Source organism: uncultured Algibacter sp. (genome assembly GCF_947490405.1).
In the GTDB taxonomy this organism is placed as follows: domain Bacteria; phylum Bacteroidota; class Bacteroidia; order Flavobacteriales; family Flavobacteriaceae; genus Algibacter_B.
Genome location: NZ_CANLGU010000003.1, coordinates 57672 through 115342, shown reverse-complemented (window position 1 = coordinate 115342; position 57671 = coordinate 57672). Strand labels below are relative to the sequence as shown.

Annotated in this window: 55 protein-coding genes (2 of these 55 cut by a window edge); 38 read left to right on the top strand and 17 right to left on the bottom strand. The window is 32.1% G+C overall.

Annotated features, from left to right (window positions below):
• Window positions 1-1370, bottom strand: partial view of a bifunctional response regulator/alkaline phosphatase family protein gene (locus tag Q0772_RS08255; RefSeq protein WP_298342788.1) — the 5' portion only. It extends 178 nt beyond the left edge of the window; only the first 1370 of its 1548 coding nucleotides appear in the window; the start codon lies at window positions 1368-1370; the stop codon falls past the left edge of the window.
• A 109-nt stretch (window positions 1371-1479) separates the two neighbouring features.
• Between Q0772_RS08255 and Q0772_RS08250 the strand changes: the two genes are divergently transcribed.
• The 20 genes from Q0772_RS08250 to Q0772_RS08155 all read left to right on the top strand — a co-directional run bounded on the left by Q0772_RS08250 (window position 1480) and on the right by Q0772_RS08155 (window position 21886).
• Window positions 1480-2700, top strand: coding sequence for an HD domain-containing protein (locus tag Q0772_RS08250; RefSeq protein ID WP_298342785.1), 1221 nt, complete (start codon window positions 1480-1482; stop codon window positions 2698-2700).
• A 56-nt stretch (window positions 2701-2756) separates the two neighbouring features.
• On the top strand, window positions 2757-3779 hold the full coding sequence (gene lpxD / locus Q0772_RS08245) for a UDP-3-O-(3-hydroxymyristoyl)glucosamine N-acyltransferase (RefSeq protein ID WP_298342780.1): 1023 nt from the start codon (window positions 2757-2759) through the stop codon (window positions 3777-3779).
• A complete protein-coding gene (locus tag Q0772_RS08240; protein WP_298342777.1) occupies window positions 3770-5176 on the top strand; it encodes a bifunctional UDP-3-O-[3-hydroxymyristoyl] N-acetylglucosamine deacetylase/3-hydroxyacyl-ACP dehydratase in 1407 nt (468 codons plus the stop codon). The genes lpxD and Q0772_RS08240 overlap by 10 nt, the downstream gene beginning before the upstream one ends.
• A 1-nt stretch (window position 5177) precedes the next feature.
• The gene (lpxA, locus tag Q0772_RS08235) at window positions 5178-5963 is read left to right on the top strand and encodes an acyl-ACP--UDP-N-acetylglucosamine O-acyltransferase (RefSeq protein ID WP_298342774.1); all 786 of its coding nucleotides are present in this window, start codon (window positions 5178-5180) and stop codon (window positions 5961-5963) included.
• 26 nt (window positions 5964-5989) lie between these two features.
• Complete coding sequence (efp, locus tag Q0772_RS08230) at window positions 5990-6556, top strand: elongation factor P (protein WP_298342771.1); 567 nt, start codon at window positions 5990-5992, stop codon at window positions 6554-6556.
• 2 nt (window positions 6557-6558) lie between these two features.
• Complete coding sequence (locus Q0772_RS08225) at window positions 6559-7491, top strand: UDP-3-O-(3-hydroxymyristoyl)glucosamine N-acyltransferase (protein ID WP_298342768.1); 933 nt, start codon at window positions 6559-6561, stop codon at window positions 7489-7491.
• Between the two features lie 67 nt (window positions 7492-7558).
• Window positions 7559-8431 (top strand): succinate--CoA ligase subunit alpha, encoded by an 873-nt coding sequence (gene sucD / locus Q0772_RS08220; protein ID WP_298342764.1) that lies wholly within the window; start codon window positions 7559-7561, stop codon window positions 8429-8431.
• 372 nt (window positions 8432-8803) lie between these two features.
• On the top strand, window positions 8804-9550 hold the full coding sequence (fabG, locus tag Q0772_RS08215; RefSeq protein WP_298342761.1) for a 3-oxoacyl-[acyl-carrier-protein] reductase: 747 nt from the start codon (window positions 8804-8806) through the stop codon (window positions 9548-9550).
• 54 nt (window positions 9551-9604) lie between these two features.
• The gene (locus Q0772_RS08210) at window positions 9605-11638 is read left to right on the top strand and encodes a VWA domain-containing protein (protein ID WP_298342758.1); all 2034 of its coding nucleotides are present in this window, start codon (window positions 9605-9607) and stop codon (window positions 11636-11638) included.
• Between the two features lie 9 nt (window positions 11639-11647).
• Window positions 11648-12463 carry a prohibitin family protein gene (locus Q0772_RS08205; RefSeq protein WP_298342755.1) on the top strand — a complete coding sequence of 272 codons (816 nt, stop codon included), beginning with the start codon at window positions 11648-11650 and terminating at the stop codon, window positions 12461-12463.
• Window positions 12464-12774: 311 nt separating this feature from the next.
• Window positions 12775-13632: an ATP phosphoribosyltransferase gene (gene hisG, locus Q0772_RS08200; RefSeq protein ID WP_298342752.1), complete on the top strand. Its 858-nt coding sequence runs from the start codon at window positions 12775-12777 to the stop codon at window positions 13630-13632.
• Between the two features lie 61 nt (window positions 13633-13693).
• Complete coding sequence (gene hisD / locus Q0772_RS08195) at window positions 13694-14980, top strand: histidinol dehydrogenase (protein ID WP_298342750.1); 1287 nt, start codon at window positions 13694-13696, stop codon at window positions 14978-14980.
• Between the two features lie 38 nt (window positions 14981-15018).
• A complete protein-coding gene (hisC, locus tag Q0772_RS08190; RefSeq protein ID WP_298342748.1) occupies window positions 15019-16059 on the top strand; it encodes a histidinol-phosphate transaminase in 1041 nt (346 codons plus the stop codon).
• Between the two features lie 83 nt (window positions 16060-16142).
• The gene (gene hisB, locus Q0772_RS08185) at window positions 16143-17279 is read left to right on the top strand and encodes a bifunctional histidinol-phosphatase/imidazoleglycerol-phosphate dehydratase HisB (RefSeq protein ID WP_298342745.1); all 1137 of its coding nucleotides are present in this window, start codon (window positions 16143-16145) and stop codon (window positions 17277-17279) included.
• Window positions 17279-17860, top strand: a complete 582-nt coding sequence (hisH, locus tag Q0772_RS08180; protein ID WP_298342742.1) for an imidazole glycerol phosphate synthase subunit HisH — start codon at window positions 17279-17281, stop codon at window positions 17858-17860. Before hisB ends, hisH begins: the two co-directional genes overlap by 1 nt.
• 33 nt (window positions 17861-17893) lie before the next feature.
• A complete protein-coding gene (locus tag Q0772_RS08175) occupies window positions 17894-18190 on the top strand; it encodes a GIY-YIG nuclease family protein (protein ID WP_298342739.1) in 297 nt (98 codons plus the stop codon).
• Window positions 18191-18217: 27 nt separating this feature from the next.
• Window positions 18218-18952 carry a 1-(5-phosphoribosyl)-5-[(5-phosphoribosylamino)methylideneamino]imidazole-4-carboxamide isomerase gene (gene hisA, locus Q0772_RS08170; protein ID WP_298342736.1) on the top strand — a complete coding sequence of 245 codons (735 nt, stop codon included), beginning with the start codon at window positions 18218-18220 and terminating at the stop codon, window positions 18950-18952.
• Entirely contained in the window at window positions 18952-19707 is a 756-nt protein-coding gene (gene hisF, locus Q0772_RS08165) for an imidazole glycerol phosphate synthase subunit HisF (protein WP_298342733.1), read from the top strand. The genes hisA and hisF overlap by 1 nt, the downstream gene beginning before the upstream one ends.
• Before the next feature lie 116 nt (window positions 19708-19823).
• Complete coding sequence (hisIE, locus tag Q0772_RS08160) at window positions 19824-20417, top strand: bifunctional phosphoribosyl-AMP cyclohydrolase/phosphoribosyl-ATP diphosphatase HisIE (protein WP_298342731.1); 594 nt, start codon at window positions 19824-19826, stop codon at window positions 20415-20417.
• A gap of 65 nt (window positions 20418-20482) precedes the next feature.
• Complete coding sequence (locus tag Q0772_RS08155) at window positions 20483-21886, top strand: right-handed parallel beta-helix repeat-containing protein (RefSeq protein ID WP_298342728.1); 1404 nt, start codon at window positions 20483-20485, stop codon at window positions 21884-21886.
• 14 nt (window positions 21887-21900) lie between these two features.
• Here Q0772_RS08155 and Q0772_RS08150 read toward each other — a convergent pair whose 3' ends face one another.
• On the bottom strand, window positions 21901-22320 hold the full coding sequence (locus Q0772_RS08150) for a hypothetical protein (protein ID WP_298342725.1): 420 nt from the start codon (window positions 22318-22320) through the stop codon (window positions 21901-21903).
• Window positions 22321-22416: 96 nt separating this feature from the next.
• Between Q0772_RS08150 and Q0772_RS08145 the strand changes: the two genes are divergently transcribed.
• The 8 genes from Q0772_RS08145 (at window position 22417) to Q0772_RS08110 (ending at window position 27053) form a co-directional block, all read left to right on the top strand.
• Entirely contained in the window at window positions 22417-23193 is a 777-nt protein-coding gene (locus Q0772_RS08145; RefSeq protein ID WP_298342722.1) for a tRNA pseudouridine(38-40) synthase TruA, read from the top strand.
• A 320-nt stretch (window positions 23194-23513) separates the two neighbouring features.
• Window positions 23514-24020 carry a DNA starvation/stationary phase protection protein gene (locus tag Q0772_RS08140; RefSeq protein WP_298342719.1) on the top strand — a complete coding sequence of 169 codons (507 nt, stop codon included), beginning with the start codon at window positions 23514-23516 and terminating at the stop codon, window positions 24018-24020.
• A gap of 55 nt (window positions 24021-24075) precedes the next feature.
• Complete coding sequence (locus Q0772_RS08135; protein ID WP_298342715.1) at window positions 24076-24978, top strand: mechanosensitive ion channel family protein; 903 nt, start codon at window positions 24076-24078, stop codon at window positions 24976-24978.
• A gap of 55 nt (window positions 24979-25033) precedes the next feature.
• The gene (locus tag Q0772_RS08130) at window positions 25034-25195 is read left to right on the top strand and encodes a DUF1328 domain-containing protein (RefSeq protein ID WP_298342711.1); all 162 of its coding nucleotides are present in this window, start codon (window positions 25034-25036) and stop codon (window positions 25193-25195) included.
• A 30-nt stretch (window positions 25196-25225) separates the two neighbouring features.
• On the top strand, window positions 25226-25387 hold the full coding sequence (locus Q0772_RS08125; protein ID WP_298342706.1) for a hypothetical protein: 162 nt from the start codon (window positions 25226-25228) through the stop codon (window positions 25385-25387).
• A 47-nt stretch (window positions 25388-25434) separates the two neighbouring features.
• The gene (locus Q0772_RS08120; RefSeq protein ID WP_298342703.1) at window positions 25435-25665 is read left to right on the top strand and encodes a hypothetical protein; all 231 of its coding nucleotides are present in this window, start codon (window positions 25435-25437) and stop codon (window positions 25663-25665) included.
• 50 nt (window positions 25666-25715) lie between these two features.
• Window positions 25716-26279: a hypothetical protein gene (locus tag Q0772_RS08115; RefSeq protein WP_298342701.1), complete on the top strand. Its 564-nt coding sequence runs from the start codon at window positions 25716-25718 to the stop codon at window positions 26277-26279.
• A gap of 90 nt (window positions 26280-26369) precedes the next feature.
• Complete coding sequence (locus tag Q0772_RS08110; RefSeq protein WP_298342698.1) at window positions 26370-27053, top strand: DUF2461 domain-containing protein; 684 nt, start codon at window positions 26370-26372, stop codon at window positions 27051-27053.
• A gap of 133 nt (window positions 27054-27186) precedes the next feature.
• Here the strand turns inward: Q0772_RS08110 and Q0772_RS08105 are convergent, their stop codons facing one another.
• Window positions 27187-27603, bottom strand: coding sequence for a glyoxalase (locus tag Q0772_RS08105; RefSeq protein ID WP_298342695.1), 417 nt, complete (start codon window positions 27601-27603; stop codon window positions 27187-27189).
• Window positions 27604-27723: 120 nt separating this feature from the next.
• Here Q0772_RS08105 and Q0772_RS08100 point away from each other — a divergent pair, with 120 nt between their 5' ends.
• The 6 genes from Q0772_RS08100 to leuB all read left to right on the top strand — a co-directional run bounded on the left by Q0772_RS08100 (window position 27724) and on the right by leuB (window position 34268).
• Window positions 27724-28611 carry a DUF72 domain-containing protein gene (locus Q0772_RS08100; protein WP_298342692.1) on the top strand — a complete coding sequence of 296 codons (888 nt, stop codon included), beginning with the start codon at window positions 27724-27726 and terminating at the stop codon, window positions 28609-28611.
• Window positions 28612-28627: 16 nt separating this feature from the next.
• Complete coding sequence (locus tag Q0772_RS08095; protein ID WP_298342689.1) at window positions 28628-29011, top strand: hotdog domain-containing protein; 384 nt, start codon at window positions 28628-28630, stop codon at window positions 29009-29011.
• A gap of 217 nt (window positions 29012-29228) precedes the next feature.
• The gene (gene leuC, locus Q0772_RS08090) at window positions 29229-30638 is read left to right on the top strand and encodes a 3-isopropylmalate dehydratase large subunit (RefSeq protein WP_298342686.1); all 1410 of its coding nucleotides are present in this window, start codon (window positions 29229-29231) and stop codon (window positions 30636-30638) included.
• Window positions 30639-30754: 116 nt separating this feature from the next.
• On the top strand, window positions 30755-31354 hold the full coding sequence (leuD, locus tag Q0772_RS08085; protein ID WP_298342683.1) for a 3-isopropylmalate dehydratase small subunit: 600 nt from the start codon (window positions 30755-30757) through the stop codon (window positions 31352-31354).
• A gap of 89 nt (window positions 31355-31443) precedes the next feature.
• Window positions 31444-32964 (top strand): alpha-isopropylmalate synthase regulatory domain-containing protein, encoded by a 1521-nt coding sequence (locus tag Q0772_RS08080; RefSeq protein WP_298342679.1) that lies wholly within the window; start codon window positions 31444-31446, stop codon window positions 32962-32964.
• A 248-nt stretch (window positions 32965-33212) separates the two neighbouring features.
• On the top strand, window positions 33213-34268 hold the full coding sequence (gene leuB, locus Q0772_RS08075; RefSeq protein WP_298342676.1) for a 3-isopropylmalate dehydrogenase: 1056 nt from the start codon (window positions 33213-33215) through the stop codon (window positions 34266-34268).
• An 81-nt stretch (window positions 34269-34349) separates the two neighbouring features.
• Here the strand turns inward: leuB and Q0772_RS08070 are convergent, their stop codons facing one another.
• The 6 genes from Q0772_RS08070 to Q0772_RS08045 all read right to left on the bottom strand — a co-directional run bounded on the left by Q0772_RS08070 (window position 34350) and on the right by Q0772_RS08045 (window position 43052).
• On the bottom strand, window positions 34350-35258 hold the full coding sequence (locus Q0772_RS08070) for a M23 family metallopeptidase (protein ID WP_298342674.1): 909 nt from the start codon (window positions 35256-35258) through the stop codon (window positions 34350-34352).
• Window positions 35259-35313: 55 nt separating this feature from the next.
• Window positions 35314-36582, bottom strand: coding sequence for a mechanosensitive ion channel domain-containing protein (locus Q0772_RS08065; protein ID WP_298342669.1), 1269 nt, complete (start codon window positions 36580-36582; stop codon window positions 35314-35316).
• On the bottom strand, window positions 36579-36869 hold the full coding sequence (locus Q0772_RS08060) for a DUF3817 domain-containing protein (RefSeq protein WP_298342666.1): 291 nt from the start codon (window positions 36867-36869) through the stop codon (window positions 36579-36581). The genes Q0772_RS08065 and Q0772_RS08060 overlap by 4 nt, the downstream gene beginning before the upstream one ends.
• Before the next feature lie 65 nt (window positions 36870-36934).
• The gene (locus Q0772_RS08055; RefSeq protein ID WP_298342663.1) at window positions 36935-37552 is read right to left on the bottom strand and encodes a VTT domain-containing protein; all 618 of its coding nucleotides are present in this window, start codon (window positions 37550-37552) and stop codon (window positions 36935-36937) included.
• Window positions 37553-38373: 821 nt separating this feature from the next.
• The gene (locus Q0772_RS08050) at window positions 38374-41160 is read right to left on the bottom strand and encodes a T9SS type A sorting domain-containing protein (protein WP_298342661.1); all 2787 of its coding nucleotides are present in this window, start codon (window positions 41158-41160) and stop codon (window positions 38374-38376) included.
• A gap of 5 nt (window positions 41161-41165) precedes the next feature.
• Window positions 41166-43052 carry a hypothetical protein gene (locus Q0772_RS08045; protein ID WP_298342658.1) on the bottom strand — a complete coding sequence of 629 codons (1887 nt, stop codon included), beginning with the start codon at window positions 43050-43052 and terminating at the stop codon, window positions 41166-41168.
• A gap of 702 nt (window positions 43053-43754) precedes the next feature.
• Here Q0772_RS08045 and Q0772_RS08040 point away from each other — a divergent pair.
• Window positions 43755-45545 (top strand): FISUMP domain-containing protein, encoded by a 1791-nt coding sequence (locus Q0772_RS08040; RefSeq protein ID WP_298342656.1) that lies wholly within the window; start codon window positions 43755-43757, stop codon window positions 45543-45545.
• A gap of 12 nt (window positions 45546-45557) precedes the next feature.
• Window positions 45558-46916, top strand: coding sequence for a hypothetical protein (locus Q0772_RS08035; RefSeq protein ID WP_298342653.1), 1359 nt, complete (start codon window positions 45558-45560; stop codon window positions 46914-46916).
• Between the two features lie 407 nt (window positions 46917-47323).
• Here the strand turns inward: Q0772_RS08035 and Q0772_RS08030 are convergent, their stop codons facing one another.
• Window positions 47324-48052 carry a LytTR family DNA-binding domain-containing protein gene (locus Q0772_RS08030; protein ID WP_298342649.1) on the bottom strand — a complete coding sequence of 243 codons (729 nt, stop codon included), beginning with the start codon at window positions 48050-48052 and terminating at the stop codon, window positions 47324-47326.
• The gene (locus Q0772_RS08025; RefSeq protein WP_298342646.1) at window positions 48049-48897 is read right to left on the bottom strand and encodes a histidine kinase; all 849 of its coding nucleotides are present in this window, start codon (window positions 48895-48897) and stop codon (window positions 48049-48051) included. Before Q0772_RS08025 ends, Q0772_RS08030 begins: the two co-directional genes overlap by 4 nt.
• Before the next feature lie 526 nt (window positions 48898-49423).
• Between Q0772_RS08025 and Q0772_RS08020 the strand changes: the two genes are divergently transcribed.
• On the top strand, window positions 49424-51859 hold the full coding sequence (locus Q0772_RS08020) for a TonB-dependent receptor (RefSeq protein ID WP_298342642.1): 2436 nt from the start codon (window positions 49424-49426) through the stop codon (window positions 51857-51859).
• Window positions 51860-51969: 110 nt separating this feature from the next.
• Here the strand turns inward: Q0772_RS08020 and Q0772_RS08015 are convergent, their stop codons facing one another.
• Window positions 51970-52278: a hypothetical protein gene (locus tag Q0772_RS08015; protein WP_298342640.1), complete on the bottom strand. Its 309-nt coding sequence runs from the start codon at window positions 52276-52278 to the stop codon at window positions 51970-51972.
• Between the two features lies 1 nt (window position 52279).
• Between Q0772_RS08015 and Q0772_RS08010 the strand changes: the two genes are divergently transcribed.
• Entirely contained in the window at window positions 52280-52663 is a 384-nt protein-coding gene (locus Q0772_RS08010; RefSeq protein WP_298342637.1) for a winged helix-turn-helix domain-containing protein, read from the top strand.
• A 537-nt stretch (window positions 52664-53200) separates the two neighbouring features.
• Here the strand turns inward: Q0772_RS08010 and Q0772_RS08005 are convergent.
• The 5 genes from Q0772_RS08005 to Q0772_RS07985 all read right to left on the bottom strand — a co-directional run.
• Window positions 53201-53833, bottom strand: a complete 633-nt coding sequence (locus Q0772_RS08005; protein WP_298342634.1) for a hypothetical protein — start codon at window positions 53831-53833, stop codon at window positions 53201-53203.
• Window positions 53834-53990: 157 nt separating this feature from the next.
• The gene (locus Q0772_RS08000; protein ID WP_298342631.1) at window positions 53991-54548 is read right to left on the bottom strand and encodes a DUF4251 domain-containing protein; all 558 of its coding nucleotides are present in this window, start codon (window positions 54546-54548) and stop codon (window positions 53991-53993) included.
• A gap of 107 nt (window positions 54549-54655) precedes the next feature.
• Window positions 54656-55963, bottom strand: coding sequence for an MFS transporter (locus Q0772_RS07995; RefSeq protein WP_298342628.1), 1308 nt, complete (start codon window positions 55961-55963; stop codon window positions 54656-54658).
• Between the two features lie 46 nt (window positions 55964-56009).
• Window positions 56010-57014: a glycosyltransferase family 9 protein gene (locus tag Q0772_RS07990; RefSeq protein ID WP_298342626.1), complete on the bottom strand. Its 1005-nt coding sequence runs from the start codon at window positions 57012-57014 to the stop codon at window positions 56010-56012.
• A gap of 113 nt (window positions 57015-57127) precedes the next feature.
• Window positions 57128-57671, bottom strand: the 3' portion of a protein-coding gene (locus tag Q0772_RS07985) for a DMT family transporter (protein WP_298342622.1). The gene runs 269 nt beyond the window's last position; 544 of the gene's 813 nt are visible here — the last part of the coding sequence; its start codon lies beyond the right edge, outside the window; it ends in the stop codon at window positions 57128-57130.

The following is a 57671-nucleotide window of genomic DNA, read 5'->3' as shown; positions in this document are numbered from 1 at the left end:
TCTTTTGGGTCTTTTGCTACGAATACATCTTTATTCTCATAAGTTAAACTTCTGCCTGTTTTGTATCGAAGGTTTAAGCTGGTATCTCTATCTCCTATCACTTTAGATGGGTTTTTAACATTAATGGTACCATGATCTGTAGTTAAAATTAATTTAAACCCTAATTGGTTCGCCTGTTGAATCATATCTAAAAGAGGCGAGTTTTTAAACCAGCTAAGTGTTAAGGATCTATATGCCTTATCATTAGACGCTAATTCTTTAACAACTTCCATTTCTGTTTTGGAGTGTGAAAGCATATCAACAAAATTATACACAACAACTGTTAAATCATTATTCTTTAAAGATTTAAAATTATCAGCTAATTTTTTTCCATTTTTTAAGTTGGTAATTTTATGATACTCATAGTTTAAATGAGTTAATCCTAAACGTTTCATTTGAGCTTCTAAAAAATCAGCTTCGTGCATGTTTTTTCCGCCTTCATCAATATCATTTTTCCAATACTGAGGAAATAATTTTTCCATATCACTTGGCATCAAACCTGAAAAAATAGCATTTCTAGCATATTGAGTAGCAGTAGGTAAAATGCTATAAAACGCTTCTTCTTTGTTCTTCTTATAGTAGTTATTTATAATAGGTTCAAAAACTTTCCATTGATCGTAACGTAAATTATCTATTACAACAAGTAATGTAGGTTGCTCTTTATTAATTTCTGGTACTATTTTATCTTTAAATAAAGTATGAGACATTACAGGAGCATCAGTATGCGGCCTAAACCAATCGGCATAATTTTTTTCAATAAATTTTCCGAATTGAATATTTGCCTCGTTTTTCTGAGATTCTAAAATTTCAAACATACCAGCATCTTCAATATCTTCTAACTGAATTTCCCAGTATATCAATTTTTGATATAAATTAACCCATTCTTCATAACTATTAACCATAGATAAGTCCATAGCTATTTTCCGAAACTCTTGCTGATAATTAGATGTGGTTTTCTCAGAAACTAATCTGGAATGATCCAAATTTTTCTTCAGACTTAATAATATTTGATTTGGGTTTACAGGTTTAATCAAGTAATCTGCAATTTTATTACCAATAGCCTCTTCCATAATATACTCCTCCTCACTTTTTGTAATCATTACTACTGGAAGCGTGTCTTTTTTCTCCTTAATTTCATTTAAAGTTTCAAGCCCCGTTAAACCTGGCATGTTTTCATCTAAAAAAACAATATCAAAATTCTTTTCATCTAAAATATCAATAGCTTCAGTACCACTGTTACAAGTTGTTACTTGATAGTTTTTCTTCTCAAGAAATAAAATATGTGGTTTTAATAAATCAATTTCATCATCAACCCAAAGTATGTTTATCATAGTATAGTTTTTATAGTGTTATTGTAGCTATTTAATCGTTTTTGCATCAAAGTTTTATTATAGGTTCATATAGTTATATTTGTAAACATCTAATGCTAAATGTAAAAGTTTGAACAAACTTAAAATATTAAACGACCCAATTTACGGATTTATTACAATTCCTAATTCGCTTATTTTTGACCTAATTCAACATAAATATTTTCAGCGCTTACGTAGAATCACACAAATGGGGATGTCTTATTTGGTTTATCCAGGGGCACATCATACCAGATTTCATCATGCTATTGGCTGTGTGCATTTAATGCAGCAAGCAGTTAATGTACTTCGTTTTAAAGGAGTTACAATTTCAGAGGAAGAAGAAACAGGATTGTATGTGGCTATTCTGCTTCATGATATTGGTCATGGACCTTTCTCTCATGCTATGGAACATTCTATAGTAGATAACGTTTCACATGAAGAGATTTCACTACTTTTTATGGAACGTTTAAATGAAGAATTTAACGGAAGTTTAACGCTAGCTATTCAAATATTTAAAGGAGAATACAAAAGAAAATTCATGTGTCAGCTTATTTCTAGTCAATTGGATATGGATAGAGCAGACTATTTAAAGCGCGATAGCTTTTATACAGGAGTAGCTGAGGGTAATATTAATAGTGAACGCCTTATTACTATGTTAAACGCTGTAAATGATGAATTAGTTGTTGAAGAAAAAGGAGTTTATAGTGTAGAGAAATTTATAATTGCAAGACGTTTAATGTATTGGCAAGTGTATCTGCATAAAACAGGTTTAGCTGCAGAACAGTTACTTATTAGAGTTTTAAAGAGAGCCAAAGAACTTTATAATTTGGGTGAAGTGCTTATGGCTAGTGATGCACTAATTTATTTTCTGAAGCATAAAATATCAAATAAGAATTTTACAAATGAGACTTTAGAGGTGTTTTCGAAATTAGACGATTATGATATTATTTCTGCAATGAAACAGTGGCAATATCATGAAGATTTTGTGCTCAGTAACTTGTGTGAGATGATAATTAATAGAAATCTTCTCAAAATCAAGATGAAAAATAAACCAGTTAAAGAAGGCAACCTAAAAAAGCATGTGGAGTCTCTTATAAAAAATTATAATATCTCTGAAGAGGAAGCAAAATATTTTGTATTTCAGGGAAGTATTTCAAACCAGGCATACCAAGTTAAAACCAAACGAATTAATATCCTACACAAGTCTGGAAAGATTGAAGATATTGTAAAAGCTTCAGATCAATTGAATCTTAAGGCTTTGTCAAAACCAGTTACAAAATATTATATATGTTATCCTAAGGTTAAAGTTTAACACATTTTTCCTATTTTTGCGTCAATCAAACAAAAAACAAAACAAACTACACAAGTGTGAAATTTACGGCACAACAAATAGCAGGAATATTAGAAGGCGATGTTGTTGGAAATCCTGATGTTGAAGTATCAAAACTTTCCAAAATTGAAGAAGGTCTCGAGGGGTCTTTAACCTTTTTGGCTAACCCGAAATACACACCTTATATTTATACAACAAAGGCTTCTATAACTATTGTAAACAAATCTTTTACTCCAGAAGAAGACCTTAGCACAACACTTATTAAAGTTGAAGATTCTTATGAATCTTTTTCTAAATTACTAGAATATTACAATCAAGTAAAAAACAACAAACAAGGTATAGAGCAACCAGTTTATATCGCTGAATCAGCAAGTTATGATGAATCTATTTATCTAGGAGCTTTTTCTTATTTAGGAGAAAATGTGAAAATTGGCAAAAATGTAAAAATTTTTCCCGGTGCTTATATTGGAGATAACGTAGTTATTGGTGATGATACTGTAGTTTTCTCTGGTGCAAAAGTTTACTCAGAGTCTGTTATTGGAAACAACTGTGTTATAAATTCAGGTGCTATTATTGGTGCTGATGGATTTGGTTTTGCTCCTAATGAATCAGGTGAGTATAGTAAAGTACCGCAAATAGGTAATGTTGTGTTAGAAGATTTTGTTGATATTGGAGCTGCCACTACCATAGATAGAGCCACTTTGGGTTCAACAATAATACGTAGGGGTGTGAAATTGGATAATCAAATACAAATAGCGCACAACGTAGAGATTGGTAGAAATACAGTAATAGCTGCCCAAACAGGGATCGCTGGCTCTACTAAAATTGGCGAGAATTGTCAAATCGGTGGACAAGTAGGTATTGTTGGTCATATTACAATTGGTGACAATGTAAAAATACAAGCTCAGTCTGGTATTGGTAGACATGTTAAAGATAATGAAGTGCTTCAAGGCTCTCCAGCGTTACCATATGGAGATTACAATAAAGCTTACGTACATTTTAAAAATTTACCAAGCATAGTTAAAAACATAAATGACTTAGAAAAAAATAAATGGGAATAGTCAATACAGAAATTAAGCAAAAAACCATTAAAGAAGAAATCTCCCTAACAGGAGTAGGTTTACATACTGGTAAAGATGTAACCTTAACATTTAAACCCGCAAAAGTTAATTCTGGATTTTCTTTTAAACGAGTTGATTTAGAAGGAGAGCCTGTTATTAAGGCTGATGCTAATTATGTTACAAATACCCAAAGAGGAACATGTTTAGAAAAAAATGGAGTTACTATCCAAACTTCTGAACATGTATTAGCTGCACTAGTTGGTTTAGATGTAGATAATGCGATTATTGAACTTAATGCTTCTGAACCACCAATTATGGATGGATCATCAAAGTTTTTTGTTGAAGCTATTGAAAAAGCTGGTGTTATTGAGCTTGATGCTTTTAGAGAAGAATTTGTTATTACAGATATTGTATCTTATGTAGATGAAGAAACAGGAAGTGAAATTCTTGTTATGCCTTCAAAAGAGTACCAAATTACTACTATGGTAGATTTTGGAACGAAAGTTTTAGGAACTCAAAACGCAACTTTAAATCATATTTCAGATTTTAAAAAGGATATTTCAGATTCTAGAACGTTTAGTTTTTTACATGAAATTGAAATGCTACTAGAGCATGGTTTAATAAAAGGCGGTGATTTAAACAATGCAATTGTTTATGTTGATAAAGCACTATCACCAGAAACCATGGAAAAACTTAAAGTGGCATTTAAAAAAGATTCAATTGCAGTGAAGCCCAACGGCATTCTAGATAATTTAACTCTACACCACCCTAATGAAGCCGCTAGACATAAATTATTAGATGTTTTAGGCGATTTAGCTTTAATAGGTACTAGAATCCGTGGAAAAGTAATAGCCAATAAACCCGGGCATTTTGTAAACACACAATTTGCTAAGAAATTAGCAAAGATTATCAAAAACGATCGTCGTAATAACGTACCAAGTATAGATTTGAATCAACCACCACTAATGGATGTTACTCAAATTATGGCTATGTTACCACATAGACAACCTTTCTTATTAATAGATAAGGTTTTTGAACTTTCTGATAAGCATGTTGTCGCTACAAAGAATGTGACCATGAATGAAGAATTTTTTAAAGGTCATTTCCCAGGAGCCCCAGTAATGCCTGGTGTTTTAATTGTTGAAGCTATGGCTCAAACTGGTGGTATTTTAGTTTTAAATACAGTACCAGATCCTGAAAACTATTTAACTTTTTTCATGAAAATGGATAATGTTAAGTTCAAACAAAAAGTAAGCCCCGGTGATACCTTAATATTTAGTTGCTCATTAATAACGCCAATTCGCCGCGGTATTTGTCATATGCAAGGGTATGCGTATGCAAATGGAAAATTATGTGCTGAAGCTGAACTAATGGCTCAAATCTCTAAAGTAAAATAACATGAACCAACCTTTAGCTTATGTGCATCCTGGTGCAAAAATTGCAAAAAACGTAGTTATAGAACCTTTCGCTACCATTCATAACAACGTAAAAATTGGTGAAGGCACTTGGATAGGAAGTAACGTTACCATCATGGAAGGTGCAAGAATTGGGAAAAACTGTAATATTTTTCCAGGTTCTGTTATTTCTGCTGTTCCTCAGGATTTAAAATATAATGATGAAGATACAACTGTTGAAATTGGAAATAATGTTACCATTAGAGAATGTGTAACTATAAACAGAGGTACAACAGACAGAATGAAAACCGTTGTTGGAGATAACTGTTTGATTATGGCCTATTGCCATATAGCACATGATTGTATTGTTGGCAATAACTGTATATTTTCAAATAATAGTACACTGGCTGGTCACATTACCGTTGGTGATTATGTGGTTTTAGCAGGTATGACAGCTGTTCATCAGTTTGTTTCAGTTGGCAATCATGCTTTTGTAACAGGTGGGTCTTTGGTAAGAAAAGATGTTCCTCCATTTGTTAAAGCAGCTCGAGAACCTTTATCTTATGTAGGGATTAACTCAGTGGGATTAAGAAGACGAGGGTTTTCAACAGAAAAAATTAGAGAAATTCAAGATATATTCAGAATCTTATACCAAAAGAATTACAACAATTCTCAAGCAGCAGATATTATTGAAGCAGAAATGCAAGCAACTCCTGAGCGTGACGAAATACTTCAGTTTATTAAAAACTCGCATCGAGGCATCATGAAAGGGTATTTCAAATCAAATTAAAATAACGACATTACAACACATTAAATATGGCTAGTACAAGTGACATTAGAAACGGATTATGCATAAGATATAATCATGATATATTTAAAATCATTGAATTTTTACACGTTAAACCAGGTAAAGGGCCTGCATTTGTAAGAACAAAACTTAAAAGTGTAACTACGGGTAAAGTCATCGATAATACATTTTCCGCTGGACATAAAATAGAAGATGTTCGTGTTGAAACTCACAAATTTCAATATTTGTATAATGATGGTGAGTTTTACCATTTCATGAATGAAGCAGATTATACTCAGATTCGTTTATTAGAAGCTGCTTTAGATAACCCTGGATTAATGAAAGAAGGAGAAGTTGTTACTGTACTTATCAATACTGAAGACAATATGCCATTATCTGTTGATTTACCAGCAAGTGTTATTTTGGAGGTTACTCATACTGAACCTGGTGTAAAAGGAAATACAGCAACGAATGCTACAAAACCTGCAACAGTAGAAACTGGAGCAGAAGTAAACGTACCTTTATTTATAAATGAAGGTGATAAAATTAAAATAGAAACAGAAAAAGGAACTTATAAAGAACGTGTTAAAGAATAAGTTTGAAGTTTCCTAAACCACATACTTTAAAAAGCATAGCAAATTTAATAGACTGTAAGTTTGTAGGCGATGCTAATTTTCAGGTTTTAGGCATGAATGAGATTCACGTTGTAGAGCCTGGAGATATTGTTTTTGTGGATCATCCAAAATATTATGATAAAGCTCTAGAATCGGCTGCAACTATAATTCTTATTAACAAAGAAGTAGTCTGCCCAAAGGGAAAAGCATTATTGGTAAGTGATGACCCTTTTAGAGATTTTAATAAATTAACTAATCACTTTAAACCGTTTGTAGCGGCAACAACAGCAATTTCTAATTCAGCAAGAATAGGTAACAAAACCATCATTCAACCAAATGTATTCATTGGGCATCATGTCGTTATTGGTAATAATTGTACAATACATTCAAATGTAAGTATTTATGATGATGCAATAATTGGTGATAACGTCACAATTCACTCAGGTTCAGTTTTAGGAGCTAATGCATTCTATTATAAGAATAGACCAGATGGTTACGATAGATTAAAATCTGGAGGGCGTGTCGTCATAAAAGATAATGTGGATATTGGTGCTGGATGCACGATTGACAGGGGTGTAAGCGGTGATACCATTATAGGCGAGGGTTCTAAACTTGATAACTTAATTCAAGTAGGACATGATACAATCATAGGAAAAAAGTGTTTAATAGCATCGCAAGTTGGTATTGCTGGCTGTGTGGTTATTGAAGACGAAGTAACGCTTTGGGGTCAAGTTGGCACCACAAGCGGTATAACTATAGGTAAGAAAGCTGTGATTCAAGGGCAATCTGGAGTTACAAAATCTATTGAAGGAGGAAAAACCTATTGGGGAACGCCAATACAAGAAGTACGTTTAAAACTAAAAGAAATGGCTTCCATTAAGCAAATTCCTAATATTTTAAAACAATTAAAAAATTAAGCTTTTTTAAGTTAAAAAAGTGCGTTCAAAAAATTACATTTGTAAAACAATATTCAAATAGAAAAATATGAGTGTTTTAGTAAATAAAGATTCAAACATTATAGTTCAAGGTTTTACAGGTAGCGAGGGTACATTTCACGCTAGTCAGATGATTGAATACGGAACCAACGTTGTAGGTGGTGTAACCCCAGGAAAAGGTGGTCAAACTCATCTTGATAAACCTGTTTTTAATACCGTAAAAGAAGCTGTAGACCAAGTAGGAGCAGATACAACAATTATTTTTGTACCACCAGCATTTGCTGCCGATGCCATTATGGAAGCTGCTGATGCGGGTATAAAAGTAATTATTACTATTACAGAAGGTATTCCTGTTGCAGATATGATAACTGCATCAAGCTATATAAAATCTAAAGATTGTAGACTAATAGGTCCTAACTGTCCAGGTGTTATAACTCCGGGTGAGGCAAAAGTTGGTATTATGCCAGGTTTTGTATTTAAAGAAGGTAAAGTAGGTATTGTATCAAAATCTGGAACTTTAACTTACGAAGCTGCAGATCAAGTTGTAAAACAAGGTTTAGGTATTACTACAGCCATAGGAATTGGAGGAGATCCTATCATAGGAACAACCACTAAAGAAGCTGTTGAGTTGCTTATTAACGACCCAGAAACAGAAGCTGTAGTCATGATTGGTGAAATCGGAGGTCAGTTAGAAGCAGACGCTGCTAACTGGTACAAAGAAAGTGGAAGTAAAAAGCCTATCGTTGGGTTTATAGCTGGAGAAACTGCACCTGCCGGACGTACCATGGGGCACGCTGGTGCAATTGTTGGTGGAAGTGATGATACCGCACAAGCCAAAAAGAAAATCATGAGAGCTTGTGGGATACACGTTGTAGATTCACCTGCCGAAATCGGTAAAAAAGTTGCTGAAGTTATAGGTTAATACCCTCTAAAATATACACAATCCGTTAGCTAATCTAGTTAACGGATTTTTTATAATATCTATTTGGGCGTTACCCAAAGGGTCGGGCTTTTCACTATATCTTTTTAAACGTCTTAGCGAAGGAGTAAGCAACATCAATATCTATTTATTATTTACTTTAAAGAAACTTAATACTAGTCAATTTTAAAAAGGATGCCGTTGCAATCCCTAACGCAAAACAAGTACCATTAAAAATAATTAGGTTTATAACAACATCACATTCGGATTTGTTATATTTGAGTACCTAGAAATTAAAAAATTACGAACAAACTATAAATGAAACATCAGTAACAATTATATCAGATGTTCAATTCAAAATAATAATACTAATATATGAAACTACTAGAAGGGAAAACAGCAATAGTTACAGGAGCTAGCCGTGGTATTGGAAAAGGTATTGCTCAAGTTTTTGCAGAACAAGGGGCCAATGTAGCATTTACATACAGTTCTTCAGTTGATGCCGCAAATGCTTTAGAAAAAGAATTAAATGCTTTAGGAGTAAAAGCTAAAGGGTACAAAAGTAATGCAGCAAGTTTTGAAGAAGCACAAAAATTAGCTTCAGATGTAGTTTCAGAATTTGGAAGTATTGATATTCTTGTAAATAATGCAGGTATCACAAAAGACAACCTACTAATGCGTATCACTGAAGAAGATTTTGATAAAGTTATCGAAGTTAATCTTAAGTCGGTTTTCAATATGACAAAAGCTGTACAACGCACCATGTTAAAACAACGTAAAGGTTCAATTATTAATATGAGCTCTGTAGTTGGTGTAAAAGGTAATGCAGGACAAACTAACTATGCAGCATCAAAAGCTGGTATTATTGGGTTTTCAAAATCTGTAGCTTTAGAGTTAGGATCTAGAAATATTAGAAGCAATGTGGTAGCACCAGGTTTTATTGAAACTGAAATGACTGCTAAATTAGATGAAGAGATTGTAAAAGGATGGCGTGCAGGCATACCATTAAAACGTGGAGGCACACCAGAAGATATTGCTAATGTTTGTGTGTTTTTAGCTAGCGATATGAGTGCGTATGTTACAGGACAAACTCTAAACGTTGATGGTGGAATGTTAACGTAATTGACTTTCCTGTGAAACCAGGAATCTAATCAAAATAAAATTTAAAGTTTTTTAATGAGTTCTGAAACTCTTTTATACATTATACTTTCTGGAATTTTAGCGCTAGGGTTAGCGCTTTTTCAGTATTTTACTAAAAAGAAAAGCATGTCTAAAATAAACATGCTTTTTTCTTTTTTGAGGTTTTTAAGTGTGTTTTCTGTTTTATTAATCATTATAAACCCAAGTTTTGATCAAACTAAATTATCAATAGAAAAACCTAATTTAGTTGTAGCAATTGATAATTCAAGCTCAATTAAGCATTTAAAACAAGATGAGGCACTGTTAAATTTTATTGATGAAATAAAAAGCAATCCAAACATTCAGAATAAATTTAATCTAGACTTTTTTACTTTCGGAGAAAACTTAAATCCCTTAGATTCTATTACGTTTACCGATAAACAAACAAATATTTCTAAAGCATTTACGCAATTAAATGAAATTTATAAGCAAACCACATCGCCAACATTGCTTATTACGGATGGAAATCAAACTTATGGCAACGATTATCAATTTTCATCAAACAATTACAAACAACCAATTTACCCAATAGTTTTAGGGGATACCATTACATATACAGACTTAAGAATTCAGCAATTTAACGTTAATAAATATGCATTTCTGAAAAACAGATTTCCTGTTGAAGCAATTTTAGTTTATAATGGTAATACTGCAATACAATCTAACTTTATTGTAAAAAGTGGTAATACTACAATTTATTCAAAAAAGATTAATTTTTCTAAAAATGATAATTCAAAGGTTGTTAATCTCACATTGCCAACAAATAAGGTTGGTGTGAGCAATTACAAGGCAACAATTGTTCCTTTAGCAAGTGAAAAGAATAAAATAAATAATACTAAAAATTTTGCCATTGAAGTAATCAATCAAAAAACAAAAATTGCTATAGTTAGCAGTTTTTCTCACCCAGATTTAGGAGCTTTAAAAAAGAGTATTGAAACTAATGAGCAACGTACAGCAGATATTTTACACCCAAAAAATGTAATTAATCAAATAAATGAATATCAATTAATTATACTGTATCAGCCAAATAATAAGTTTAAAAATATAATAGATAAAATTAACACGCAAAACAAGAATAAATTTGTTATTACTGGACCCAAAACAGATTTAGATTTTTTAAATAGGATTACTAATGATTATAATTTTAATATAACAGGTCAAACCGAAAATTACCAAGCCGACTTAAATATTAATTATGCACCTTTTTTAATTGACGAATTAGATTTTGAATCTTTCCCTCCTTTACTTTCAAACTATGGAGAGATTAGTTTTAACGTAGCCTATGAAACCATTTTAAACAAGACAGTCAAGAGTGTTACATTAGAAGAGCCACTTTTAGTAACTTTTGAAACAAATAGTAGGCGAGAAGCTGTTTTATTTGGTGAACAGATTTGGCAATGGCGCGCACAAAGCTATCTTAACGAAAATAGTTTCGATGATTTTGATAATTTTATTGGCAAATTGGTTCAATACCTAGCTTCAACAAAGAAAAAAAGCAGATTAAATATTGACTATGAATCATTTTATAACGGAAATAACAACATTATAATCAAGGCTGAGTTTTTCGATAAAAACTATGTTTTTGACACTCGAGAAACTTTGAACATAACTGTGACCGATAAAGTTTCTAAAGCAAAAACTGTATTTCCTCTAATTTTGAAAAACAATAATTATCAAGTAGATTTGAGTAATTTACCAGCATCAGAATATAGCTTTACAATCAGAGCATCTAACGAAAACATGTCTAAATCTGGAAATTTTAGAATTTTAGAATATAATGTTGAACAGCAATTTTTAAATGCAGATGTAACAAAGTTACAGCAATTGGCCACTAACAGCTCAGGGACAAGTTATTTTATAAATGAAACAAAAAAAGCTATAAATGATTTATTGAATGACAATCGTTTCGTTCCAATTCAAAAAAGCAGCAAAAATACCATACCTTTGATAGATTGGAAATACCTTTTAGGAATTATAGCATTTAACTTAGGACTAGAATGGTTTTTAAGAAAATATAACGGATTAATTTAAAAATAGAAAATGGAAAAATTACCAAAAATCGGATTACCAATAATTATCGCAGTAATTATTCTGGTTGTAGTATTAGCAAAATCAGCCGTAACCATAGGTTCTGGTGAAGCAGGAGTATTGTTTAAAACTTTTGGAGAAGGTGTTGTTACTGATGAACCGCCAATGGCAGAAGGGTTTCATATTGTAGCACCTTGGAATAAAGTTTACATTTACGAAGTGCGTCAACAAGAGCTTTTTGAAAAAATGAAAGTATTATCATCAAACGGGTTAGAGATTCAAATTGATGCCTCGGCATGGTATGAACCAGTTTATGATGATTTAGGAAACTTACACCAATCCCTTGGACAAAATTATTTACAACGTGTAATAATGCCATCAATTAGAAGTGCAGCAAGAAGTGTTGTTGGTCGTTATACACCAGAACAATTATACTCTAGTAAACGTGATGCTATACAAGATGAGATTTTTGAAGAGACTAAAAAAATACTAGAAAAACAATACGTGCAATTAAATGAAGTTTTAGTACGTGATGTAACATTACCAAATACTATTAAAGAAGCTATTGAACGTAAATTACGTCAAGAGCAAGAATCGTTAGAATATGAATTCAGACTAGTTACAGCTGCTAAAGAAGCTGAAAAACAACGTATTGAAGCACAAGGTAAAGCAGATGCAAATAAGATATTAAGTGCCTCATTAACGGATAAAATTCTTCAAGATAAAGGTATTGAAGCTACTATGAAATTATCTGAGTCGCCTAATAGTAAAGTAATTGTTATTGGTTCAGGAGATAGCGGTTTACCAATTATATTAGGAAATCAATAAAAGAATAAATTTAGCAAATAATGTATTCTTTTAAAGAATATTAATTTAAATTGACTAAATATTAATAATATTAAATTATTGCAAGATTTGTATTTATAATTTGGATTTAATAATATAAATTATAGATATTTGCATAAATAAATTATAACATGACTTTTATTCAAACACATCATCATTTTCATATTTGCTCTCAGGCGAAGTGAAAATGTATTGAATAAAATCAAAATATATTTAAACCCGTTTGAGACAATCAAGCGGGTTTTTTAATTTAAGTTCCAACTTGGTTGTTTTAAACTCATAAAAACAAGATAATGAGTAAATTAAGAATTGCAGTGCAAAAATCGGGTCGTTTAAACGAAGACTCGATGCGTTTATTAAAAGATATAGGTATTTCTATAGATAATGGAAAAGATCAATTAAAAGCCTCGGCAAAAGGGTTTCCTGTTGAAGTGTTTTATTTAAGAAATGGCGATATTCCACAATATTTAAAAGATGGCGTTGTAGATGCAGCGATTATAGGTGAGAATGTTTTAATAGAAAAAGGCGAGAGCATTGGTATTGTTGAAAAATTAGGTTTTTCGACATGCCGCGTGTGTATTGCTGTGCCTAAGGCTGCAAATTATAATAGTATAAAAGATTTAGAAGGTAAGCGTATTGCAACATCGTATCCAAATACGGTACAACAGTTTTTAGACAAAAACGGTGTAAAAGCAAATCTTCATATCATTAACGGTTCTGTAGAAATTGCGCCTAATATAGGTTTGGCAGATGCAATTTGCGATATTGTATCCAGTGGAAGTACTTTATTTAAAAATAATTTAAAAGAAGTGGATACCATTTTAAAATCCGAAGCAGTTTTAGCCGTATCTCCAAAACTAAACCAAGAGCGAAAAGCCATATTAGACACCATTCAGTTTAGAATCCAGTCGGTTTTAAAAGGAAGAAATTCTAAGTATGTATTACTAAATGCGCCAAACGACAAATTGCAAGATATTATTGATGTTTTACCAGGAATGAAGAGCCCCACGGTTTTACCATTGGCTGAAGACGGTTGGAGTTCTGTGCACTCTGTAATTAGTAAAAATCAGTTTTGGAATGTTATTGATGATCTCAAAGCAAAAGGAGCACAAGGTATTTTGGTGTGTCCTATTGAAAAAATGGTGCTGTAATATATTTGAGATTTACTTAAAAATGGAAATCTTATAATTTCAACTCAAAGTTAAATTAAGAATGCAAATAATTAATAATCCTAAAAAAAGTGAATGGACGTCTATTTTACAGCGTCCTACACAAACTGTGGATGATATTGAAGGTACTGTAAACAAAATTTTTAATGAGGTATCAAATGAAGGAGATACGGCTATAAAAAGATACACAAATAAATTTGATGGCGTAGCACTAGCTTCACATGTAGTTACACCTGCTGAAATAGAAACAGCGGTTACACAAGTTTCTGAAAAACTAAAAAGTGCCATCACATTAGCAAAACATAATATTGAAGTATTTCATAAAGCTCAAAAAACATTAAAAATTGAGATAGAAACAACCAAAGGTGTACAGTGTTGGCAGGAAAAACGACCAATTCAAAGTGTTGGTTTGTATATTCCCGGTGGTACAGCACCATTGTTTTCAACAGTTTTAATGTTGGCAATTCCTGCGCAAATAGCAGGTTGCAAAGAGATTGTTTTATGTTCGCCACCTAATACAAAAGGTGCGTTGGCACCAGAAATTTTATTTACAGCGCAATTGTGTGGTGTTACTAAAATTATAAAAGTAGGCGGTATACAAGCTATTGCAGGTTTGACTTTTGGTACTGAAACCATTCCAAAAGTGTTTAAAATTTTCGGACCAGGCAATCAATTTGTAACGGTTGCAAAACAAATTGCAACAAAACACGGCGTAGCTATAGATATGCCTGCTGGTCCTAGCGAATTATTAGTATTTGCCGATGATACAGCAAATGCGGCGTATGTGGCTTCAGATTTATTAAGTCAAGCAGAACACGGTGCAGATAGTCAAGTAATTTTGGTATCTACCTCAAAACGTCTAATTAGTGCTGTTTCGGAAGAAATAACTAAGCAATTAGTAGTATTGCCACGTAAGGCCATTGCTGAAAAGGCTATAGCCAATTCAAAATTAATTTATGTAGAAACTGATGATTTAGCTCTAGAGTTAATTGACGAATATGGTCCAGAACATTACATTATTTGTTGTAAAAATGAAGATGTATACGTAGATAACATCAATAATGCAGGCTCGGTTTTTATTGGCGATTATACACCTGAGAGTGCGGGCGATTATGCATCAGGAACAAACCACACCTTGCCTACAAACGGTTTTAGTAAAGCATATTCTGGTGTGAATTTAGATAGCTTTTTAAAACAGATGGCCTTTCAAAAAATATCTGAAGAAGGACTTTTAAATATAGGAGAAACTATTGAGTTAATGGCAGAAGCGGAAGGGTTGCAAGCGCATAAAAATGCGGTGAGTATAAGATTAAAGGATTTAAAAAAATAACTTTTGTGATGCTGAACGTGATTTAGCATCTAAAGATTATGAAAAATATACAAAAATTAATAAGGCCCACGGTACAAGCGCTAAAACCGTATTCGTCTGCAAGGGACGAATACCAAGGTAATAGTGACGCTATGGTATTTTTAGACGCGAATGAAAATCCGTTTGAAAATGGCGTGAATCGGTATCCAGATCCGCAGCAACGAACCGTAAAATCCTTGCTATCAGAAATAAAAGATATTCCACAGCAAAATATCCTTTTAGGCAACGGTAGTGATGAAGTTTTAGATTTAATCTTCAGAGCCTTTTGTGAGCCTAATCAAGATAATATCATCACGTTGCCACCAACGTATGGCATGTATAGTGTTTTGGCAAATATCAATGCTATTGCTATTAAAAGTGTGCAGTTAGATAACAATTTTCAACCTAAGGTTGATGAAATTCTGGAAATTGCAGATGCTAATTCTAAGTTGTTGTTTTTATGTTCGCCAAATAACCCAACAGGAAATAGTTTTGAAGCAAAATCAATTGAAAAACTTATAAAAGCGTTCAAAGGTATCGTTGTTATTGATGAGGCCTATATCGATTTTTCAAATGATGAAAGTTGGACAAGTAAACTAAGTGAGTTTCCTAACCTAATTGTAACTCAAACCTTATCAAAAGCTTACGGGATGGCTGGAATTCGGTTAGGCATTTGTTTTGCTTCAAAAGAAATTATTTCAGTATTAAACCGCATCAAACCACCATATAACGTTAATGAGTTAACACAGCAAAAAGCGATTTCACAGCTAGAAAATTACGAGTTAACACAGCAGCAGGTTAAGGATATTTTAAAAGAGCGTGATGTATTAGTTCGTAAGTTATCAGAAATTACATTTGTATCGAAAATTTATCCAACAGATGCTAATTTTGTACTGGCTAAAGTTGATGATGCTACAAAGCGTTACAATCAGTTGATTGAAAAAGGAATTGTAATTCGAAATAGAACCAATCAACCAGGATGTGAAAATTGTTTGCGTTTTACAATTGGAACTAAAAAAGAAAACGAAGTTTTAATAAAAGCTTTAAAAGCGTTAGAATGATTTGTCATTCCGCACTTGATGCGGAATCCATATAAATTTGAATAATAAAAAATAGATGCCTGCTTTCGCAGAAATGACACAAAATGAAAAAAGTACTATTCATAGACAGAGACGGCACTTTGGTATTAGAGCCACCTGTAGATTATCAATTAGATAGTTTAGAGAAGTTAGAATACTACCCAAAAGTTTTTCAATACATGGCTAAAATAGCCAGTGAGCTGGATTATGAGTTGGTTATGGTAACCAATCAAGATGGTTTAGGAACCGATAGTTTTCCCGAAGACACGTTTTGGCCAGCGCAAAACAAAATTATTGAAGCATTCAAAAAAGAAGGCGTTGTGTTTTCGGCTATTCACATTGATAAAACGTTTCCGCATGAAAATACTGATACACGCAAACCAAGAACGGGTTTATTAACCCAGTATTTTTCTGAAGATTATGACTTGTCAAATTCCTTCGTTTTAGGTGATAGAATAACAGATATGGAACTCGCTAAAAATCTAGGAGCTAAAGGTATTTATCTGTCTGAAGATCCTGAATTAGGCGCAGATGAAATTGAAAGTTCTAAACAAGAAATTTTAGACGCTATAGCCCTAACTAGTACAGATTGGAAAGCAATTTATGAGTTTTTAAAACTTAAAGATCGCGTTGAAGAGATAACGCGTAATACCAATGAAACACAGATTTATATAAAATTAAATTTAGATGGTTCTGGAAAGAATAATATTGACACAGGGTTGTCGTTTTTCGATCATATGCTAGATCAAATAGGGCGTCATGGTGCGATGGATTTAACCATTAAGGTTGATGGCGATTTGGAAGTTGACGAACATCACACTATTGAAGATACCATGATTGCTTTAGGCGAATTATTCAACAAAGCATTAGGTAATAAATTGGGGATTGAACGCTACGGATTTTGTTTACCAATGGACGATTGTTTAGCACAAGTTGCCGTTGACTTTGGAGGTAGAAATTGGTTAGAATGGGATGCGGAATTTAAGCGCGAAAAAATAGGCGATATGCCTACAGAAATGTTTTTCCATTTGTTTAAATCGTTTACCGATGGCGCAAAATGTAATTTAAACATTAAAGCAGAAGGTACCAACGAACATCATAAAATTGAAGGTATATTTAAAGCCTTTGCTAAAGCTATGAAAATGGCAGTAAAGCGTGATGCTAACAAAATGTTTTTACCAAGTACAAAAGGAATGCTATAATGAGGTTAGTGATAATAAATTACGGTGCTGGAAACATAAAAAGTATTCAATTTGCTTTTAAGCGTTTGGGTGTCGATGCTATTTTATCAAACGACCCTGAAGAAATAAAAGCAGCAGATAAAGTGATTTTTCCTGGTGTTGGAGAAGCAAGTTCTGCTATGAAAATGCTTAAAGAAAGTGGTTTGGATACCTTAATTCCAACACTTAAACAACCAGTTTTAGGTATTTGTTTAGGAATGCAACTTATGTGTTTACATACTGAAGAAGGCAACACAAAAGGTTTGGGCATATTTCAAACCAAGGTAAAACGCTTCTCAGATAACGTAAAAGTACCGCAAATGGGATGGAATGTTATTAAAGATTTAAAAACTGATTTGTTTAAAGATATCAAAGAAAACGAATACATGTATTTGGTTCACAGTTATTATGCAGAGCATTGTAATGAAACCATAGCAGCAACAGATTACGAGATTAATTATGCTTCGTCATTACGACACGAAAATTTTTATGGAACCCAGTTCCATCCAGAAAAAAGTGGTTCTAGAGGAGCAAAAATTCTAGAGAATTTTTTAGACCTTTAGAACCATCCTGAACTTGTTTCAGGATCTTTACAAATGGCGAAGTATTATTGTTACATATTGTCAAATAAAAACAGAACAGTATTATATGTAGGATATACCGAAAACCTAAAACGAAGATTGAATGAACATTTAAACGGAAAAGGAGCTTTATTTACTAAAAAGTATAGTGTTCTAGATTTGATTTATTTTGAAGCGTTTGATTTGCATAAGGAAGCTAGAAGTAGAGAAAAACAATTGAAGAATTGGCATAAACAATGGAAATGGAATTTGATTAAAGCGTCTAATCCAAATCTTTTAAAACTAGAAATCAATAAAAAGACCCTGAAATAAATTCAGGGTTGATTAACAAGTTAATCAATGAGAATTATACCAGCCATAGACATTATAGACGGAAAATGTGTTCGTCTTACTAAAGGAGATTATGATACTAAAAAAGTGTACAATGAAAACCCGCTTGAAGTAGCCAAAATGTTTGAAGCCTCAGGGATTGAATACCTACATTTAGTTGATTTAGATGGCGCTAAGGCGAAACATATTGTGAATTATAAAGTATTAGAACAAATTGCGTCTAAAACAAAACTTAAGATTGATTTTGGTGGCGGTTTAAAAGCAGATGAAGATCTACACATAGCCTTTAATTCTGGTGCGAAACAAGTTACGGGTGGCAGTATTGCTGTAAAAGATAGAAAAACGTTTGAAGGTTGGATTTCCAAATATGGAAGTGAAAAAATTATTCTTGGGGCTGATAGTAATGCAGGAAAAATTGCCATTAGTGGATGGCAAGAAGATAGTAATGAAGAGGTTATTCCTTTTATAAAAGGATATCAAAAACAAGGCATTCAGTATGTAATTTGCACCGATATATCAAAAGATGGTATGCTCGAAGGGCCTTCATTCGATTTATATAAAGATATTATTGAAGCGTGTAGCAACAGTAGTAGCGGACAATCTATAAAGTTGATTGCCTCTGGTGGAATTTCGCATATTGATGAGTTGCCAAAACTTATTGAATTAGGGTGTGAAGGCGTAATTATAGGAAAGGCTATTTATGAAAACAGAATTAGTTTATATGAACTTGAAAAATTTGTGTAATGCTTACTAAGAGAATTGTACCTTGTTTAGATATAAAAAACGGACGCACTGTAAAAGGCGTAAATTTCGTTGATTTGCGTGATGCAGGAGATCCAGTAGAGTTAGCAAAACAATATGCTGATCATGGTGCGGACGAACTAGTGTTTTTAGATATCGCCGCTACTTTAGAAAATAGAGGCACTACTTTAGATATGGTTTTACGCGTTGCTGAGCAAGTAAATATACCTTTTACTGTTGGTGGTGGTATATCGTCTGTGGCTCACGTTGATGCATTGCTACAATGCGGTGCAGATAAGGTGTCTATTAATTCTTCTGCTGTAAAACGGCCAGAATTAGTTAATGAATTGGCTGATAAATTTGGAAGTCAGTGCGTGGTTGTTGCTATTGATGCTAAACAAATAGCAGGCCAATGGAAGGTACATTTGGCAGGAGGTACCATTCCAACAGACATCGATTTGTTTGAATGGGCAAAAGAAGTAGAAGCGCGAGGTGCAGGAGAAATTTTATTTACTTCTATGGATCATGATGGTACCAAAAACGGATTTGCCAACAACGCTTTAGCTAAACTGTCTCAAGAATTAAATATACCAATTATAGCCTCAGGAGGTGCGGGTAATGTGCAGCATTTTATCGATACCTTTAAAGAAGGAAAATCTGATGCAGCATTGGCCGCAAGTGTATTTCATTTTGGTGAAATTCCAATACCTGAATTGAAAAAAGAATTGAAACAACATAATATAGAAGTCCGTATTTAACTGATACGTTCTGTCATTCCGCACTTGATGCGGAATCCAAAAAAGTAATAATATTAAATAGATTCCTGCTGGAGTTTATCTCAAGCGATAATTGAAAGGCAGGGAATAGCAAAAAAATGGAAATAAAATACGACGATAACGGATTAGTCCCAGCAATCATTCAGGATGCTACAACAAAAAAAGTGTTGATGTTAGGGTATATGAATACAGCTGCTTATCAAAAAACAGTAGACACAAAACAGGTAACTTTTTTTAGTAGAAGCAAGCAACGTTTATGGACGAAAGGCGAGGAAAGTGGCAACTTTTTAAACCTAGTGGATATTAAGAATGACTGTGATAACGATACATTACTAATTCAAGTACACCCTGTTGGACCAACATGCCACACAGGAACCGATACCTGCTGGAAAGATGAAAACACAGCTTCGTACGGATTCTTTTCAACTTTAGAAACAATTATTACAGAACGTATTGCTAATAAGGATACTAAAAAGTCTTACGTTGCAAGTTTGTTTGCAAAAGGCATAAACAAAGTAGCTCAAAAAGTAGGCGAGGAGGCTGTAGAAACTGTTATTGAAGCTATGGATAATAACGATGAACTGTTTTTATACGAGTCGGCGGATTTATTATTCCATTACTTAATGTTATTGCAAGCTAAAGGATTCACTTTAAAGGATATTGAAAACGAATTGAAAAATAGGCACAAGTAATTTAAAATTTTTTATTACTTTTAAAGAAAATTAGTACATATTAATTCCCCAAACTTACTATGTCAATGTTTAAACCTACACTTACCAAATGGTACTACCTTTTCTGTATAATAACTTTAGTATATTCTTGTTATAATGATTCAGATGATTCTAAAGGTTTTATTACTACGTCTCTAAGTGAGACAGATCCAAATAATCCAAATCCCTTTACAGGTGCAATGTCACCTATAGAAGTGATGCCTTATTCTGAAATTTCAACTCGAGAATATACTATTGAATTAGAACGATGGGATATTCCAAATAACAGGGTTGAAGCAGTTAAAACTACAGATAATTTACAATCTGCAATAAATTGGGCAATAGAAGAGGGTTACGGTATCATACGTTTACCGGCAGGACATTATTTAATAGGTAAATATGGGAATGATATCTATCAAGCAGGTATTACATTAAATAATAATGTAGCATTTCTGTTAGATGAAAACGCTATTATAGAAATGGCTCCTAACAATAAATGGAATTACTGTGCAATAGCTGTTAAAAACAAATCGAATGTTGTAATTTCAGGAGGCACTATTTTAGGAGATAGAGATAACCATATTTATACACCAAGAGCAGATGGCGCGACGTCCCATGATGAAGGCCATTTAGTTTGTATAGAAGGCGAAAGTCAGTTAGTTACTGTTGAAAATGTGATATTAGCAAAAGCTAATGGCGATGGCATTTTAATGGTAGGTAGCCCAAAAGGAGACATTCAAAACTTAAAGCATATTGTTGTTAGAAACAATAACTTTTCAGATAATAGAAGACAAGGAGTTTCTTTAGTAGGAAGTGCTAACGTTTTAATAGAGCGAAATGAAATACATCATACCAATGGTACATCACCCCAATTTGGTGTAGATATAGAAGGCGCAGGAAGAACAAATAAAAATATAATTATTAGAGATAATTATTTTCATAATAATCGAGGTGGTGATGTGGTAAATACTGATGGAAAAAATGTACTTTTTGAAAACAATATTTTACTACAAGGTAATGATAGTGAATATATTGACGGACCAATTGTGTACTGGAAAAATGCTGATTGGACAATTAGAAATAACGATATTACTATGCGAACCGTTTCAGCAAATAATTGGAATGGCATTTTAATGTACTCTAACGATAACCAGAAAACAAACCCTGCAACAACATACATTTACAATAATACATTAAACAATTGTGGCATGTATATGTACAAAGGTGCAGATTTAGATATTTATAATAACCAAATGAATCATGGGCACTTAGCGTTCAAAGAAATGACAAATCTAACCTTAACCAATAACCGTGTAGATCATGGTAATAAATGTTGGGCATACAGATTTTTAAAAGTTAGTGGAAATGCTTCTAGTAACACCTATAATGGCGAAGCCTTTGATATTCCTCTAACCAACGACGCACCATGGAACGGTTGCTGGATAAGGTAAAATGTTCAATTTAGTTAGGCTAGCCAACCTTTAGCTTGAGATGTTCTGGCAAACCAAGTAAAGAAAAAAGCTAGTATAACAATCATTATAGTCATACCGATGCTAGAGGCGTAATCATTAATTAAAATGTATCCCATTTGTATAATTACAGCTAATAAAGATAACAGCCAAAGTTTTACCGACCATGATTTTCTAAGTAATAATCCTATAGCTGCCAAAGCTCCTGCAAAAACAGCTATTGCAAAAGCTGCGGTTACCCAAGCAGGCATATTTGCTGCAATTTCTAATTGTTCTGCGGTGTACATGGCACGATAACTTTCTGTGTTGTATGCTTGTATTAGATAATGATAAGCACCCATACCATTCCAAATAAGGGCAATAATACTGATAATCCAAAACCAAATTGGTGGTTTGTTTGATGTTAAAGTCGACATAGTTTTAAAGTTTTAGTTGGTTAATTGAAATACAATTTATAAATTTTTTGTCATAATTTATAAATAGACTACTTTCCGCATCTCTTTTAAATTTAGATGAAGAAGTATTTTTACGTTATAGATATTCAATATTTAGGCTATCGTTTTCATGGGTGGCAAAAACAACCTAATGTAAAAACATTGCATTTAATGGTGGATAGAACTTTAAATTTTATCTTAGAAGGCAAATATTTTAAAAGTTTAATTTCTGGTAGAACAGATGCTATGGTTTCTGCAGAACATGCTGCTTTCGAGTTGTTTTTAAAAGAACCTATAACTGATACAACAGCATTTTTAAAGCTATTCAACTATAACTTGCCACAGGATATTCGCGCGCTTAGTATGCGTACGGTAGACAAAGATTTTAATATTATAAACCATTCTAAAGTTAAAGAATATTTATACCTGTTTACTTATGGGCAAAAATGCCATCCGTTTTGTGCACCAATTATGACGACCATTCTTGATGATTTAGATATTGATATCATGAAGAAAGGCGCAAAACTCTTTGAAGGCGAACATTATTTATGGAGTTATTGCTATAAACCTACCGAAAATGGTATTTATACGCGAGAGATTTTACAATGCGAATTGGTGGAAAACGATGTGTACTCAGCAAATTACTTTCCAGAAACATCCTATATGTTAAGAGTAAAAGGCAAGGGGTTTATGCGAAATCAAATCCGCTTAATGATGGGAACTTTAATTGATCTGGGTAAAGGTAAATTAACGCTACAAGACATAGAGGCGAGTTTAGTGCCCGAAAGCAGAATTAAAATGGATTACATTGCACCCGCTTCTGGTTTAATATTAAATGCTGTAGAGTTTAAATAAGCTCATGCATTTTTTTTAAAATAATAAAGATATATTCACCTTATGAAATCCCTTATTTTGTTAGACTTCTCCCGCGCTAGGGATAGTAGCGGCAGCTTTTGGTGAGGCGAGCATCGAGCCAAAACTATTAGCGGATAGCCCGACCCCTTGTGGGTAGCGCACAAATAATTAAACTCCATTTCTCTTAAAACTCTTTAACATTCTACGCTTTTATTAACATAATTTATGTTAAATATTTCTTAATACCGTTAAAACCTGTTAAAGGGCTTGACAAATTTAATATAGCAGATATATTGAAAGGGAACATTAAAAAATAAATGATGAGCTATTTAAACATGAATGAAGAAGAAATAATACCTGTGGTGGTAGAATTGAATGTTTTGTTAGCTGACTACCACGTGTATTATCAAAAATTAAGAAGTAAACACTGGAATGTAATTGGAAAAAACTTTTTCGATTTACATAAACAGTTTGAGGACATGTACAATGATGCGAAAGTAAAAATTGATGAAATCGCTGAACGTATTTTAACCCTACGCTACCATCCAATGAGCAAATTAGAAGACTATTTAAAAACTTCGGCCATATTGGAAGAGTCTCCAATAAAAGCAGACCAAAATATGGTTATTGAAACCTTGAGCGACCATAAATTACTTTTGATGCAAATGAGCAAGGTAATAGAGAAAGCTGAGGCTATAAGTGATGAAGGCACTATTGATTTGATGGGGGCTTACATTAGAGAACTTGAAAAAACAAGTTGGATGCTGAATGCATGGACTAAAAAAACCTCGGATACTTTAAAAGACACCGTTGTAGAAGTGAGTTAGTTAATATTAGTTTTTTGGAAAAAATTAAATATTAATCTTAACAAACTTAAAAATAATGGAAACTACATTAAATGAAGCATTTACTAGCTTACTCACTAAGTTAGAGGGCTGGATGATGACTATAATAGAATATTTGCCAAACTTTGGTTTAGCTATTTTAGTATTATTATTTTCTTATATAACTGCCAAATATGTTAATAAATTCACGTATAAATTAGTGTCTAAGAGGGTACAACAAGAATCTGTGTCGCAAATGATTTCTAGGGTTTCAGCAGTTGTGCTGGTGCTTATAGGACTATACATTTCGTTAGGAATACTAAATTTAAGTAAAACATTAACTTCTTTATTGGCTACTGCTGGTGTTGCTGGTTTAGCAATTGGTTTAGCTTTACAAAATACCTTATCAAATACAGTTGCTGGTATTGCGCTATCTTTTAGAAGAAAAGTACAGATTGGCAATTGGGTAGAAACCAACGGTTATTCTGGTGAGATTATGGATATTAACCTTAGAGAATTTGTTATTAAGGAGGCTGATAATAATATTGTTATTCTACCTAACAAGATGATTCTTGAAAACCCTTTAAAAAACTATTCGCTAACCACAAGAATGCGTGTGTTTTTAGAATGTGGTGTAGGTTATGAATCTAATTTAGAGGAAGTAGAAAAGCTTACTAAAGAAGTTATTGCTGATACTTTTGAACAAGTAAAAGGCACTGAAGAAGTAGAGTTTTATTTCACAGAATTTGGAGACAGTTCGATTAACTATTTATGCAGATTTTGGATTGATGCCGAAAGTATGCTAGAAAAGTTAAATGCCAAAACCAGAGCTATTATTGAAATTAAGAAAGCCTACGATAAAGCAGGAATTAATATCCCGTTCCCAATTAGGACTCTGGAATTTAATAATAAGTTGTCTTTTGATGACTCTGTTTTAGAAAACCAATTCTCTAATAACTAGAGTAGATTTATCATACCTGATAAATTATTATTTCACACATTAAAAACTTAGAATTATGTTACGTTGGACAATCACATTTGTAATAATTGCATTAATAGCTGGAGTACTAGGTTTTGGAGGAATTGCAGGAGCATCAGCAGGAATTGCTAAAATATGTTTCTTCATTTTCATCATATTATTTGTACTCTCTTTATTAAAAGGATTACTAAAAAAATAGAAAATTATATTAACCTTAAAATCAAAAAAGATGAAAAAAATCATATTAGCATTAGCCTTATTATTCACAATTTCAACTGTATTTACTGGTTGTAGAGAAGAGAAAAGCACAGGCGAAAAAATAGAAGAATCGGTAGAAGAAGTTGGAGATGCAGTGGAGGACGCTGCTGATGAAGTTGAAGATGAATTATAGGGATAGACTCGTATAAATGAAGTTTAACCAAATTAAAGATAGATAAAATGAAAACAATAAAAATATTCTTAGTATTACTTATCACAAGCACAATAGCCTTTACAAGTTGTAGGGAAGAGAAAACAACACCTGAAGATAAAATTGAAGAGGCTTTGGAAGAAGTTAAGACTAATATTAAGGAAAGTTCTGAAGAACTATCAGATGATGTACAAGATGCATTAGAAGATGTTGAAGATGAAATTAAAGAAGTAAAAGAAGAAGCTAAAAAGGACAAATAACCTATTAAGCTTTCAATGAGAATGAATTATCAATCTAAAAAATAAAAAAAATGAAAAAACTAATATATACAATGGTTGCACTATTAATTTTTAGTACAGCAATGGCTCAAGAGAAGCCGACAGAAGTAAAAGAAGAAGTTAAAGTTAAAACCATTAAACAGAAAAATGGAGAAAACGTTACAGAAAAGAGAATTAAGATGGTAACACGTGAAACTTCTAATGTCGAATTAGAAGAAAGCGACATAGATAAAATTAACCAGAAACGTGTGGATGCTACAACAAAAGTTGAGAAAAAAATTATGGTAGCTAAAAACTCTAATAATTTTAAAACTTTGAGTAAGGCAACTTATTACACTATTGGCGATGAAAATTATATGTTCACTCCGCAACCCTATGGGTTTGATTTAGAGAATAAAAATGCTAATGATGAATTTGTTATAATAGCCAAAGCTTGGGTAACCGAAGCAAATGGTAGCTATATTATTAAAGGTAAAACCCAAAATGGAGTAGGATATTTTGATAAAGAAGGAAACTTTGTAATTGATTATTACGATGAACAATCTGACAGTATTAAAAGCACCATCTATAATAACTATGATAGAGACATAAAATAATTTGTTTCTTAAATAAGATAAATATAAAAAGTCCTGAGGCAACTCAGGACTTTTTGTATTTTAGAGTATTAATAAAGTCAAGAAATAATTATGAGTTTAAACGTACCAAAATCCGTATTCACATTTTTTAAAAAACTAGAAAAAAATAACAATCGCGACTGGTTTAACGCAAACAAACCAGAATTTAAAGCTATTGAAGGCGACATAAAACTCTTTTATAATGCGCTTTTTGAGCGTTTAAATGTGCATGACGAGATTGATAAGCTTAAAATTTTTAGAATATATCGCGATGTGCGTTTTTCAAAAAATAAATTGCCCTACAAAACACATTTTGGTGGTTCGTTTAACAGAACAAAACCTAGGCTGCGTGGTGGTTACTATTTGCACATACAACCAAATAACGAGAGTTTTATTGCTACTGGATTTTGGCAACCCGCTAAAGAAGATTTATTACGTATTCGTAAAGAGTTTGAAATGGACGACACAGAAATACGTGAAATTTTAGCAAATAAAGCGTTTAATACAGTTTGGGGCGATGCATTTGTTGGAGATGAAGTAAAAACAGCTCCAAAAGGGTTTAATAAAGAACATCCGGCTATAGACTTGATTAAGAAAAAGCAATATATATTCACAAAAAGATACACGGATAAAAACGTATTGGATGCTAACTTTATAAACGAAGTAGACGCATCATTTAAAGCCATTCGTCCATTTTTTGATTACATGAGCGATGTGTTAACTACGGATTTGAATGGGGTGTCTTTGATTGAGTAACATGCTGTCATTCCTGCTAATACAGGTGTCTCTTAATAAAGAGAATTGAAATAAGTCAGAATAGCAAAGATAAAATTGAAGACGAAATTAAAAGGTGTAATCAATTCAATTTACTTCTCTAGTCTATTTGAGCCTAAACCGCCGTCAAAAACTCAGGTTTCTCAAATATCTGAATTTGGCTTACCAAGCGTTGCTTTGTAATATTCATCATACGCTTATTTAATGCTGATGAATTCTGGATGTAAATTTCATATTCTTCAACCGTAAACATCCCGATAATCATACCCTTCATAGCATTACGTAATTTCATATCTTTCTGAATGGCATTTTCAATATAATCTACGCGCTTTTCAATGGATAAATCATAAAAAACTGACTTGTGTTTTTTTATGTAATTTTTAAATACAGCAATAAGTAAATCATTCTGAAACTTAATGATAGGGCGCAACACTAAATTTTGAAAACGCTCGTCAACACTCATATTATCATGAATAACGGCATTAGGTAATTCTGGTCTAATACTTTTAATTTTGTAATGTCTAGAGTCCATTAGTGATAGATTTTTAATAAAAATATCGAAATATACAGGTGGAATAGAATTTAGAGTTTTTAGTTGTTAACGAGTTTATTAACATCTTGCTTTTTTATATCTTTATTCAAAATTTAGCTTATGAAATTTGGAGGTGTTGATAACCCAGAATTAATTGATTTTACCTTACCTAAAGATCACCCAGATACAGCGCGTGTTTTAGAAAAAGTAAAAGACGACAACGTTCCAGAGATTTATGTAGGTTGTGCTAAATGGAATAGAGCCGATTTAAAAGGGTTTTACCCAAGAGGCACAAAAGACGAATTGGGTTATTATTCAAGTCAGTTTAATGCCATTGAGCTAAACGCCACATTTTACCGCATATTTCCAGCAGAACAATTTGCAAAATGGTATGATAAAACACCAGCAGGATTTAAGTTTTTCCCAAAATTAAATCAGGAAATTAGCCATTGGAAGCGTTTAAACGAAACTAACGCTGTAGTTGATAATTATCTATACAACGCTTCAAATTTAAAAGAAAAACTAGGGACAATATTTTTACAAATGCACAGTAATTTTGCACCCAAAGATTTTGATAGAGTGGTACACTTTGTTGAAGCATGGCCAAAAGAAATTCCGTTAGCCATTGAGTTTAGACACACCAATTGGTATAATGACAATACTATTGCAGAAGAATTGTACCAACTTTTAGAAGTGAACAATATATCTAATGTTATTGTAGATACAGCTGGCAGACGCGATTTGATGCACATGCGGTTAACTAATGCTACAGCCTTTGTACGCTATGTAGGAGCCAATCACAAATCTGATTACACGCGCTTAGACGATTGGGTAGAACGCCTTAAATTATGGAAAGCGCAAGGGATTAAGGAAATTGATTTTTTTATTCATCAGAATATAGAAAAAGAGTCGCCTTTGTTGTCCGCCTACTTCATAAAAAAACTTAATGCAGAATTGGAGTGCAATCTCACCATTCCTAACCAAGAAACTCAAAATACATTATTTTAAACATTATATAAAATTTATGCGATTTCATACTAGAAAATGGATTAAACCAGAAGATTTAAATGCTAACGGTACTCTTTTTGGAGGACGACTTTTACAGTGGATTGACGAAGAAGCGGCTCTGTATAGCATTGTCCAATTAGAAAATCAAAAAGTAGTTACTAAATATATTAGTGAAATTGATTTTAAAGCTTCGGCAAAACAAGGTGATGTGATTGAAATTGGTATAAGAGCCACAAAATTTGGTAAAGCATCACTAACACTAAGCTGCGAGGTTAGAAATATGAGAACGCGCGAAACCATAATTACTATTTCTAATATCGTCATGGTAAATATTGGTCTTGATGGTAAGGTTTTACCTCATGGAAAAACACAAGTAGAATACGTGAAAGACAGATTGTAAAAAAACGTTACTATTTCTCTTTAAAAATTACAATCAAATTTTCAATTCTGTTGCAGAAAATGCAATTTATAAACGCTTCTTTGTATATTTTATAAAAATAAAATAACAATGTGCTCTTATCTTTTGAATAAATGTAATTAACTATAACTTTGTATGCTGTGTAATTTGAAACGAAACGAGTGTTTCAAAATTATTCAAAAACAAACCTTTATTATTTATGAGCAAGACATTATTTGACAAAGTGTGGGACTCTCACGTTGTTAGAAACATAGAAGACGGACCAGACGTATTTTTTATAGATCGTCATTTTATACACGAAGTAACAAGTCCAGTTGCATTTGTTGGGTTAAGGACTAGAGGCATTGGCGTAATGTATCCAGAGCGCACATTTGCTACTGCAGACCATAACACACCAACTTGGAATCAGCATTTACCAGTTGCAGATCCTTTATCTGCAAATCAATTAGAAGCTTTGGCTTCAAATGCTGAACAATACGGTATTTCCCATTGGGGCTTAGGACACAGAAACAATGGTATTGTACACATTGTAGGCCCTGAAAATGGTATTACTTTACCAGGATCTACTATTGTTTGTGGAGATTCGCACACATCAACGCACGGCGCTTTTGGTGCCATTGCGTTTGGTATTGGTACTTCTGAGGTAGAAATGGTATTGTCTACACAATGTATTATGCAGCCTAAGCCTAAGAAAATGCGCATTAACGTAAATGGTAAACTTGGTTTTGGTGTAACACCTAAAGATGTTGCCTTATATATCATCTCGCAACAAACCACTTCTGGTGCTACAGGATATTTTGTAGAATATGCTGGCGATGTTTTTGAAGATATGAGTATGGAAGGACGTATGACGGTATGTAACTTATCTATTGAGATGGGTGCACGTGGTGGTATGATTGCTCCAGACGAAAAAACGTTTGAATATATTAAAGGTAGAAAGCATACGCCAAAAGGTGCAGATTGGGATAAAGCGATGGACTATTGGAAAACGCTTAAAACCGATGATGATGCGGAATTTGATATAGAATTTAACTATGATGCTGCTGATATTGAACCAATGATTACTTATGGTACAAATCCAGGGATGGGAATGGGTGTAACACAATCTATTCCTATGGCGGAAGATGTACAAGGTGGTGTTGCTACCTACAAGAAGTCTTTGGGCTATATGAAGTTTGATGAAGGAGATGACATGATAGGCAAGCAGGTTGATTATGTTTTCCTAGGTTCATGTACAAACGGACGTATCGAAGATTTTAGAGCATTTTGTTCTATAGTTGAAGGCCGCCAAAAAGCAGATAATATCACAGCTTGGTTGGTTCCTGGATCGCATAAAGTTGTAGATCAGATTAAGGAAGAAGGTTTAGATAAAATATTAGACGCAGCTGGTTTTGTTTTAAGAGAACCTGGATGTTCTGCATGTTTAGCAATGAATGATGATAAAGTACCTGCTGGAAAATTAGCAGTTTCTACATCTAACAGAAACTTTGAAGGACGTCAAGGACCTGGATCAAGAACATTGTTAGCCTCTCCGCTAGTAGCAGCAGCAACTGCAGTTACAGGTGTGGTTACAGATCCGCGAACAATTATGGAGGCAGCGACAGCTTAAAAAGTTATTAGCTTTTGGTAAATAGCCATCAGCAAAACACAACAATTATAATAGTCTGCCAATAGCTAAAAGCTAAAGGCAAAAAGCAAAAAGCAAAAAGTAAAAAGTAAAATAAAATGGCTTACGATAAATTTGAAGTATTAACAAGTACAGCATATCCATTACCAATAGAGAATGTGGATACAGACCAAATTATACCTGCTCGTTTCTTGAAAGCAACTGAGCGTAAAGGATTTGGAGATAATTTTTTCCGTGATTGGAGATATGATTCTGAAGGTAACCCTATTGCAGATTTTCCATTAAACGATGCAAAATATGCTGGTTCTAAGATTTTAGTAGGAGGGAAGAACTTTGGTTCTGGTTCTTCTAGAGAGCACGCAGCATGGTCGGTTTACGATTTTGGATTACGTTGTGTAATATCGTCGTTCTTTGCTGATATTTTTAGAAATAACTGTTTAAATATTGGCGTGTTGCCAGTACAGGTATCGGTTGACTTTGCTCAAAAACTATTTGATGCTATTGAAGCAGATCCTAAAACAGAAATAAAAGTAGATTTACCAAACCAAACCGTAACTTTGGTGTTAACTGGAGAATCTGAATCTTTTAATATCAATGGGTATAAAAAAGATAATATGTTAAACGGTTTTGATGATATCGACTATCTTCAAAACATGAAAGAAGAGGTTAAGGCATTTGCTGAAACAAGACCTTTTTAAGTATATTAGCACCATAGATACACTATAATAACATTTAAAAAGCATTCCATTAATTCAATGAAATGCTTTTTGTGAATATAAAACCCTCAATGTCTAAGAGAAGAATAGAAATAATGGATACGACGCTTCGTGATGGAGAACAAACCTCTACGGTGTCGTTTTCTGCATCGGAGAAACTTACGATTGCAAAATTATTACTTGAAGAATTGAAGGTAGACCGTATTGAAATTGCTTCGGCTAGAGTATCTGAAGGCGAGTTTCAAGCCGTAAAAAGTATTACAGATTGGGCAGCCGAAAATGATTATTTAAACAAGGTTGAAGTTTTAACTTTTGTAGATAAAGGGGTGTCTATTGAATGGATGAAAAATGCGGGTGCTAAGGTTCAAAATTTACTAACCAAAGGCTCATTAAATCATTTAACTCACCAGCTTAAAAAGACTTCTAGTCAGCATTTTAAAGAAATATCAGAAACCATAGCATTGGCTTCTGAAAATGATATTACTACCAATGTATATTTAGAAGATTGGAGTAATGGCATGCGCAATTCTAAAGACTATGTTTATGAGTTTTTAGCATTTTTAAGCACACAAGATATTGCTAGAATAATGCTCCCAGATACTTTGGGTGTATTGACTCCTGAAGAATCATACAACTTTGTTAAAGAGATAAAAGACACCTATCCAAGCTTGCATTTTGATTTTCATGCACACAATGATTATGATTTGGGTGTGGCTAATGCTATTGAAGGCTTAAAAGCTGGTGCGGATGGTTTGCACTTAACAGTTAATGGCATGGGTGAGCGTGCAGGAAATGCACCAATGAGTAGTACCATTGCGGTAATTAATGATTTTATGCCCAATATTGAAATGGGAGTAAATGAAAAGGTATTGTACACGGTAAGTAAGCTGGTTGAGAATTTTTCTGGAGTGATGATTCCAGCAAATAAGCCCATTGTAGGCGCCAATGTATTTACACAAACAGCGGGTATACATGCAGATGGCGACAACAAAAACAATCTATATTTTAGTGATTTGATGCCTGAACGTTTTGGAAGAACTCGCCAATATGCTTTGGGTAAAGCGTCTGGAAAAGCTAATATTCAAAAGAATTTGCAGCAATTAGGTTTACAGCTTAATGATGAGGATTTAAAGAAAGTTACACAGCGCATTATTGAGTTGGGCGATAAAAAACAGGTAGTCACTAAAGAGGATTTACCCTATATAATTTCGGATGTATTAGATAGAACTTACGAAGAAAAAATCACGGTAAATTCATATGTACTAACACATTCTAAAGGTTTAAAACCTTCTACAACGGTGTCAATTACTATTGAAGATGAAACTTTTGAGGAGCATGCACAAGGGGATGGACAGTATGATGCGTTTATGAATGCACTAAAATCAATATTTAAAAAGAAGAAAATTACCTTGCCAAATTTGATTGATTATGCGGTAAGGATACCTCCAGGAAGTAATTCTGACGCACTGTGTGAAACGATTATTACTTGGAAAAATGCTGAAAAGGAATTTAAAACGCGAGGTTTGGATAGTGACCAGACTGTATCGGCGATAAAGGCAACTGAGAAGATGTTGAATATTGTGGTGAGCTAGTTATGATGTTAAATTGTTCAATCGTCATATCTGATCCGATTAAGCAATTAAACAAAATTAGATGGTTTTAGTTAACATACCAATAGTTAATATTGAGACATTTAGCTAGCAAACACATCTGCGTTAGGGATTGCAGAGGAAAGCCCACAGCCTGACGTAGGAGGTGCGAGGACTTGAAACGGAAAGCCCGACCCGATAGGGTAACGCCCAAATAAAATTTAAAATTAAAAGATTAAATTAATATACAAATGAAATTAAACATTGCCCTTTTAGCCGGAGACGGTATAGGACCTGAAGTAATAGACCAAGCGGTTAAAGTAAGTGACGCGGTTGCTGCGAAATTTGGACATGAAATTAATTGGAAGCCAGCATTAACGGGAGCAGCGGCAATTGATGCTGTTGGAGAGCCTTACCCAGATGAAACGCACGAGATTTGTAAAAGTAGTGATGCGGTGTTGTTTGGAGCTATTGGTCACCCACGTTTTGATAACGATCCGTCTGCAAAGGTTCGCCCAGAGCAAGGGTTATTAAAAATGCGTAAGGCTTTAGGCCTGTTTGCTAACGTGCGCCCAACGTTTACTTTTCCATCGTTATTGGATAAATCGCCATTAAAAAAGGAACGTATTGAAGGTACCGATTTGGTGTTTTTACGTGAGTTGACTGGAGGAATTTACTTTGGTGAAAAGGGTAGAAGAGAAGAGGGAGAAACGGCATTTGATAACTGTGTTTATACACGTGCTGAAGTGCAACGTTTGGCTAAAAAAGGTTTTGAATTGGCAATGACGCGTGGTAAGAAATTATGCTGTGTGGATAAGGCTAACGTTTTGGAAACGTCTAGACTTTGGAGAGAAACGGTACAGGCTATGGAAAAGGATTATCCTGAAGTGGAAGTGAGTTATGAGTTTGTAGATGCGGTTGCAATGCGTTTGGTACAATGGCCAAATAGCTACGATGTTTTGATTACTGAAAACTTATTTGGTGATATTTTAACGGATGAGGCTTCTGTAATTTCTGGGTCAATGGGATTAATGCCATCGGCATCATTAGGATCGGATATTGGATTGTTTGAGCCTATTCATGGGTCTTACCCACAGGCAACGGGATTAAATATTGCAAACCCAATGGCTACCGTGTTATCTGCAGCTATGATGTTTGAAAACTTTGGTTTGTTAGATGAAGGCAAAACCATTAGAGCAGTAGTTAATAAGGCATTGAATGAAGGTATGGTAACTGAAGATTTAGCTGATGGCGGAAAAGCTTACGGTACTAAAGAAGTAGGTGATTGGTTAGCTAGTCATATCTAGACTATGACTATAGATTATACTAAAAAAACCTGCTAAGTAAAATACTTAGCAGGTTTTTTTATTTGTATAGCAATTAATTTACTATCTATTTATTATGAGCTTTTGCCCAATCCTTAAAGTACTTGTTTTACTAATAGCATTTGCTTTACAAAGTCTTGATAAAGACACATGATATTTGCTGGAAATACCTGAAAGGGTGTCACCACTTTTAACAATATAAACTTTTTTTCTGTTTTCTTTTTTTTGAGCAGCTATAGCCAATTCTTCTGTTGTAAATAATTCCAGTTCACTTTGCCTTTTTGAAGTGTGAAAATGTGATTTTACCCATTTCTTAGTCACCCAAATGTTTTGATCTCTTACTTTATTATTTTCAGAAAAATCAAATAGATATTCTGGGTTTATATAATTGCCTTTATAACTAACCACTAAATGCAAATGACTCCCTCTTGCATTTCCTGAAGTACCGCCTTTCCCCAGTAATTGTCCACTTTTTACAGTATCGTTAGCTTTAACAGCATAACTTGATAAATGCGCATAAACAGTTTCTAAACCATTAAAATGCCTTACAACTACAGTACGTCCATGACCTGAGCTATACCTTGCAAAACGTACAATACCATCAAACATAGCTACAAGACTATCACCAGTAACTAAATCTATATCTATGCCTTTGTGGGGCCTACCGCGTCGCCATCCGTAACGTGATGTTATGACTTTTTTGCCCATAACAGGGGATGTGTAAATGCTGTCTGTAAATTTTATTTGAAAAGGAAATTTTTTTAATTGGTTTCTATAAGGGTTAAAATTTATAGTATCCCAGTAATTGCTTTTAATATTAACCTGTGGCGCTTTTATCTTTGGAGCATTTGTAACATTAATTGCGTAACGCTTAGCAATAGAATCTAAACCTTGTTTTATAGCTAAATAATCTTGACAATTAGAAGTTTGTTGCAAACATAATATAAAGATTAAAACTACTAATTTCCTCATAAAAATGATTTTATAACAAATTAAAACATTTGATTTTGCATAACATAATTGATACCTAAGAATTATGAGATTTTGTTGAATACTCGAAAACCTCTAAATCAAAATAAGGAATTGCAGAGAGCACATGATCAAAGATGTCTGCGATAATATATTCATAATTAACCCAACGTTTATCACTACTAAACGCGTAAATCTCAATTGGCAACCCTTCAGCATTTGGAGCTAATTGACGAACCATAATTGTCATATCTTTATTAATGGCCGAATGATTTTCTATATAAGTTTGAATATATTTTCTAAACACACCAACATTAGTAAGGTTTCTTCCATTTAGAAGCACCTCTTTATTAGCATTATGCAATCTATTGTACTCTGAAATATCATTTTGTTTGTTTACTAGATATGCATTTATTAATTGAATGTTTTTCAATTTTTCAATATCAGCATGCGTTAAACATTTGATACTGTTTTGTTTTATATTTAGAGAACGCTTAATACGACGCCCACCAGAATTAGACATACCACGCCAGTTTTTAAAAGACTCAGAAATAAGTGCATAGGTTGGTATTGTAGTAATCGTTTTATCAAAGTTTTGAACTTTTACTGTAGCAAGCGTAATTTCTATAACATCACCATCAGCACCATATTTTTCAAAAGTAATCCAATCGCCAATACGCACCATATCGTTAATAGATACTTGGATACTGGCGACAAATCCCAGGATGGTGTCTCTGAAGACTAAAATAATTACTGCTGAAATAGCCCCTAAACCGGTTAAGAATTTTAAAAAGGGAATACCCGTAATTATAGCGATAGCAGACATGATACCACCAAGCCATGCAAAAATCATAAACACCTGAATATAACTATCTATAGGTTTATCCTTAAATCTAGTTAGGGTTTTTAAAAAATCTTTTAGTGTGTTTAATAGACTTCTTGCAATCCAAAGCGTTAGTATTATAGCGAATACTTTTAAATATTTTTCGATGATATTCTCAAAGTTTCCAAAATCAACAAATACATCTGGGACAAATTCAATTGCAATTAAAAGTGGGATGATATGCGCTATATTTCTTGGTACTTTATTGGATATAAGTAAATCATCAAAATTGGTTTTTGACCGTTTTGCAAACTGTGAGAATGCACCAATAAGTAATTTTCTTATAATTATATCTACAAGGAAAATTACAATGAGTAATCCAATAAGAAGAATAAGCATGTTTAGATATTCAGCAGATTGCTCTGAGACACCTAATTCAGTAAGTTTTTTAAAAACCCAGTGTTTTAAACCCGTAGTGGTTTCTGTAAGGCTTTCTTGAATCATTGGGCCGATTTTAAATATTTTCTATCAATATAGAAGGTGCCAAAAGGTATGATAGCTGCTAACAATACAATAAGAAATTGGTTGTTGGTCCACGAAAACTCCTTTTTAAATAAGAAGGCTAATGCTATATAAGCTACAAACAATAAGCCATGGGGCATACCTAAGAGTTTAACATATTGCGGATCATCTAAAAGGTATTTAATAGGTGTAGCAATAAATAGCAATAATATATACGAAACACCTTCAAGGAGTGCTACAATTCTGAAAATATTTAATGAAGAAAACATACTGAATTAATTTTAATGCAAAAATAATTCAGAATGAAGTAATAACGTTGCTTTTTAAGCTTTTTTTAAAATACGTTGAATATAATCAGTCCGTAAATAACGAAACGCAATAAACGTAATGATCCGTAAAGCACAACATTTTTAAAAGGAAACTCAATAATACCCGCTGCAATGCATGATATTGAAAAGGGTAGTGGTAAAAGCGCTCCAACAACAATTAAAAATCCTCCCCATTTTTTGGAGTTTTTAAGTTGTTTTTCCATTTTTACTTCTAAATAGTTATGTACTGAAGGCATTTTTGTAATTGAACGCCCCATCCAATACGACAATAAACCACCGCCATAAGATAAAACAGCCAGTAAGCTTAAATAAAACCAAGGGCTATACATTTTTCCTGCCCAAGCAATAAAGATTTCTGGTGGAATGAGTCCGAGTAAGGTTTCTGAAACAAAAAAGAAACTTAATACACCATAAGAAGGTAAAATTTCAGTTAGTTTGATTAAACCAGCTTCAATATTAAAAAAATGATTTAAAGTATAAACAGCTAGTACAATACCAATAATATATGGCAAAGCTTTTTTTACAGCTTGCCATACAAACGAATAAAATCCTGTATAGTTATAATACTGATGTAATAACTGCAAACGAGATTTTGCAGTTTTCTGCTTTGACTTTTCTTTCATACTTCAAGATAGATATCGAGGGGATACAAATATAAGGCTAGATAAGTTTTTATAAAAAAAATTAACATTTTTAATAGAACCTATGGTGTTGCAAAATATTATATTTTACATAATATAAATTATAGTACAAATGTATTGTTTAGTTAATAAGTGTGGTTTATCCATTTGTAAGCTATAATTCCATATTATGTAAAATATCCCAGAAAGTCTTGAACACATAATAAACTTTAGTACTGGGGTCATTTAAACATTTGGCTCTTGGGTTTATTGCTAAATAAGAAACATTCTGCTGTTTGTACTATAATTAGACGCTATGTAAAATTGCCGCGCCCAACCGCTAGTCCCGATTTAACATCGGGATTGCCACCGCTTGGCCACACCAAAAAAAGCTAGCTTTTGCATTTGTTTGAAATTCGCGTATTAGATAATAATCTTGCAATATTTTTTTCTACGGCATTCTCGTAAAGGTTTCCGCAAGAGTATAAAATTTAAGAAAAATAAATTTCTATACACTTGCTCAAATTCTGCAATTATTCAACATTTTTTGATTTAGTTGTTTAAGAACATAAGGATTGTAACGTCTTACGACTGCTGAGAACTAGCATTGCAAACTTGCTCGTGTCAAGAAAATGTGTTGCTAGCTCTCTAAAATATACACGCTCATTCACCTATTGTTTTAACCAAAGTTTTATGAGGCCGTTTTGCCAACGCTTCATCTGGGTAAAAACGCACTCATTCTATTTTACAGAATATTATAAAACTAAAATTAAAGAATAACTATCGAAATAAATATTATAGTCTTTTACTGTTATAACGTAGGATTACAATTTAATGATTTTCTTTGTTTCATTATAGCCATTAACCATTTCAATTTTAAACATATATAAACCACTATGTAGTGATGACATATCTATAGTACTACTAGAAGACAGTTTTGAAATTACAACGTTCCCAAAACTGTCATAAACAATGATTTTACTAATTGGGTAATTTGCACTAACCTGAACTATACCAGAAGACGGATTAGGAAAAATATTGATTTTATTATTACTAATAATGCCTTCTACAGATAAATTTGACTTACTTATTAATTTGATAACACCGTAATTGTTATCAATGCAATTATCTAACATTGCTCCGCCAACAATTATGTCATCTTCCGAATTAAAAAAATAAAATGCTGGATTAACTACATTTGAAGCGAGATTACTATATTTCTCTAAACTCAACATATCGCCAGTATATTTTGAAATTGATTCGTCGAAAACCACTAAATCGTTATCTTTACTATAACTGTAATAAGCCTTTATAGAGTTTGTGCCGAAATCATAATACATATCTATTAATTCTGGATTATCATAACCAAGCTCTAATGATCGTGTGATATTCCATATTAAACTTCCATTTGTAGCGTTAATTTTTTTATAATTAATCTTTTCACTATCTGTACCAATTGAATATAAATAGTTACTATCGTAGGGATCAGTGATAACTTTTAAAATTGTACCTTCCTCAATAAAACTACTGTGCCAAACATAATTTAAGTTACTAATGTATTGACACTTCAAAGATTGTTTTTTTGACACCGTAGTTGAAGATGTTATACCATACCTGTAAATTAAGCTAGAATTAAATAAAAACGAACGTGTTGTTTGATTTCCACCAACATCTGTGGTGTAAGATAAATCATCTTTTTTTATTGTGTATATCTCAGAATTTGAAAATAAATAAATTTTATCAAAAGTGCTTAAAACCAAATCTCCTTCATATTGAAAGATATCGAATTTTGATTTATTTTCACTTTTCAAAAATTTTGTCTGCACTTCGCCTGTGCTCAAATTCCATTTAGCTAAATCTTCACGATAATAATATCGGTTATCTGTGCCATAAATAAAATATAGAGATTGATTATCTGCTACAAAATCAATACCTTTAAAATCAATATAATGACCGTTCGTGCTTTCCTCTGAAATTAATACGCTGTCTAATATTTCACCTGTAGAATTTGATAATTTTGCAACATATAGTTTTCTTTTTACATCATCATAACCCACATAAGACACATAAATAAAATCATTACTAATAAATATTTTATCAGGTGTTGTCAAGAAACCCTCTGAAATATTACTGGTCCAGATTTCATTCATTGAAGCATCCGTTTTAACAAGCTCAACATCTTTTCCATTTTGCCTTAATTGACAAATAGTATTTCCAATTTTTTCCAGTTTTACTAATTCTGATTTGTATGTATATCCGCTATTAATATTTTTCACATTAAGGTTCTCTAAGCTTAAATCTGTATTAATAAATGAAGGAATTGAACTAAGATCATCACCTTCCAAATAACCAAAACAGTTTACTTTATCATTGAAAACATATATAGCATTCCCATAACTTATATTATCAAAAGTATCTGGAAAATTTGTTACCGTAATATCATTGATTTTCTCACCTGTTGCTCCAGAAATTTTCATGACACCTAGTGCTTCAGGACCATAATTAGCATCGCCGTAATAACCGGTCATATATAAATCTCCATTACAATCTATATCCAAACTTAAAGCTGCTGCATTTCCTCCACTATGACTTTGACGCATACCAAAATCTGACATTTTATTTAATGTATACCAAACTAGGTCACCTGAAACCTTATCTATTTTACTACATGTGTAATAATCATTTCTAGAACCCACGTATGCATATCTCGTGGTAAAATAAAGAAAATCATTTGTATCTAGAATACTTGTAATACCCTGCTGAGAACTCCCGGATTTTCTCCAAATTTCTTTTCCATTAGAAACATTTATCTTTATTGACTTAGAGTCTTGAAACAAAAAGAATTCCCCGAATTTATCCTTAAATATTCTGGAAATATTATCATGCCCATCGTAAATTTTTGAATAAAGAAAAGAATTGAAATTTAATCCATTTAATTTGTGCAAACCATTAGAATCTAAAAAAACTAAATTTCCACTATGGTCAGCTTCTAAATCCAAAATCTTAATTGAATGATCATAAATAGTTTCAATTAATCCTGAATTTTTGTCAATTGTAAATACTTTACCTAAATCATCCTCATTCGAAAAAAATATAAATTTATTATTATCAAGATCAACAAAGTCTCCTGTCTTAGATTCCAAATCTTGAATCTCATTTTTCCAAACAACTTCTCCAGAATTGAGATTAATCTTTACAACAGTAACCTTTGGATTACTAATACCATTGTATAATGACTCTAAACTTCTATTATTGATATCATAATCGGTACTATGGATTTTAACATATAAACTATTATCATCAAAAACATTAAAATACATACTATTTATTGCAGCGAAAGAATCTGCTAGACAATTAGCTGTAGACCATATTAGGTTACCTTCTGTGTCTAATTTAATTACTACAGGTATCTCTTCATTTTTAGCAATAACTTTACTTGAAAGAATGACACCATCATTAAGCTTCTGTGTTTTGTAATAAAAATTAATGTTATTATCATTTAAACCCCTTGTTGAAAAAGTATACTCTTGGGAAGATAAAACAAAGCTACAAAATGAAAAATATGTAAAAACAATTAGCTTATTAATTATGTAAATAGTTCTTTTTTCCATGATTATCAATTAATTGTTACACTTTTAGTGATTGTACATCCAAAACTATTAGTTATTGAAACCGAATAAGTTCCTGGTTCACTAACTTTAATATATTTTGAAGATTCTCCTGTAGACCATATAATAGAATTATTTGTTATACCTTTAATATAAAGCGTATATTCATTATTACACTCATCTAATTCTTTGTAAATTTCTAGTGTTGATAAAAAGCTATAATCAACAATCAATTCATTATTTGAAAGATTATTATCAAGAGTTTCATTAGGATTTGAAATCTCGAAACGCAAATTATAATCAGTATTATCAATAAAAGTGAAGGCTCCTAAATTAACTAATTTGCTTTCTGAAGGGTTTATAGACTCGTTAATAGTTGTCTTTCCTTTTGAATTATTAAATAACCACCATTCAATATTATAAGACGTTATGGGGAAAGCACTATTGTTTTTAATAGACACTACGATATCTTGTAGTAGTAAGCAAGGATTGTTATCAGAATATACAAGAGATTCGATTTCTATATCTACCAATGAACTTTGGTCTAAATCGAATTCATCTGCTCCAATATCTGGCGTGGTCTCATTTCTAACCTCACCATCAATATCATTCGTTACACCTTGTAATACCTTACCCTTTCCATCTATTAAAACATCATTATTTAAATGTAAATCATTAGAAGATATAAAATTCGGTTTCGCTAGAATACTATTGGTATCATGATTAGATATCGTTTTCCAACTCTCAAAATCATAACTAGTTGCTCCTTGTATGAATTCGTTTGTGTTATCAGGTGTATAATAACAGTTATAGTCCATATCAAACTCATTAAGATCAATATCATTGCTAAAATATATAAGGCTTTTACTATTAGTCCTAAAAAAAATATTATTGTTTACAGTAATATCCATCAGGTTTTGAGTAAACCTAATTGTTGAGGAATTTGAATCTGATTCATGATAAAAGCTATTGTTCAAAATATTAAGATTGCTTGATCTTTGTATTAAAATATTATTGCTGTATGACCTGAAGAAGTTGTTTTTAATAACCATTGGAGAACTGTTGTCCATCTGACAATCCATAATATAAAGTGGTGAATTGTTCGATTGCTCAAGATATTGCTGATTACCACTAAATTCAAAGTTTTTTTCTATGTACCTAAATTGCAATGGGTTATCTGTTCTTTCACCTGTGAAGATATTCTTCTTTATATAAATATCGTTAGTGAAGTAGATTAGTATATCAACACCTGACTTCCCCTCAAAAACATTATTAATTATATTTACATAGTTGTTTTTGCTATAGCTAATACCATTACTAAAAATAGCAACATTTCCATTACTAAAAACATTGTTCTCTATTTGAACATGTTGAACAGAATAATCAGTACTACTAGTATTAGAGGAAAATACTTTAAGGTTGTCAAGTTGTATATGTTTTCCTTTGTTATTTGGAGCTATAAATATGCAATTAATAACATTAATTTCTTCAGCCCCTTTAATATGTAACCCAATATATTGCACATTATCGGATGTTAGTTCAAATGTTAAGCCATCAAATGTTATGTGATTAGACCTTTCTAGTTTTATTAAATGAGTAGATGATTGAAGTGTAACAACCCCATTTGAATCTAAAGGCTGAAATCGTATTGTATTAGCAGTAGATGTGCCATTAATTGTTGGTATTATCAATTCGGAAACAGTATATGTTCCTGATTGGATACCAAATACAACAGGCCCATTGACTCCACTGATTTCCAATTCAGAGACAGCAGCTTGAAGCGTTGCAAAATCGTCAGATGCATTATTACCTATAGTATAGGAACCACTTAATGCCTGACCATAAGAGATTGTTACAAAAAAGAAAAAAAGGATTGTATTGAATAATCTGAGCATTCTAGATAAATTTGATTAAATTTATTTAATATAAAATATTAGATGCAAATTAAGTTTATTTAGTTTGACTTACTATTTTTTTTCGATAAAACGTATATTTATCCTACACTTGAAGTTTTTAAAGAATATAAACTTTTACAATTGAAGGTGTGAAAAGTCTGAACATAAAAAAGAGTAATCCCATTATATACACATTCCCACTTCGCTCCTATCGTCGCTTCGGGCAAAGAGTATTCCATTACATTTTTTAAAGAAGCTTTTAGAAAGAAAAAAATCCAAGAAAATTGGATTAAAGAGCTTCGCTTTTACCAAAGCAAAGTTACATAACGCAGAACATTATAGTACACTTTTAATATTGGATTATCCAGTGGATGATTTAATATTAAAACGATAAGAAGTTCTTATAAACATGTAATCTATAATTTGTTTTAAAATGAAAATATCCTCAGGATCTTCTCATTTTAAAAGTATGTAAAATATCCCAGAAGCATTTGTTTTCATTAGAATATATTCTCTAAAATAGAGCAGATTCAATTGATAAAATCAACATAAAAAAAATGAAATTATTACACATCCTATTTAAACATATTTAATTTAACTGTAATATTATATAAGTTACTAAATATCATCTATGATTTTTTGAAAGTAGTAAACTTATAATTACTTTAGTCAGATATTTCTATCAAATTTAATTTATATATAATGAATACTAATCTAATTAAAAGTAATGGCTTTTTTTATATATTAATACTTTTTTTATTTAGCTCTCAAGCTATAGCTCAAAGAGAATATTTTCGAGAATCAAAAAAAAACCTTAAAAAAGGAAACCTATATGTAGCAGTGTTTAACGCAACTAAAGTACTTGATAATTCTCAATCTACTAAGAATATGCTTAAGGTTGCTCAAGAAATTATTGCCGATAATATAGAAAATGCAATAGCTGAACAAAACTCAAAAATAGATTCTACTCAATCCTTGTTGAAAACTTTTGACAAACATAAATCTGTTGACCAAAGTGCGTTTATTGTAAGTTTATATGACAATTTAGCAAACCTTTACTCAAGTATTAATAACATACCAGAAAGTAGAAAAGAACCCTCAAAGAAAAAAGGTGCTAGTATTATCCTTCCAAATATAAATTATCAGAATTTACTTAATCAAGCGAAACTTAAGGATAATCAAATAAAATCAAAAGCAGCTTTAGAATTTATGTCTGAAGCAAAATCCTTAATGAAGGAAAACAGTTTGGATAAATTAAAAAAATCCTATATCTACTTTAAACAAGCTGCCAGTTTAGATAAATCACTTGATAATGAAGCCAAAAGTCTATTAGAACCACTTGGAAATAAAATAGCAAATTTATTAATTAAGCCTGTTAATAAGTTGTTGGCATCGAACAATCTAAAAAAAGTAGAAGACGCATTTAATTTAGCTAATGAAGCCAAATTATATTCATCTAAACAAGTTATATCTAATATCTTTTCTAGTACAAAAACCAAACTACAAGATGCGTACTACGATTTTGTACTAGAGACACTATTGTTAAATGACTACAATACTAAAGAGCTTGAAGAAATAGAAAAAAAGGAGTATAATAGTTTTCCTCGGGATGCATCTGGAAATCCTAAAATTTCTAGAATGAAAATTAGTTTTGATAAGGAGAAGGCAATCGAAGAATTGGAAAAAATTGATGACCCTGCTGAAAAAGCAAAATTAAAAGCTGTTTATGATAAGTTGTCTGGAAATAAAGAGAACAATAATCAACCGACACATATAACTCTCGATCAATTTCGAGCAAGTTATCTCGCCTCTATCTATATTGAAAAATTAATAGCGATGGATTCAGAGTTTAGAGATCTAAAAATAATATCTGATATTGCACGAAATAGAAGAATATTTATTGATCCTAGAGATAATAACAAGTATTATACATCCAAGATGGGTGATCTAATTTGGATGTCTACCAATTTAAAATTTAAAACTAATGGAGCCATTCATCGAACTGATTGTAAAAAGGATGGTTCAAAAGAAGTTAGAAAAGAGCTAGGGTATTATTATAACTGGTATTCTGTTATGAATAATAATTTGGATAATAATCAAGGAATTTGCCCTAAAGGTTGGAGGTTACCAAACAATGAGGAGTGGCAAAAGGCAATAGATATTATTAAAGCCGACCCAAAAGAATCGGGTCGTATTAATCCAGATACTGGAGGTTATATTAGAAAAGATTCTGGTACAAATTCAGATTGTCAAGATTTGAGATTTAAGAATGGAGCTTATTTCTGGTCTTCAAGTTATTCTAGTAATGAATCAGCAAATTTAATTGGAGTTAGTTATATTTCTATACGCAAGCTTTATGGAAAAGTTCCGATATCATCAAATAATCCTATGATTCAAAATGCAAAACTGCAAAAATTTCCAACCAACGGTTCAGAACCTGCAGCTAACTATCAGATGAATTGTAGATGTATTATGGATTTACCTAAATTTTAAATCACGCATATTATGAAAATAACACTAATATTTTTCAATCTTTGTATTGCCTCCTTATTTATATGTAATGCACAAGAAAAAACCTTTAACAAAAAATATGAACCAATTTATGTTAAAGGCGGAATTGTAAGTTTCGGTTTAAGTAATAGCAATGAGCTATCTTATATAAAGTCTATTTCTCCCTCTGACCCAAACTCTGAAGAATACAATACATATAGTTTAGAAAAAATAGAGAATGGTAAACGAATTCAACTTAAAACATTAAATAAAAATATTCTGTGGTCATATAAAAGTTTTTTTGGGGAAAATACTGGTATTGTGTTTGGATACCAATATCATAACATTACTAATAAAGTCCCAGACAAAAATGGACGATATGAAAAATATAGTTCTTTAGAAATTCAGTCGTATAGTTATAGTGGTGTTTCTAAAAGTATAAAACAATTAAAAGAGACTAATCGAGATTGTTATTTAATTGACGTAATTAATACATCCGATAATGGTTATTTAGCCATTGGGCAAATTTTGTCATATAAAGGTAAAAAAAGTGATGCGTTAAGTTTATCTAAAGGGTATCGAGTTACAGCGAAGGGTCCTGGGGCTGAATGGTTAGAAAAAGCTGAAATACTATTAATAAAATATGACACAAATGGTGAAATAGAATTTTTTAAACGTCATGAACATCTTGGAGCAGTCCTATTTAAATCTATTAATAACTATACTATAAACAATAGAGCTATATTTATTCAATATGGAAAAAGTGTTTTAACATATGATCTTAAAGGAGAATTTGTAAATAAAACGTCTTTAGAAGGAAGTTGGTCTGACTTTACTAAAAAAATGAAAAAACATATTTCAGAGTATCGATTTGAAGCTATTACCCAAAAAAACAAAAATCACAAAAAAACTGGTAAACCTAAAATGGAAGGTATAATAAAATCTTTTAAAATAGATAGAGATAATCAACTAGCAGAAATTTCCTTGAGTACTAGTCCTGCTAGAACAAGCATGATTTTAGATTATACTCAATTTGATGATAATATTGTGGTGGCTTATAAGACTTCTCAAAAAAAGAGTTCAGATGAAGTGAAAGTTTCTTTTTATAATTCTGAGTTAAAACCTCTTCAAGAATATTTGTTTTTTTCCAAGTTAGACGGTACGTTTAAAGAGAAAAACACTTCAGTATCAACATTTGATAACCTAGTTACGTTTAGAGGTGGTAAAATTTTAACAATCTATAATTCGGAGATGAATTCAATGTTCAAGTATGTCTCTCCAAAAAAGAGAATATCTAGTGTTCGCATTTTAATAAAAAACGACCAGTTATTGTTTTTTGATGATTCTAAATTACATCATTATCAATTAGAATAATTTTATAATAATCATTTTGGTTTGAATTCTATATAAGAATAACCTAGGTTATTTACATCTCTTTATTAAAAAAAACTATCTAAATATTTTGATTGTTTAATTGTTAATAATAAAAATAATACTAATAAAGTCATTCCACACACATTATACTTTCCTCCTGCGTCGTCGCATAATAAGTGTTCCATTAACATCGTAAAGAAACTTTTTGATTAAATTTTTTAAAGAAACTATGATAGACTTTTCGCTTTTAACCAAAGCTCAAGTTACATAACGCAGAACATTATAATTCAAAAAAAATATAATCAGAAGTTATAGAAAAGTGTCTTTGTGAAATTAAAAAAACTAATTTTATTGTTATCGTACAGAAGAAAATATGTAATTATAAATTATCATCATTTATTATATAATTACCCTTCTTTATTCCATAAGTTATCCCCAACAATTCTTGGGATTACTTCTTTGCGGTAATTTCTACTTAAAGGAATTTTATAAGATGCTATTTGTAATTCGTGTTGCGTGATACCTTCTATTTTATTTAAAGCTACAATATAGGATTTGTGAACTCTCATAAACACATCGGAATTTAAATTTTCTTGTACGTTCTTTAAAAATAGTAGGCTTACATATTTTCTTTTGGTTGTTTGAACAATCACATAGTTTTGCATGGCTTTTACGAAGAGAATATCATCATGGTAAATTTTCTCCAGCTTGCCATCGCATTTAATAAAGAAACAATTAGGCTCTCCTTTTTTAATCCATGGTTTTTCATTGTTTTGTAGTAATTGATGTTGTCGCTTAGCCTTGGTTACGGCAGCAAAAAAGCGATTAAAAGAAATTGGCTTAAGTAAATAGTCTAAAACATTAAGATTAAAACCGTCAACTGCATAATTGGGAAAGGCCGTTGTTAAAATAGTTAATGGAGGATTAGGGTTTGATTTTAAATACTCTAAACCATTCATTAAAGGCATTTGCACATCTAAAAATAAAAGATCTACTTCGGTCTCTTCTAGGAAACGTGGAATATCCAACGCAGAAATACCTGTGCCAACGCAAGTAAGAGTATCTATTTGATCAATATAATTGGTAATACATTCTCTTGCAAGTGGTTCATCATCTATGACTATACATCTCATCATACAGATATTTTTTTTAGTGACTCCATTACTTCTTTTGCCAGTGTAAGTTGTAATTTCACAGTATATGTATCCTTACTTTTTTTAATGATTACCGAATGTGCGTCTTTATAGACTAGTTGTAATCTACGTTTTACGTTTTTAAGACCTAGCCCACTATATGAAATACCTTCTGGCATATGATGCTGTATTTCAAAATTAGCACTATTACTCAGTTCAAAATACAATTGTTCTTTCTCAACGGAAACACGGAGTGCGATCCATTTTTTTTGCGCAGCGTCTTCTGATAGATGTTTGAAAGCATTTTCTATGAAAGGTATTAAAACAAAAGGAGCAATAATTGGTGTATCCTCCAACAATTTAGGAAGCTTAAGTTCTAAATCAAAATTATCATTTTGGCGAAGATTTTCCAATTCAATGAAACTTTCAATATAAGCCAATTCATTCTTTAAAGGAATATAAGTGCTATTACACTCATATAATTGATAGCGTAATAAACTTGAAAACTTTACTAAGGATTCCGATGCCATTTCTGGGTTTTTATGAATCAATACAAATATGCTATTAATGGTATTGAACAAAAAATGAGGGTTGAACTGTGATTTTAAAAACTTTAGCTCCGTCTCTAATTTTTCTTTTTCCAATAATTGCTGTCGCTTTTGAGAAGCAATCCAGTTTTTGGCAAGTTTGATACTCATTCCCAATGTCATTGCAGATATAGATGATGGCAATGCACTTTTCTTAAAAATTGTAACTGGTGTTGCTGGATTTATTTTAAAAAGTGCGTAGGCTGAGCGATTAGAAAAAGAGGCCGCAAAAAAATAATTAGCACTAATTAATACAGCCATAGCAAAAATTATAAGAATAACATATGTGAAAAACTTAAAGTATTTTCCTTTTATAAGATACTTGGGCATAAGTACATAAAGACAGAAATAGATTCCTATGGCCTGATAAATAACATACCCCAGATATTTTATAACACTATGAGGGGCTTTAAAACTTTCTAAAACATCACTAGGATTTCCGGTATGCACAGTCCACCATACAAAATGATAGCACGCCCAAAAAAGGATATGATGTAACTTGTAACGTTCTATAAAAGATAATACACTGTTTTTATTAACGACTTCCATAAGCGGTATAACATAGTATCTAGCAAGATACAATAGCACTATATTTTTATCAAATGCATACTTGAAAAACTTGCTGTCATGTTACATTTTATTGACCACAGGTAATTATAGCTTGATTTTGGTACTATTTATAAATTATTTGAGATATAATCCCTCTATGTAATGATAATGCAACCACTCATCAATCTCTTTTTCATTATTTATAAGATAGCTATTACTTACACCTAAAATCAATAAAATGAAGTTACAACTTATAAGTATTTTAGCTGTATTTGGATTTGCGTTTAATGCATCATCACAAATTACGGGAACCATTATAGATGAGAAAGGTGTTGGCATTGCATATGCAAATATAACCTTACACCCTAAGGATAAAACCCAGTTCTTAACAGGAGTTATTAGTGATGAAGATGGTAAATTTAAACTCGATATTCCAACAGAAGGCGAATTTACAGTCCAAATTAGCCTATTGACTTATAAAACTTGGGTGTCCGAATTATTTGTTGTGAGCTCTCTTCCCTATCAACACAACTTTCCTCCTATTCTTTTAGTCGAAGACGTAACAGAGCTAGATGGTGTTTTAATACGAGGGCAGCAAAAATTGATTCAACGTACTCAAGAAGGTAGCGTTATTAATGTGCAGGCAAGTGTAATGACGCAAGGCAGTACCGCTTTACAAGTATTAGAACGCTCGCCAGGTGTTATTTTGGACCCATACAACAATACGTTTTCTTTAAATGGTAAAAGTGGTACTCTGGTTATGATAAACGGAAAGGCTCAGCGTATCCCTACAGCAGATTTGATAGCTATGCTTAATGGTATGAGTGCAGATAACATTGAAAAGATAGAACTGTTAACCAATCCATCAGCGAGATATGATGTGGATGGCAATGCAGGTATCATAAATATTGTAACGATTAAAAATGAGACTTTGGGCATTCGGGCTAATATTAACTTAAGTGCAGGTTATGGTGAAGGCCCCAAGCAAACAACGGGACTCTCTCTTAATTATGGTGGAGAACATGCTACGTTATTTGGTAGCTATAACTTCTCTTATGATGAGACATATAGCGGGTTTAGAGGGGTTGGACTAACTGAAATACCCGTTTTAGGAGGGCGTACAAATATTGATTTTACTAGTAGCACCCAACAAACAAACCGAAATCATAATCTTAATTTAGGATATGAATACCAACTTTATAAGGGGGCTTCACTTGGGGCTACCGTAGTGTTTAATAAATCGTCCCCCCTTGTTAGGACTCGTAATTTAGGATTATACGATTTTACGACTGACCCTTTTTTAGAAGCCCAAATACGTCTAAACGGCCATGGAAATTTAAAGAATTTAACCTCTTCCATGTATTTTGAAAAGGTTGGTGAGCACAATAGTTTTAACATAACAGGAGATTATATTAATTACAATAGTGAAACCCCCAACCAAGTAAATAGTCAATATTTTGATGAAAATGGAGAGGCTTTTCAGCCCCAAAATGAAATTTATACTAATGGAAACCGTGGTTTTAATAAAACCGATATTAATGTTGGTGTACTAAAATTAGACTATAAGCATACCATTAATGAAAATACATCTGTAGAAGGTGGTATAAAAGGGTCATTATCTAAAACCGTTAATGATGCCCGTATTGAAATTCTGCAAGGCGAAAATTTTGTGACAGACGATAGGTTTATAAGTACAATTGAAAATACCGAAACCATAGGAGCGGCTTATGTATTGAGTGATTACAGCTTTACTGAAACATTGAAAATGCAGCTTGGCTTGCGTTATGAGTATTGGGATCAAGCGTTTGGCACTAGTACACTAGATCGTAGTTTTGGGAAATTATTTCCTTCATTCTTTATCACGCATTCTTTTTCTGATACTACGGCTCTAAATTTTGCTTACAACAAGCGTATTACACGACCTAATTATTCCGAACTAGCCTCCTTTTTAGTTTATAACGGCCCAACTTCGGTATTTAGTGGAAATCCACAACTGCTGCCTGCCATAACCGATAATATTAGTATAACCTACAACAATAAATCTTTTAGTATCTCCCTATTGGCCTCTAATGAAAATAACCCAATCGCACGCTTTCAAATAACCCGAAATGCACAAAGTAATGTAGCAGTCATAGCTCCTGTAAATATGGAATACCAACAGAATATAGATGTACAAACTAATATTCCAATTCGTATTTTTCATTGGTGGAATATTAATGTTAATGGTACTTTGGGTGTTAGAAGGTTTCGAATTTTACATACCGATGAGCGCATCACCCAAAATTATTTACATTATAATTTTAATGGAAGTCAAACCTTGTTATTGCCTGCAAATTTTTCAGTAGAAGTATCGGGCTGGTATAACTCTCGTCATTTTAATGGAAGTAGTAGAAACGAAGGTTTTGGGGTTATAAATGCAGGGTTGAAAAAAGAATTTAAAAACGGTAGTAGTTTGCAATTTGCGGTAGCTGATATTTTTGAGAGTTTGGATATTAATTTTAAAATTGGGACACTAACTCGCGAAGCATTTGGCGATGTTTTTAATGGAACCTATAGCCCTGAATCTGGTTTCTCGCGCATTTTTAGAGTTAGCTATACGTACCCTTTTGGAAATAAAAAAGTAAAAGAAGCTAAAGGTAAATCTGGTGCAGATAATGAGAAATCTAGAATGTGATTTTGGGAGGTGATATTTTAACGATTCCTACTTTTAACCTATTGGGTACGTTTCACTTTTCTAGTGCTATATCTAAAAATTTTAAGAGGTTAAATTAGCACAATCCATGGTCAATGCTCTACATTTAATTGCTCTATTTTTGTAAAGCCATTACCGTCATCTATTACTCTAACAAAATCCTTTTTATCTCCTCTGATTAAATTTCCTAGAGTATCAATGAGTGCAAAACGATTGTTATTAAGAGCAATTAATTCTAATTTATTATTGTTTGTTTTCAGATATACTTTCACTGGATAATCAGTTTCTACATCTTCAATATTATTGGCATAAGGTTTTTGATTTTTCCATTTTACATCAACTATCCGCTGTTCATCGGTAGGAACTGAATACTTGAATTTTCCATTTATATCCCAAACCATTATGTCAGAATCGAAAGAAGCTGTTGCTATTTCAGTAGCATCAGGATTCCATTACATAGGTTCAATAATCTTATTACTAGTATTAATTAGTCTTGCTTTACTTTTAAGAAAAAACAAGAAAACAACTACCAATAATTCAGTAAAACATACAGATTATTTAATATTTGGGACTTATAAGTTCTATGAAAATCAAAATAAGATGGTACGTAACAATTTAGAATTTAAATTAACTCTTAAAGAATCTCAAATACTTAAAATTTTTATTCAGAATCAAAATGTAATTGTCAAACGAGAACAGCTTACAAAAGAAGTTTGGGAAGATAATGGGGTTGTTGTCGGTAGAAGTTTAGATGCCTTTATTTCTAAAATACGAAAGTGGTTTTAAAACGATAACTCGATAAATATCGTCAATATACACGGAGCTAGTTATAAACTTGAAGTCATTGATTAATAAACCATTTCACACACATTACACTTCTCTCCTACGTCGTCGCATAAAAAGTGTTCCATTAACATCGCAGAAGAAACTTTTGAGAATAAATTTTTTAAAGATACTGTAGTAACAACTTTCGCTTTTAACCAAAGCTCAAGTTACATAACGCAGAACATTATATTACATTTTACAACAATTAGCGAAATAGCGCTTTTGGGCGATATTTGACATAATTGCAGATCATAGTAATTATAGTTCCAAAAACCTTAGATTTTAATTAAAATAAAACCAAAAAAAAACTCCTATTTAAAATAGGAGTTTTTTATATTCTTAAATATTAAATGTTTCTTTTTAGCGATTTAACAATCAATTACTTTATGTTTCATTTAATAAATTAGAATACAAAGTTAAAATTAATGTGAAATTATTGTGCATTATAATTATCTAATGTATGTACAATTTTAACCTAAAAATATGTTTTGATGCTCTCTAATATGAAGTTGTCTCTTCTTTACCTAAAACAATATCTCTTTTAGCTTCAAAAAGTCCTTCTTCCTTATTTAATTTTAGCGTTAAAATTCTTTTTGGATTAGTCTCTTCTACTTTTTTGCGGCATTTTCCAGTTAAAAGAGGGTCATTATCAAAAAGGAAAGTTTCAATTTTATACTCTGGTTTGTTTGGTTCTTTTACAATAGGAAGAATTTGAGTTAATTCATTACCATAAACGTATTTACCAGGAACAAACGTGTAAAATGTATATTTTCCATCAGCATCAGTTTTCACCCAACCTCTGTGACGCACATAACGTTTTTTATTTTGTTTTTTTAATTCAAAATCTCCATTTTCGTCAGTATGGTGAATGAATAGCAATACATTTTGAGCAGGCGTAACACCATCACTTTCATAAATGGTGCCTGAAACTTTTAATTTTTGAGAGTTTGAAGCAAAATCAGGAATAGTATCTACGTTGTTAAGTTGCTTTTCAGAATAATCGTAAATAGGACTACGTTTTTTGAAATTCTTTGGAATGTCCTCTGAAATATCATTATTCTCCTGACCAGAAAGAAAATTACAGCAGGAAAGAATTAGTATAAAGCTTAGTAATTTAAATAGGTTTTTCATTTGGGGTGTTTTTTAACTACCTCAAAATTAAGTAACTAGTTTTTTGTTGGGTTTAAAAAATCGAGTTAATACAAAATTCATCGTTCATTGAACGAAAGCCAAAATGAATGGTAAATTTCACCGATAAATGGAATGACTATTAAAGTCATTATCCTATTCAAATAGTTGTTTTATTGGTTTTAACAGACAAAACCTCGCCTGAATAAGAAATAGGAAACCTAGAAGCGCTATTAACTCTAATTTCACTTTTTCGGTTTGGAAATAGAACTATAGAAATATTAAAATTTTCTGTTTCATTTTGCGCATCAAACAAAATGAGATAGCTATTATTTTTTTCTATTTCAAAAGTGTAATCCTTTAATTTGCCTTTTAATTGTATGGCGCTATCACTTCCACCATAGCCAGTGGGCATTTGACGTTCTCCAAAATAAGGCAAATATGCATTTATACTATCCCCTGAAATGGTTAAAAAATTGGCATTGCCTATTAAGCTTATAGCGCCAGAACCGCTTCCTGGAGGAAGAATACCAGAATTTAGGACTTGTTGCATTGCATAAGTAACTTGTGGTCGTGCCCAATCGGATTCTATCGTGTAACTTTTGCTTTCTATTAAAGTTTCTAAACGCTTAATTTGTTCATCAGAATATGAGTTTGCTGATTTACATGATAACACTAGAATAAAAAGTATATACACTATGGAGAGATACGTTTTCATATAATAAGAAACTGACTATTTACTCTTTCAATTTAGTAAATATCAATGTATACAGCCCCTAAAACAATGTTAAAAGATTAATTTTTGAGTTAAAAATTCAAAAAAAATTAAAATTCTTGTGGGTTTTTAACACTTAAAGTCGCAATAAGTAGAAATAACAAAAAGGCTAAAGTGATATAACTTATATACCCATAAGACCCAAAGGTTGTAAAGCAATAACTAAATAAACTCGGAGCAATTGCACTGGCTATTACCATAAAACTCATGGCTTTTCCGGTTATGGCTCCTAAGTGCTTTCTCCCAAAATACCTAGGCCATGTTACTGCATTTACAACTGCAAATAAACCGCTGTAAACACCTAGACCAAAAATTAGCATATAAACCCCTATACTATCTGCTAAAAAAAACAGCCCTATTGAGGCTATGACACCTGCAAATAGCATAGCATACAGATAAATGATATGCTTTATATAATCACTTAAAACATTACATGCTATAGAAACAATAATTGCTATAATTGAAATTGGTAGAAATACGGCTATAGCCTGAGATTTAGAATAATCTTGACTTGCAAAAACAGATACCACATGAAACGTAAAACCTGTTGTAAAAAAACTATGATATGCTAAAGCTAAACCAATTGCCCAAAAAGCTCTTGTTTTTTTAGCTTGCTGAAGTGTAAAATGTTTTTCAGCTTGATGAACTTTGTTTTTCTTATTCTCTAACAAAGCGCCGTCGGGTATAAGTCCAAAGTCTTCTGGGTTATTTCGATATAATTGAATGACTAGAACACTAAAAACCACTAAACAAATGGCTAGAATTTGCCATGATTGTTCCCACCCATAATTGTCAATTAAATAGCTTATAAATATGGGAGCTCCAGAAAAACCAAGGGATACAGTAATGCTGCTCACAGCATTAACTTTCCCTCTATTTTTATCAAACCACATCATAATCATGTTTCTTGAAGACATGGTCAATACTCCTTGTCCAAAAAAACGAATTGCAAAAAATAAAATTGTTATTACCACAAAAGGTATAATCCATGACTCCAAAACCACCAAACCTTTTATACTTTGACTAATAGCAACAGAATAAGAGCATATAAGTAAAGCTATAGCAAGAAAAAATGCTGAAAAGAAAGCAACATACCTAGCACCATATTTATCGAACAAAACTCCAGCTTTTGAAACAAAAAAAGCACTCAATAGCGTACCAAACATATAAGCTGTACTAAATTGATTCCTACTTAAACCTAAAGCATCTTTAACCGGGTCTGTAAAGATTGAAACACCAACAGTTTGACCAGGGATACTAGCCAAAACACCTATACTTCCAATAAATACTATAACATACCCATAAAAAAAAGGAAATTTATTAGGCCTTATTAGCGAAAACTTATTTTGACTATTCATATTATATAAAACACAAAGACATCTAATTTTTATATTGCGCCTATAACTATTTTAGAATTTTAGCTATAGCTCCAAACCAATCGTCAATATCAGTTTCCTTAGTGTTTAAAGCAACACTACCATTGCCATATGAACCGTAAATACTTGTTTTGGTTCTTGAAAAGAAGCCAACAACGGGCGTTAAAGATGCGCTTGCTAAATGCATAACACCATTATCTGCGGAAATAAAAATATCAGTGTTTCTAATGATAGCTGCCATTTCACGAATATCCTTACTATAAAAATGCGGTGCTTTAAAATTGATTTTTGAAATATTTTCTATTGGTAGCATTTCGATAACATTATATTCTGGATAATCGCTAAGTAATCTAGAATAAACTTTACTCCACCAATCTTCAGAATAACATTTAGCACCTGTAGCATTAGTGTATATACAAATGGTTTTTTTATTATTTTTAATAATATCTTTTAAAATATTGTTTCCATTAACTATTTCAGTGTCACTTAATTTGATATCAAGCAAAGGGACGTTAGTAGCGGTATTTTCAAACCCTAATTTCGACAAATAGTGTCTTAAATTATAAATCGGATATTTTGAAATATGCTCGTAATCCTGATACTTAGCAGGAATGGAAGCATCAAGTTCACCAAAAACTTTAATTTTCGCTTTGGCTAATTGTGTTAATAACTTCCCTGAAGAAGAATTTTTATCGGCATTAATCACTAAATCGTAAGTTTTACGTTTAATAGAAATCCAACTTTTTGCATATTTATACAAGTTTTCAAAAGGCTTTCTTGGAAGTTTTATAATGGTATGTATTTCATTATAATTTTCAAAAACGGGATGCGCCACACCACCCTTTACAAATAAATCAATTTCACAATTAGGAAAGGTATTTATAACTTCTTGTATTAAAGGTGTAAGTAGCAGTTGATTTCCCAATCTGTGATTTGGTCTTATAATTAGAACTTTTTTTATTTCGGAAATATCAATATCACCCTTTTTAGGTTCAGTATAAGAACTACCAATGTTCTTGGTAATGCTGCGCATAACCCTCCTTCTTATTCTATTAATACGAACTTTAAAATTCATTAAAAGACTCCTTTTTACTAAACCGATGCAAAACTACAAATTATAATAGGGTTATATTTTAAAGAATCATATTATTTTTTGCCTTTATATAAAGCATTTAAAACAAGGCCTAATACAATCATAGCAATACCTAATAGACTATAAAGCGTATAAACTTCATTAAATAAAGACACTCCTAAAAGTAATGTGAAAATAACCTCAAGATATTTTAATGGAGCAACTTGATTGGTAGCGGCTATTTGGAAAGCTTTAGTCATATACACTTGCCCGAAATAACCAAACAATCCTAACGCTATAAGCATTAACCATTCCGTACCAACTGGAGTAACCCAATTATTAATAGACAAAACACCTCCTAAAACGGTAGCAATAACCATAAAATAGTTTACAACCACTACAGGGTGATCGCCTTTGCCTATTTTACTGATAACTATATACACCAATCCACTAAAAACTGCAGAAATAAAAATTAAAACAAGTCCATAACCATTTAAATCTGTATCAAACCCTTTTAGCACTAACACCCCTGCAAAGGCCAAAACAAAGAATATCCATTGTAAAGGTTTGATGCGTTCTTTAAGAAAAATTATAGCAAAAACAGCTGCAAATATTGGT

What these genes read in the sequence shown, in the direction of transcription:
- leuD (WP_298342683.1), top strand. Translation starts at nt 30,755, where the DNA reads ATGGCTTACGATAAATTTGAAGTATTAACAAGTACAGCATATCCATTA.
- Q0772_RS08110 (WP_298342698.1), top strand. Translation starts at nt 26,370, where the DNA reads ATGAGTTTAAACGTACCAAAATCCGTATTCACATTTTTTAAAAAACTA.
- Q0772_RS08055 (WP_298342663.1), bottom strand. Translation starts at nt 37,552, where the DNA reads ATGAAAGAAAAGTCAAAGCAGAAAACTGCAAAATCTCGTTTGCAGTTA.
- Q0772_RS08120 (WP_298342703.1), top strand. Translation starts at nt 25,435, where the DNA reads ATGAAAACAATAAAAATATTCTTAGTATTACTTATCACAAGCACAATA.
- Q0772_RS08105 (WP_298342695.1), bottom strand. Translation starts at nt 27,603, where the DNA reads ATGGACTCTAGACATTACAAAATTAAAAGTATTAGACCAGAATTACCT.
- sucD (WP_298342764.1), top strand. Translation starts at nt 7,559, where the DNA reads ATGAGTGTTTTAGTAAATAAAGATTCAAACATTATAGTTCAAGGTTTT.
- Q0772_RS08205 (WP_298342755.1), top strand. Translation starts at nt 11,648, where the DNA reads ATGGAAAAATTACCAAAAATCGGATTACCAATAATTATCGCAGTAATT.
- Q0772_RS08100 (WP_298342692.1), top strand. Translation starts at nt 27,724, where the DNA reads ATGAAATTTGGAGGTGTTGATAACCCAGAATTAATTGATTTTACCTTA.
- hisC (WP_298342748.1), top strand. Translation starts at nt 15,019, where the DNA reads ATGAAAAATATACAAAAATTAATAAGGCCCACGGTACAAGCGCTAAAA.
- lpxA (WP_298342774.1), top strand. Translation starts at nt 5,178, where the DNA reads ATGAACCAACCTTTAGCTTATGTGCATCCTGGTGCAAAAATTGCAAAA.
- Q0772_RS08115 (WP_298342701.1), top strand. Translation starts at nt 25,716, where the DNA reads ATGAAAAAACTAATATATACAATGGTTGCACTATTAATTTTTAGTACA.
- Q0772_RS08130 (WP_298342711.1), top strand. Translation starts at nt 25,034, where the DNA reads ATGTTACGTTGGACAATCACATTTGTAATAATTGCATTAATAGCTGGA.
- Q0772_RS08210 (WP_298342758.1), top strand. Translation starts at nt 9,605, where the DNA reads ATGAGTTCTGAAACTCTTTTATACATTATACTTTCTGGAATTTTAGCG.
- Q0772_RS08150 (WP_298342725.1), bottom strand. Translation starts at nt 22,320, where the DNA reads ATGTCGACTTTAACATCAAACAAACCACCAATTTGGTTTTGGATTATC.
- Q0772_RS08030 (WP_298342649.1), bottom strand. Translation starts at nt 48,052, where the DNA reads ATGATGAGATGTATAGTCATAGATGATGAACCACTTGCAAGAGAATGT.
- Q0772_RS08125 (WP_298342706.1), top strand. Translation starts at nt 25,226, where the DNA reads ATGAAAAAAATCATATTAGCATTAGCCTTATTATTCACAATTTCAACT.
- Q0772_RS08140 (WP_298342719.1), top strand. Translation starts at nt 23,514, where the DNA reads ATGAGCTATTTAAACATGAATGAAGAAGAAATAATACCTGTGGTGGTA.
- Q0772_RS08080 (WP_298342679.1), top strand. Translation starts at nt 31,444, where the DNA reads ATGTCTAAGAGAAGAATAGAAATAATGGATACGACGCTTCGTGATGGA.
- Q0772_RS08005 (WP_298342634.1), bottom strand. Translation starts at nt 53,833, where the DNA reads ATGAAAAACCTATTTAAATTACTAAGCTTTATACTAATTCTTTCCTGC.
- Q0772_RS08135 (WP_298342715.1), top strand. Translation starts at nt 24,076, where the DNA reads ATGGAAACTACATTAAATGAAGCATTTACTAGCTTACTCACTAAGTTA.
- leuB (WP_298342676.1), top strand. Translation starts at nt 33,213, where the DNA reads ATGAAATTAAACATTGCCCTTTTAGCCGGAGACGGTATAGGACCTGAA.
- Q0772_RS08065 (WP_298342669.1), bottom strand. Translation starts at nt 36,582, where the DNA reads ATGATTCAAGAAAGCCTTACAGAAACCACTACGGGTTTAAAACACTGG.
- Q0772_RS08240 (WP_298342777.1), top strand. Translation starts at nt 3,770, where the DNA reads ATGGGAATAGTCAATACAGAAATTAAGCAAAAAACCATTAAAGAAGAA.
- hisD (WP_298342750.1), top strand. Translation starts at nt 13,694, where the DNA reads ATGCAAATAATTAATAATCCTAAAAAAAGTGAATGGACGTCTATTTTA.
- Q0772_RS08015 (WP_298342640.1), bottom strand. Translation starts at nt 52,278, where the DNA reads ATGGTTTGGGATATAAATGGAAAATTCAAGTATTCAGTTCCTACCGAT.
- Q0772_RS08060 (WP_298342666.1), bottom strand. Translation starts at nt 36,869, where the DNA reads ATGTTTTCTTCATTAAATATTTTCAGAATTGTAGCACTCCTTGAAGGT.
- hisA (WP_298342736.1), top strand. Translation starts at nt 18,218, where the DNA reads ATGAGAATTATACCAGCCATAGACATTATAGACGGAAAATGTGTTCGT.
- Q0772_RS08175 (WP_298342739.1), top strand. Translation starts at nt 17,894, where the DNA reads ATGGCGAAGTATTATTGTTACATATTGTCAAATAAAAACAGAACAGTA.
- Q0772_RS08155 (WP_298342728.1), top strand. Translation starts at nt 20,483, where the DNA reads ATGTTTAAACCTACACTTACCAAATGGTACTACCTTTTCTGTATAATA.
- Q0772_RS08025 (WP_298342646.1), bottom strand. Translation starts at nt 48,897, where the DNA reads ATGGCTGTATTAATTAGTGCTAATTATTTTTTTGCGGCCTCTTTTTCT.
- Q0772_RS08010 (WP_298342637.1), top strand. Translation starts at nt 52,280, where the DNA reads ATGTCAGAATCGAAAGAAGCTGTTGCTATTTCAGTAGCATCAGGATTC.
- hisG (WP_298342752.1), top strand. Translation starts at nt 12,775, where the DNA reads ATGAGTAAATTAAGAATTGCAGTGCAAAAATCGGGTCGTTTAAACGAA.
- Q0772_RS08045 (WP_298342658.1), bottom strand. Translation starts at nt 43,052, where the DNA reads ATGCTCAGATTATTCAATACAATCCTTTTTTTCTTTTTTGTAACAATC.
- hisF (WP_298342733.1), top strand. Translation starts at nt 18,952, where the DNA reads ATGCTTACTAAGAGAATTGTACCTTGTTTAGATATAAAAAACGGACGC.
- Q0772_RS08145 (WP_298342722.1), top strand. Translation starts at nt 22,417, where the DNA reads ATGAAGAAGTATTTTTACGTTATAGATATTCAATATTTAGGCTATCGT.
- Q0772_RS08040 (WP_298342656.1), top strand. Translation starts at nt 43,755, where the DNA reads ATGAATACTAATCTAATTAAAAGTAATGGCTTTTTTTATATATTAATA.
- leuC (WP_298342686.1), top strand. Translation starts at nt 29,229, where the DNA reads ATGAGCAAGACATTATTTGACAAAGTGTGGGACTCTCACGTTGTTAGA.
- Q0772_RS08020 (WP_298342642.1), top strand. Translation starts at nt 49,424, where the DNA reads ATGAAGTTACAACTTATAAGTATTTTAGCTGTATTTGGATTTGCGTTT.
- Q0772_RS08050 (WP_298342661.1), bottom strand. Translation starts at nt 41,160, where the DNA reads ATGGAAAAAAGAACTATTTACATAATTAATAAGCTAATTGTTTTTACA.
- hisH (WP_298342742.1), top strand. Translation starts at nt 17,279, where the DNA reads ATGAGGTTAGTGATAATAAATTACGGTGCTGGAAACATAAAAAGTATT.
- Q0772_RS08070 (WP_298342674.1), bottom strand. Translation starts at nt 35,258, where the DNA reads ATGAGGAAATTAGTAGTTTTAATCTTTATATTATGTTTGCAACAAACT.
- Q0772_RS08095 (WP_298342689.1), top strand. Translation starts at nt 28,628, where the DNA reads ATGCGATTTCATACTAGAAAATGGATTAAACCAGAAGATTTAAATGCT.
- Q0772_RS08000 (WP_298342631.1), bottom strand. Translation starts at nt 54,548, where the DNA reads ATGAAAACGTATCTCTCCATAGTGTATATACTTTTTATTCTAGTGTTA.
- hisB (WP_298342745.1), top strand. Translation starts at nt 16,143, where the DNA reads ATGAAAAAAGTACTATTCATAGACAGAGACGGCACTTTGGTATTAGAG.
- hisIE (WP_298342731.1), top strand. Translation starts at nt 19,824, where the DNA reads ATGGAAATAAAATACGACGATAACGGATTAGTCCCAGCAATCATTCAG.
- Q0772_RS08035 (WP_298342653.1), top strand. Translation starts at nt 45,558, where the DNA reads ATGAAAATAACACTAATATTTTTCAATCTTTGTATTGCCTCCTTATTT.
- efp (WP_298342771.1), top strand. Translation starts at nt 5,990, where the DNA reads ATGGCTAGTACAAGTGACATTAGAAACGGATTATGCATAAGATATAAT.
- Q0772_RS07990 (WP_298342626.1), bottom strand. Translation starts at nt 57,014, where the DNA reads ATGCGCAGCATTACCAAGAACATTGGTAGTTCTTATACTGAACCTAAA.
- Q0772_RS07995 (WP_298342628.1), bottom strand. Translation starts at nt 55,963, where the DNA reads ATGAATAGTCAAAATAAGTTTTCGCTAATAAGGCCTAATAAATTTCCT.
- fabG (WP_298342761.1), top strand. Translation starts at nt 8,804, where the DNA reads ATGAAACTACTAGAAGGGAAAACAGCAATAGTTACAGGAGCTAGCCGT.